The organism is Klebsiella sp. GN_Kp190 (assembly GCF_040061795.1).
Taxonomy (GTDB): domain Bacteria; phylum Pseudomonadota; class Gammaproteobacteria; order Enterobacterales; family Enterobacteriaceae; genus Klebsiella; species Klebsiella michiganensis.
The window spans coordinates 57,045-112,144 of the sequence record NZ_JBEAFN010000029.1; the positions used below are offsets into that span (position 1 = coordinate 57,045).

General features: G+C 54.0%; 55 protein-coding genes, 1 tRNA gene, 3 pseudogenes and 1 other annotated feature. Of the genes and pseudogenes, 32 read left to right on the top strand and 27 right to left on the bottom strand.

Annotated features, from left to right (window positions below):
• Positions 1-178 precede the first annotated feature (178 nt).
• A pseudogene (locus tag ABLU67_RS18050) lies at positions 179-256 on the bottom strand (hypothetical protein); the annotation flags it as partial.
• Positions 257-439: 183 nt separating this feature from the next.
• Here ABLU67_RS18050 and ABLU67_RS18055 point away from each other — a divergent pair.
• The 5 genes from ABLU67_RS18055 to ABLU67_RS18075 are packed head-to-tail and all read left to right on the top strand — an operon-like array spanning position 440 to position 4,972.
• Positions 440-1,546, top strand: coding sequence for an ABC transporter substrate-binding protein (locus tag ABLU67_RS18055; protein ID WP_024359092.1), 1,107 nt, complete (start codon positions 440-442; stop codon positions 1,544-1,546).
• A 20-nt stretch (positions 1,547-1,566) separates the two neighbouring features.
• Positions 1,567-2,466 (top strand): branched-chain amino acid ABC transporter permease, encoded by a 900-nt coding sequence (locus ABLU67_RS18060; protein WP_042944420.1) that lies wholly within the window; start codon positions 1,567-1,569, stop codon positions 2,464-2,466.
• The gene (locus tag ABLU67_RS18065) at positions 2,466-3,515 is read left to right on the top strand and encodes a branched-chain amino acid ABC transporter permease (protein ID WP_014228114.1); all 1,050 of its coding nucleotides are present in this window, start codon (positions 2,466-2,468) and stop codon (positions 3,513-3,515) included. The genes ABLU67_RS18060 and ABLU67_RS18065 overlap by 1 nt, the downstream gene beginning before the upstream one ends.
• Positions 3,502-4,284: an ABC transporter ATP-binding protein gene (locus ABLU67_RS18070; RefSeq protein WP_014228113.1), complete on the top strand. Its 783-nt coding sequence runs from the start codon at positions 3,502-3,504 to the stop codon at positions 4,282-4,284. The genes ABLU67_RS18065 and ABLU67_RS18070 overlap by 14 nt, the downstream gene beginning before the upstream one ends.
• On the top strand, positions 4,277-4,972 hold the full coding sequence (locus ABLU67_RS18075; protein WP_004848112.1) for an ABC transporter ATP-binding protein: 696 nt from the start codon (positions 4,277-4,279) through the stop codon (positions 4,970-4,972). Before ABLU67_RS18070 ends, ABLU67_RS18075 begins: the two co-directional genes overlap by 8 nt.
• 107 nt (positions 4,973-5,079) lie before the next feature.
• Here the strand turns inward: ABLU67_RS18075 and ABLU67_RS18080 are convergent, their stop codons facing one another.
• Positions 5,080-5,262, bottom strand: a complete 183-nt coding sequence (locus ABLU67_RS18080) for a hypothetical protein (RefSeq protein ID WP_004129481.1) — start codon at positions 5,260-5,262, stop codon at positions 5,080-5,082.
• A 1,125-nt stretch (positions 5,263-6,387) separates the two neighbouring features.
• On the opposite strand from ABLU67_RS18080, the gene ABLU67_RS18085 reads away from it, so the two are divergent.
• The 4 genes from ABLU67_RS18085 to ABLU67_RS18100 are packed head-to-tail and all read left to right on the top strand — an operon-like array spanning position 6,388 to position 9,451.
• Positions 6,388-7,197 carry an ABC transporter substrate-binding protein gene (locus tag ABLU67_RS18085; protein WP_014228110.1) on the top strand — a complete coding sequence of 270 codons (810 nt, stop codon included), beginning with the start codon at positions 6,388-6,390 and terminating at the stop codon, positions 7,195-7,197.
• 13 nt (positions 7,198-7,210) lie between these two features.
• Complete coding sequence (locus tag ABLU67_RS18090; RefSeq protein WP_014837542.1) at positions 7,211-8,029, top strand: amino acid ABC transporter ATP-binding protein; 819 nt, start codon at positions 7,211-7,213, stop codon at positions 8,027-8,029.
• Positions 8,026-8,778, top strand: coding sequence for an amino acid ABC transporter permease (locus ABLU67_RS18095; protein ID WP_014228108.1), 753 nt, complete (start codon positions 8,026-8,028; stop codon positions 8,776-8,778). Before ABLU67_RS18090 ends, ABLU67_RS18095 begins: the two co-directional genes overlap by 4 nt.
• Entirely contained in the window at positions 8,768-9,451 is a 684-nt protein-coding gene (locus ABLU67_RS18100; RefSeq protein ID WP_025107213.1) for an amino acid ABC transporter permease, read from the top strand. The genes ABLU67_RS18095 and ABLU67_RS18100 overlap by 11 nt, the downstream gene beginning before the upstream one ends.
• A 27-nt stretch (positions 9,452-9,478) precedes the next feature.
• Here the strand turns inward: ABLU67_RS18100 and ABLU67_RS18105 are convergent, their stop codons facing one another.
• The 6 genes from ABLU67_RS18105 to ABLU67_RS18130 all read right to left on the bottom strand — a co-directional run bounded on the left by ABLU67_RS18105 (position 9,479) and on the right by ABLU67_RS18130 (position 16,347).
• Positions 9,479-10,183 (bottom strand): fimbria/pilus periplasmic chaperone, encoded by a 705-nt coding sequence (locus ABLU67_RS18105; RefSeq protein ID WP_014837540.1) that lies wholly within the window; start codon positions 10,181-10,183, stop codon positions 9,479-9,481.
• The gene (locus tag ABLU67_RS18110; RefSeq protein ID WP_254540081.1) at positions 10,152-11,765 is read right to left on the bottom strand and encodes a hypothetical protein; all 1,614 of its coding nucleotides are present in this window, start codon (positions 11,763-11,765) and stop codon (positions 10,152-10,154) included. Before ABLU67_RS18110 ends, ABLU67_RS18105 begins: the two co-directional genes overlap by 32 nt.
• A gap of 19 nt (positions 11,766-11,784) precedes the next feature.
• Positions 11,785-14,310: a fimbrial biogenesis outer membrane usher protein gene (locus ABLU67_RS18115; protein WP_046877023.1), complete on the bottom strand. Its 2,526-nt coding sequence runs from the start codon at positions 14,308-14,310 to the stop codon at positions 11,785-11,787.
• A gap of 25 nt (positions 14,311-14,335) precedes the next feature.
• Complete coding sequence (locus ABLU67_RS18120) at positions 14,336-15,004, bottom strand: hypothetical protein (RefSeq protein ID WP_014228103.1); 669 nt, start codon at positions 15,002-15,004, stop codon at positions 14,336-14,338.
• Between the two features lie 59 nt (positions 15,005-15,063).
• Entirely contained in the window at positions 15,064-15,651 is a 588-nt protein-coding gene (locus ABLU67_RS18125; protein ID WP_004848092.1) for a common pilus major fimbrillin subunit EcpA, read from the bottom strand.
• Positions 15,652-15,804: 153 nt separating this feature from the next.
• The gene (locus ABLU67_RS18130) at positions 15,805-16,347 is read right to left on the bottom strand and encodes a helix-turn-helix transcriptional regulator (protein ID WP_014228101.1); all 543 of its coding nucleotides are present in this window, start codon (positions 16,345-16,347) and stop codon (positions 15,805-15,807) included.
• A gap of 927 nt (positions 16,348-17,274) precedes the next feature.
• Between ABLU67_RS18130 and phnC the strand changes: the two genes are divergently transcribed.
• The 4 genes from phnC (at position 17,275) to phnE (ABLU67_RS18150) (ending at position 20,901) form a co-directional block, all read left to right on the top strand.
• Positions 17,275-18,117, top strand: a complete 843-nt coding sequence (phnC, locus tag ABLU67_RS18135) for a phosphonate ABC transporter ATP-binding protein (protein ID WP_254539663.1) — start codon at positions 17,275-17,277, stop codon at positions 18,115-18,117.
• A gap of 23 nt (positions 18,118-18,140) precedes the next feature.
• A complete protein-coding gene (gene phnD / locus ABLU67_RS18140) occupies positions 18,141-19,082 on the top strand; it encodes a phosphonate ABC transporter substrate-binding protein (RefSeq protein WP_029946925.1) in 942 nt (313 codons plus the stop codon).
• Between the two features lie 68 nt (positions 19,083-19,150).
• The gene (gene phnE / locus ABLU67_RS18145; protein WP_025107218.1) at positions 19,151-20,023 is read left to right on the top strand and encodes a phosphonate ABC transporter, permease protein PhnE; all 873 of its coding nucleotides are present in this window, start codon (positions 19,151-19,153) and stop codon (positions 20,021-20,023) included.
• Complete coding sequence (phnE, locus tag ABLU67_RS18150) at positions 20,020-20,901, top strand: phosphonate ABC transporter, permease protein PhnE (protein WP_254539664.1); 882 nt, start codon at positions 20,020-20,022, stop codon at positions 20,899-20,901. The genes phnE (ABLU67_RS18145) and phnE (ABLU67_RS18150) overlap by 4 nt, the downstream gene beginning before the upstream one ends.
• A 99-nt stretch (positions 20,902-21,000) precedes the next feature.
• Here phnE (ABLU67_RS18150) and ABLU67_RS18155 read toward each other — a convergent pair whose 3' ends face one another.
• Positions 21,001-21,663: an HAD family hydrolase gene (locus ABLU67_RS18155; protein WP_025107220.1), complete on the bottom strand. Its 663-nt coding sequence runs from the start codon at positions 21,661-21,663 to the stop codon at positions 21,001-21,003.
• A gap of 110 nt (positions 21,664-21,773) precedes the next feature.
• The gene (locus ABLU67_RS18160) at positions 21,774-22,583 is read right to left on the bottom strand and encodes a sulfite exporter TauE/SafE family protein (protein ID WP_047724339.1); all 810 of its coding nucleotides are present in this window, start codon (positions 22,581-22,583) and stop codon (positions 21,774-21,776) included.
• Positions 22,584-22,683: 100 nt separating this feature from the next.
• Between ABLU67_RS18160 and ABLU67_RS18165 the strand changes: the two genes are divergently transcribed.
• Positions 22,684-23,481, top strand: a complete 798-nt coding sequence (locus tag ABLU67_RS18165) for a helix-turn-helix transcriptional regulator (protein ID WP_048261344.1) — start codon at positions 22,684-22,686, stop codon at positions 23,479-23,481.
• Between the two features lie 7 nt (positions 23,482-23,488).
• Here ABLU67_RS18165 and ABLU67_RS18170 read toward each other — a convergent pair whose 3' ends face one another.
• The 3 genes from ABLU67_RS18170 to ABLU67_RS18180 are packed head-to-tail and all read right to left on the bottom strand — an operon-like array spanning position 23,489 to position 27,608.
• Positions 23,489-25,276, bottom strand: a complete 1,788-nt coding sequence (locus ABLU67_RS18170; protein ID WP_254539665.1) for an aryl-sulfate sulfotransferase — start codon at positions 25,274-25,276, stop codon at positions 23,489-23,491.
• Between the two features lie 23 nt (positions 25,277-25,299).
• The gene (locus ABLU67_RS18175) at positions 25,300-26,043 is read right to left on the bottom strand and encodes an ABC transporter ATP-binding protein (RefSeq protein WP_014837530.1); all 744 of its coding nucleotides are present in this window, start codon (positions 26,041-26,043) and stop codon (positions 25,300-25,302) included.
• The gene (locus tag ABLU67_RS18180; RefSeq protein ID WP_224294209.1) at positions 26,040-27,608 is read right to left on the bottom strand and encodes an ABC transporter permease; all 1,569 of its coding nucleotides are present in this window, start codon (positions 27,606-27,608) and stop codon (positions 26,040-26,042) included. Before ABLU67_RS18180 ends, ABLU67_RS18175 begins: the two co-directional genes overlap by 4 nt.
• A 222-nt stretch (positions 27,609-27,830) precedes the next feature.
• Here ABLU67_RS18180 and ABLU67_RS18185 point away from each other — a divergent pair, with 222 nt between their 5' ends.
• Positions 27,831-28,898 carry an ABC transporter substrate-binding protein gene (locus ABLU67_RS18185; RefSeq protein WP_202019240.1) on the top strand — a complete coding sequence of 356 codons (1,068 nt, stop codon included), beginning with the start codon at positions 27,831-27,833 and terminating at the stop codon, positions 28,896-28,898.
• Here ABLU67_RS18185 and ABLU67_RS18190 read toward each other — a convergent pair.
• On the bottom strand, positions 28,895-29,839 hold the full coding sequence (locus ABLU67_RS18190) for a LysR family transcriptional regulator (RefSeq protein WP_201993599.1): 945 nt from the start codon (positions 29,837-29,839) through the stop codon (positions 28,895-28,897). The two genes, ABLU67_RS18185 and ABLU67_RS18190, sit on opposite strands and share 4 nt — an antisense overlap.
• Before the next feature lie 330 nt (positions 29,840-30,169).
• On the opposite strand from ABLU67_RS18190, the gene ABLU67_RS18195 reads away from it, so the two are divergent.
• The gene (locus ABLU67_RS18195) at positions 30,170-30,733 is read left to right on the top strand and encodes an NlpC/P60 family protein (RefSeq protein WP_025107227.1); all 564 of its coding nucleotides are present in this window, start codon (positions 30,170-30,172) and stop codon (positions 30,731-30,733) included.
• A 61-nt stretch (positions 30,734-30,794) separates the two neighbouring features.
• Here the strand turns inward: ABLU67_RS18195 and phoE are convergent, their stop codons facing one another.
• Positions 30,795-31,847, bottom strand: a complete 1,053-nt coding sequence (phoE, locus tag ABLU67_RS18200) for a phosphoporin PhoE (protein ID WP_004129421.1) — start codon at positions 31,845-31,847, stop codon at positions 30,795-30,797.
• 290 nt (positions 31,848-32,137) lie between these two features.
• On the opposite strand from phoE, the gene proB reads away from it, so the two are divergent.
• The 5 genes from proB to ABLU67_RS18225 all read left to right on the top strand — a co-directional run bounded on the left by proB (position 32,138) and on the right by ABLU67_RS18225 (position 36,823).
• Positions 32,138-33,241, top strand: coding sequence for a glutamate 5-kinase (gene proB, locus ABLU67_RS18205; RefSeq protein ID WP_004848066.1), 1,104 nt, complete (start codon positions 32,138-32,140; stop codon positions 33,239-33,241).
• Positions 33,242-33,251: 10 nt separating this feature from the next.
• Positions 33,252-34,505: a glutamate-5-semialdehyde dehydrogenase gene (gene proA / locus ABLU67_RS18210; protein ID WP_014228088.1), complete on the top strand. Its 1,254-nt coding sequence runs from the start codon at positions 33,252-33,254 to the stop codon at positions 34,503-34,505.
• 112 nt (positions 34,506-34,617) lie between these two features.
• Positions 34,618-34,693, top strand: a tRNA-Thr gene (locus ABLU67_RS18215).
• 163 nt (positions 34,694-34,856) lie between these two features.
• Positions 34,857-36,071 (top strand): integrase arm-type DNA-binding domain-containing protein, encoded by a 1,215-nt coding sequence (locus ABLU67_RS18220; protein WP_348852431.1) that lies wholly within the window; start codon positions 34,857-34,859, stop codon positions 36,069-36,071.
• A 41-nt stretch (positions 36,072-36,112) separates the two neighbouring features.
• A complete protein-coding gene (locus ABLU67_RS18225) occupies positions 36,113-36,823 on the top strand; it encodes a sce7726 family protein (protein WP_348852432.1) in 711 nt (236 codons plus the stop codon).
• Between the two features lie 45 nt (positions 36,824-36,868).
• Here ABLU67_RS18225 and ABLU67_RS18230 read toward each other — a convergent pair whose 3' ends face one another.
• From ABLU67_RS18230 to ABLU67_RS18240, 3 genes are read right to left on the bottom strand one after another with little or no spacing between them, the layout of a single operon-like run.
• Positions 36,869-37,999 carry a protein beta gene (locus ABLU67_RS18230; RefSeq protein WP_348852433.1) on the bottom strand — a complete coding sequence of 377 codons (1,131 nt, stop codon included), beginning with the start codon at positions 37,997-37,999 and terminating at the stop codon, positions 36,869-36,871.
• Between the two features lie 12 nt (positions 38,000-38,011).
• Positions 38,012-38,512: an ImmA/IrrE family metallo-endopeptidase gene (locus tag ABLU67_RS18235; protein ID WP_348852434.1), complete on the bottom strand. Its 501-nt coding sequence runs from the start codon at positions 38,510-38,512 to the stop codon at positions 38,012-38,014.
• The gene (locus ABLU67_RS18240; RefSeq protein WP_052123599.1) at positions 38,509-39,102 is read right to left on the bottom strand and encodes a hypothetical protein; all 594 of its coding nucleotides are present in this window, start codon (positions 39,100-39,102) and stop codon (positions 38,509-38,511) included. The genes ABLU67_RS18235 and ABLU67_RS18240 overlap by 4 nt, the downstream gene beginning before the upstream one ends.
• A gap of 325 nt (positions 39,103-39,427) precedes the next feature.
• On the opposite strand from ABLU67_RS18240, the gene arsR reads away from it, so the two are divergent.
• The 5 genes from arsR to arsC are packed head-to-tail and all read left to right on the top strand — an operon-like array spanning position 39,428 to position 43,732.
• Positions 39,428-39,778, top strand: coding sequence for an As(III)-sensing metalloregulatory transcriptional repressor ArsR (arsR, locus tag ABLU67_RS18245; protein WP_348852435.1), 351 nt, complete (start codon positions 39,428-39,430; stop codon positions 39,776-39,778).
• A gap of 47 nt (positions 39,779-39,825) precedes the next feature.
• A complete protein-coding gene (gene arsD, locus ABLU67_RS18250; RefSeq protein WP_234625226.1) occupies positions 39,826-40,188 on the top strand; it encodes an arsenite efflux transporter metallochaperone ArsD in 363 nt (120 codons plus the stop codon).
• A gap of 17 nt (positions 40,189-40,205) precedes the next feature.
• Positions 40,206-41,957: an arsenite efflux transporter ATPase subunit ArsA gene (gene arsA / locus ABLU67_RS18255; RefSeq protein WP_234625225.1), complete on the top strand. Its 1,752-nt coding sequence runs from the start codon at positions 40,206-40,208 to the stop codon at positions 41,955-41,957.
• A gap of 47 nt (positions 41,958-42,004) precedes the next feature.
• Positions 42,005-43,294 (top strand): arsenite efflux transporter membrane subunit ArsB, encoded by a 1,290-nt coding sequence (arsB, locus tag ABLU67_RS18260; protein ID WP_199986212.1) that lies wholly within the window; start codon positions 42,005-42,007, stop codon positions 43,292-43,294.
• 12 nt (positions 43,295-43,306) lie between these two features.
• A complete protein-coding gene (gene arsC / locus ABLU67_RS18265; RefSeq protein ID WP_059356155.1) occupies positions 43,307-43,732 on the top strand; it encodes a glutaredoxin-dependent arsenate reductase in 426 nt (141 codons plus the stop codon).
• A 90-nt stretch (positions 43,733-43,822) separates the two neighbouring features.
• On the opposite strand, the pseudogene ABLU67_RS18270 reads toward arsC, so the two are convergent.
• The 5 genes and pseudogenes from ABLU67_RS18270 to ABLU67_RS18290 all read right to left on the bottom strand — a co-directional run.
• Positions 43,823-43,897: pseudogene (locus ABLU67_RS18270) on the bottom strand (VOC family protein); the annotation flags it as partial.
• Between the two features lie 64 nt (positions 43,898-43,961).
• Positions 43,962-44,213 carry a zinc ribbon domain-containing protein gene (locus ABLU67_RS18275; RefSeq protein ID WP_348852436.1) on the bottom strand — a complete coding sequence of 84 codons (252 nt, stop codon included), beginning with the start codon at positions 44,211-44,213 and terminating at the stop codon, positions 43,962-43,964.
• A 126-nt stretch (positions 44,214-44,339) separates the two neighbouring features.
• Entirely contained in the window at positions 44,340-45,086 is a 747-nt protein-coding gene (locus ABLU67_RS18280) for a class I SAM-dependent methyltransferase (protein WP_199986213.1), read from the bottom strand.
• 55 nt (positions 45,087-45,141) lie between these two features.
• Positions 45,142-45,689, bottom strand: a pseudogene (locus tag ABLU67_RS18285) (N-acetyltransferase).
• Between the two features lie 11 nt (positions 45,690-45,700).
• Complete coding sequence (locus tag ABLU67_RS18290; protein ID WP_185656071.1) at positions 45,701-45,958, bottom strand: YjhX family toxin; 258 nt, start codon at positions 45,956-45,958, stop codon at positions 45,701-45,703.
• Between the two features lie 450 nt (positions 45,959-46,408).
• On the opposite strand from ABLU67_RS18290, the gene ABLU67_RS18295 reads away from it, so the two are divergent.
• From ABLU67_RS18295 to ABLU67_RS18305, 3 genes are all read left to right on the top strand, one after another.
• A complete protein-coding gene (locus tag ABLU67_RS18295; protein ID WP_199986215.1) occupies positions 46,409-46,972 on the top strand; it encodes a DUF2975 domain-containing protein in 564 nt (187 codons plus the stop codon).
• A gap of 13 nt (positions 46,973-46,985) precedes the next feature.
• On the top strand, positions 46,986-47,210 hold the full coding sequence (locus ABLU67_RS18300; protein ID WP_049128151.1) for a helix-turn-helix transcriptional regulator: 225 nt from the start codon (positions 46,986-46,988) through the stop codon (positions 47,208-47,210).
• Positions 47,211-47,394: 184 nt separating this feature from the next.
• A complete protein-coding gene (locus ABLU67_RS18305; protein ID WP_199986216.1) occupies positions 47,395-48,825 on the top strand; it encodes a retropepsin-like aspartic protease in 1,431 nt (476 codons plus the stop codon).
• A 128-nt stretch (positions 48,826-48,953) separates the two neighbouring features.
• Here ABLU67_RS18305 and trpA read toward each other — a convergent pair whose 3' ends face one another.
• Together trpA and trpB are read right to left on the bottom strand one after the other, a co-directional pair.
• Positions 48,954-49,763 (bottom strand): tryptophan synthase subunit alpha, encoded by an 810-nt coding sequence (gene trpA / locus ABLU67_RS18310; protein WP_348852437.1) that lies wholly within the window; start codon positions 49,761-49,763, stop codon positions 48,954-48,956.
• The gene (gene trpB / locus ABLU67_RS18315; RefSeq protein ID WP_024360485.1) at positions 49,763-50,956 is read right to left on the bottom strand and encodes a tryptophan synthase subunit beta; all 1,194 of its coding nucleotides are present in this window, start codon (positions 50,954-50,956) and stop codon (positions 49,763-49,765) included. Before trpB ends, trpA begins: the two co-directional genes overlap by 1 nt.
• Before the next feature lie 146 nt (positions 50,957-51,102).
• Positions 51,103-51,196, bottom strand: a sequence feature (Trp leader region).
• Between the two features lie 342 nt (positions 51,197-51,538).
• On the opposite strand from trpB, the gene ABLU67_RS18320 reads away from it, so the two are divergent.
• Complete coding sequence (locus tag ABLU67_RS18320; protein WP_024360484.1) at positions 51,539-52,147, top strand: DUF1062 domain-containing protein; 609 nt, start codon at positions 51,539-51,541, stop codon at positions 52,145-52,147.
• A gap of 137 nt (positions 52,148-52,284) precedes the next feature.
• Positions 52,285-52,812: a YbaK/EbsC family protein gene (locus ABLU67_RS18325; RefSeq protein ID WP_220771588.1), complete on the top strand. Its 528-nt coding sequence runs from the start codon at positions 52,285-52,287 to the stop codon at positions 52,810-52,812.
• Here ABLU67_RS18325 and ABLU67_RS18330 read toward each other — a convergent pair.
• Both ABLU67_RS18330 and ABLU67_RS18335 read right to left on the bottom strand, forming a co-directional pair.
• Positions 52,783-52,989 (bottom strand): AlpA family phage regulatory protein, encoded by a 207-nt coding sequence (locus ABLU67_RS18330; RefSeq protein ID WP_023227810.1) that lies wholly within the window; start codon positions 52,987-52,989, stop codon positions 52,783-52,785. The two genes, ABLU67_RS18325 and ABLU67_RS18330, sit on opposite strands and share 30 nt — an antisense overlap.
• A gap of 107 nt (positions 52,990-53,096) precedes the next feature.
• Positions 53,097-53,675, bottom strand: a complete 579-nt coding sequence (locus ABLU67_RS18335) for an inovirus-type Gp2 protein (RefSeq protein ID WP_348852438.1) — start codon at positions 53,673-53,675, stop codon at positions 53,097-53,099.
• A gap of 415 nt (positions 53,676-54,090) precedes the next feature.
• Between ABLU67_RS18335 and ABLU67_RS18340 the strand changes: the two genes are divergently transcribed.
• Positions 54,091-55,008, top strand: a complete 918-nt coding sequence (locus ABLU67_RS18340) for a hypothetical protein (RefSeq protein ID WP_348852439.1) — start codon at positions 54,091-54,093, stop codon at positions 55,006-55,008.
• Positions 55,009-55,100 lie beyond the last annotated feature (92 nt).

Sequence of the window (55,100 nt, forward strand, 5' to 3'; positions counted from 1 at the left end):
GGTTTTCCAGGCCGGGTAAGGCGTCAGCCGCCACCTGGCAAAATGCGTTAACCGTACCAAAAACAGTATTTACATCAGCCTTATGCCCTCTCCTGGAGGTAATAAGAATATTGCATGAGTAAAAACGAAACGGACGTTGTAAGGTAAATCCGCATACCAAATATATCTCGTTATCTATTCAACATAACAGCCAATAATTCGCCGGATACGCTGGCGAATTATGTCTCAATGTTATGCAGTCATTGATAGTTAAAGATATACCCAAAATAATTCGAGTTGCAGGAAGGCGGCGACGCAGTGAATCCCCAGGAGCTTACTGAAGTAAGTGACTGGGGTGAGCGAGGAAAGCCAACGCACAAGCAACTTGAAGTATGAAGGGTATAAATAATCGACCGACGGTGAGGTAACAATGAACAAGTTTTCCGGGAAAGCGTCTTTAATGGCCACGCTGGTTGCCGCGTGGGTCGGTGCCAGCAGCGCGCAGGCGGCTGAAATTAAAATCGGCGTGGTCTTGCCGCTGAGCGGCGCGCTGAGCGGCTACGGTCAGCCTTCGCAAAAAGGGCTGGATATTATCCAGAGCATTACGCCGACGTTAAAAAACGGCGACACCGTGAAGCTTATCGTGATCGACGATAAGAGCGATAAGGTTGAAGCCGCTAACGCCATGCAGCGCCTGGTTTCCAGCGATAAAGTCGATGCGGTGATCGGCGAAGTCACCTCCTCCAATACCCTGGCGATGACCAAAATCGCCGACGACAGCAAAACGCCGCTGGTCTCCTCAACCGCGACCAACGACCGCGTTACCCGCAACCACCCTTACGTCAGCCGGGTCTGCTTCTCCGACAGCTTCCAGGGCGTGGTCGGCGCTAACCTCGCCTCGCGCGATCTGAAAGCCAAAACCGCCGCCATCGTCTTCGACAGCAGCAACGACTACTCCGTCGGCCTGGCGAAGGCCTTTCGCACGCAGTTCCTGAAAAACGGCGGCACCATTCCTATCGAAGTTCAGGCTCCCGGCGGCAGCAAAGACTTTAAGGCCCAGCTGGCCAGCGTGAAGGCGAAGAACGTCGACATGATCTATATGCCGATCTACTACACCGAAGGGGCGCTGATCGCCGTACAGGCGAAGCAGCTGGGGCTGAGCAAGCCGGTGGTCGGCGGCGACGGGCTGGCGGCGGATCAGGTCTTTTTTGACGTCGGCAAAGACGCGGTCAACGGCTATATGACCACCGACTACTACTCGCCGAACGCCAAAGAGCAAACGCCGGCGGGCGAGGTGTTTATCAAAGCCTGGGAAGCCAAATACCAGCAGCCGACCCACACCTGGGGCGCGATGGCGGCGGACGCCTATAACGTCATTATCAACGCCATGAACCAGTGCAGCGACCCGCACGACCGGGTTTGCGTTAACGAAAAAATTCGCGCCACTAAGGACTTCCAGGGCGTAACCGGCACGCTGACGTTACAAAACGGCGACGCTATCCGCAGCGCGGTCATCAACGAAGTGAAGGATGGCAAGCTGGCGTTTCGTACCGTGGTTAATCCTTAAGGTTTTATAAGGGATATCAGATGGATGGTGCCATTTTTCTCCAGCAAGTGGTCAATGGAATGAGCCTTGGGGGCATGTACGCCCTAATTGCCATCGGTTATACGATGGTTTATGGGGTGCTGCGCCTGATCAACTTCGCCCATGCGGACGTAATGATGGTCGGGGCGTTTACCACCCTGTTTTTGTTTTCTTCCATTGGGCTACCCTTCGGGGTAGCCGTTTTCCTGACCCTCGCGCTGTGCGGCCTGTTCGGCATGCTGATCGACCGGGTGGCCTATCGCCCGCTGCGTCAGGCATCAAAAATCTCCATGCTGATCACCGCCATCGGCGTCAGCTTCTTCCTCGAAAACCTGTTCAACGTGCTGTTTGGCGGCAGCTCGCGCTTCTTTTCCGCACCGGAATTTTTCAACAACACCCGCGCCTTTGGTAACGTGATTATCACCAACGTGGCGTGGATCGTGCCGCTGATCACCGTCCTGCTGCTGCTGGCGATCCTCTGGCTGCTGTACCGCACCCGCTACGGGATGGCGATCCGCGCGGTGGCCTTCGACGTTAATACCGTGCGCCTGATGGGCATCGACGCCAACCGCATTATCTCGCTGGTGTTCGCCCTCGGCAGCAGCCTCGCGGCGCTGGGCGGGGTGTTCTACTCCATCAGCTATCCGACCATCGACCCGCTGATGGGCGTGCTGATCGGCCTGAAGGCCTTCGCCGCCGCGGTGCTCGGCGGAATCGGCAGCGTCACCGGCGCGGTGCTCGGCGGCTTTATTCTCGGCTTTACCGAGGTGGTGGCGGTCGCTCTGTTTCCCGAGCTGGGCGGTTACAAAGACGCCTTTGCCTTTATGTTCTTGATTCTGGTCCTCTTGTTCCGCCCGGTTGGCATTATGGGCGATGAACGTCTGGAAAGGAGCCGTTTCTGATGCTCAACGCTACGACTACCGCCGGGGCGCAGCTGCGCAACCTGGTCATTATTGCTCTCTGCGTCGCGCTGCTGGCCGGGATCAACGTCGTCTTCAACGACTACATTACTCGCGTCATCAGCACCATTTTCGTCTTTATGATCCTCGCGGTCAGCTATAACCTGATCAACGGCGTGACCGGCCAGCTGTCGCTGGAGCCCAACGGCTTTGTGGCGGTCGGCGCTTACGTCACCGCCCTGCTGATCCTCCCCAGCGACAGCAAGCTGGATATGTTTGAGATGGCCGCCCCCAGCCCGTGGATCCTCGTGCTGCACGCCGGGTTCCTGCCCGCGCTGCTCATTAGCGGCCTGTGCGCGGCGGCGCTGGCGGTTTGCCTTGCCCTGCCGGTCTTCCGCGTGCGCGGCGACTACCTGGCGATTGTGACCCTCGGCTTCGGCTTTATCATTAAAATCCTCGCTATCAACAATCCGCAGATCACCAACGGCGCCATTGGCCTCAACGATATTCCGCAGCAGCCGCATCTCCTGTTCTGGTGCGGGCTGTTCGCCCTGCTGGCGACCGGGATGATTTTGCAGCTGGTGTGGTCGAAGTACGGGCGAATGATGAAAGCGGTGCGCGACGACGAAGACGCCGCTATCGCCATGGGCGTGAACACGTTTCGCATTAAAACCTGCGCCTTCGCCACCAGCGCCTTCTTCGAAGGGATCGGCGGCGGACTGCTGGCCTCGCTGCTGACCACCATCTCGCCGGGCCTGTTCGACTTTATGCTCACCTTCCAGCTGCTGATTATTATCGTGCTCGGCGGCCTGGGCAGCACCACCGGCGCGCTGCTCGGCACCGTACTGGTGGTCGGCAGCGGCGAGTGGCTGCGCTTTCTCGACCAGCCGCTCCAGTTCTTCGGTCACGATCTCGGCGCGTATCCGGGCCTGCGGATGGTGGTGTTCTCGCTGCTGCTGCTGATCATCATGCTGTTCGCCCGCGAAGGTCTGCTGGGCAAAAAAGAGATTTGGCAAGTGGGCAAAAGGGGCCGCGGCTATGGCGCAAAATAAGGTCATTTTACAGGTGCAGGACGTGACCATGCAGTTCGGCGGCCTGCGGGCCATCGACAGCGTCAGTTTCCACGTCGACGAAGCGGAAATTTTTGGCCTGATTGGCCCCAACGGCGCGGGCAAAACCACGATGTTCAACGTCATCACCGCCAACTATAAGCCGACCAGCGGCAGCGTGACCCTGGCGGGAAAGTCGCTGAAGGGGCTGAAGCCGAACCGGGTGGTCAACGCCGGGATTGCCCGCACCTTTCAGAATATCCGCCTGTTCAACTCGATGACGGTATTAGAAAACGTGATGGTCGGCCTCGACAGCGCCAGCCGCTATTCGCTGCTGGAAGCGGCGCTGCATATTGGCCGCTACTTCCCCGCCGAGCGGGCGGCAAAGGCCAAAGCGATGGCGATTCTGGACGATATCGGTATCGCCCATTTCGCCGACGTGCAGGCCACCAACCTCAGCTACGGCAACCAGCGCAAGGTGGAGATCGCCCGCGCGCTGGCGACGTCGCCAAAATTGCTGCTGCTCGACGAGCCCGCCGCCGGGATGAACCCGAAAGAGACGGAGGATCTGGCGGATCTGATCTTCCGCATGCGTAACGACTATCAGCTCAGCGTACTGCTGATCGAGCACGATATGCCGTTCGTCAACAAGCTGTGCGAGCGGGTGATGGTGCTGGAGTACGGCAAACCGCTGTTTAGCGGCCTGATGTCCGAAGCCATTCAGGATCCGGACGTGATTTCCGCCTACCTGGGGGACGTTCGTTATGCTTAGCGCGCGCGAGTTAAAAGTGTTTTACGGCGTGATTCAGGGGCTGAAAGGGGTGGACATTGATATTCACGATCGGGAGATTGTGACCCTTATCGGCAGCAACGGTGCCGGGAAAACCTCCACCCTCAACGGGATCGTCAACCTGGTGCGTTCCACGGGGCGGGTCAATTTTCTCAACGAGGATATTTCCCGCAGCCAGACGCATCAGATTGTGCGTAAGGGGCTGGCGCTGGTGCCAGAAGGACGGCGCATCTTCACCAACCTGACCATCGAAGAAAATCTGCGCATGGGGGCCTACAACAATCTCGCCGGCTTTACCCGCCTGCGCGATCGCATGTACAGCCTGTTTCCCCGGCTGAAAGAGCGGCGCAGCCAGATGGCGGGAACCATGAGCGGCGGCGAGCAGCAGATGCTGGCGATCGCCAGAGCGTTGATGAGCGAGCCGGTACTGCTGATGCTCGATGAGCCAAGCCTCGGCCTGGCGCCGAAAATTGTCGGGGAGCTGTTTGCGACGATTAAGCAGCTGCGGGAAGAGAATATTACCGTGCTGCTGGTAGAGCAGAACGCCACGGCGGCGTTGACCATCGCCGATCGCGCCTATGTGCTGGAGAATGGGAAGATTATGCTCTCTGGTCCGGCGCCGGAGGTGCTGGCGAATCCGGAAATCAAACGGATGTATCTGGGGGGATAAAGCTGTTCAGGGCTGCGGCTTCGCTTCCTGCGTCGCCGCAACCGCAAACAGCCTCGCGCTACACAAAGCACACCTCGTTCCAGTAGGCTTCACGCGTCCTGCGCCGCTCAGTATGTTTTATCATGGCGAAACCACCTTGTTTCAACGTTGCCGAGCTCAATTCCGTAGAGACTGGCGACCGGTAATATTGCCTCCATGATGCGTTGGGTATCCTGCTGACCGGCTTCACCGCCGGATCCAGATAAAGAAGCCAGCCAGCCCGTTATGCGTTGCCACAGCGCCACTTTCATTTTTCTCCTCCGTCGGGAAGCATTTTTGCCTGTGTCTATTTCAACCACAGTTGACGGCGGGCAGGAAATATCAATTCCGGATTTGTAATTCTGTGGGATGCATATTGGGGCCTTTCCCGGATTGCGACGTAAACGTCTTATCCGGGCTACACGACCCCAGACGACTGAGGCCCCGTAGCCCAGCCAAGCGCAGCGCAGGCTGGGAAGGACCCGCAGCGTTTGCCGAAGCCTGATTTGTAATTCTATGCGTAAGGGTTCCGTTCACTCGCAATCTGCAGAAAATGCCTCACCGCTACCCGTGAACGGGTAAAGGGGGAGAAAACCGTCTCCCCCTTTACAATCCCCGCGGTCCCGCAAAGAAATCGGTGCTGCGCACTGCGCTCACCTCCCGGTCCTCAGCCTGCGGTCGGCTCAACTCGACATCACTGTCTCGATTCGCCTCTGGCCGCCATCCCTGGCGGCCAGCCCTTGTCTTCCGACCTCCGGTTCGCCGATTTCAGCGGGCACCAGGGCATCGCTGCGAGTCTTGTGATTTCAGAAAGATACCAATAGCTGACGGAATGTCTCCCCAGGCCCCGTAGCCCAGCCAAGCGCAGCGCAGGCTGGGAAGGACCCGCAGCGTTTGCCGAAGCCTGATTTGTAATTCTATGCGTAAGGGTTCCGTTCACTCGCAATCTGCAGAAAATGCCTCACCGCTACCCGTGAACGGGTAAAGGGGGGAGAAAACCGTCTCCCCCTTTACAATCCCCGCGGTCCCGCAAAGAAATCGGTGCTGCGCACTGCGCTCACCTCCCGGTCCTCAGCCTGCGGTCGGCTCAACTCGACATCGCTGTCTCGATTCGCCTCTGGCCGCCATCCCTGGCGGCCAGCCCTTGTCTTCCGACCTCCGGTTCGCCGATTTCAGCGGGCACCAGGGCATCGCTGCAAGTCTTGTGGTTTCAGAAAGATACCAATAGCTGACGGAATGTCTCCCCAGTTTGGTGGCACAGAGCCGGGTAAACAATATCCACAACTTTGTTAAGTTCTTTTTCGTTATAGATAAGAACTTTTTCTTCTTTGCCGCCGACGGGCGATTTGTGGGAGCGTGATAAACACAAAACAAAACAGGGATTCAGGGGAATAACAATGCGCATTGCAAAAACAAAAATCGCGCTGGCGCTGGGCATGCTGGTGCTCGCCGCGCAGGCTCAGGCCGATCAACTAGCCGATATCAAAGCCGCCGGCGTGGTCAAAGTCGCCACCTTCGACGCCAACCCGCCGTTCGGCTCGGTAGACCCGAAAACGCATAAAATCGTCGGCTACGACGTGGACTTCGCCGAAGCGCTGGCAAAATCGCTCGGCGTCAAGCTGGAGCTGGTCGCCACCAACCCGGCCAACCGCATTCCGCTGCTGCAATCCGGTAAGGCCGACCTGATCGTCGCCGATATCACCATCACCCCGGAACGCGCCCAGGTGATTGATTTCTCAACGCCTTACTTCGTGACCGGCCAGCAGTTCCTCGTCCCGGCAAAATCGCCGGATAAGCTCGATGATTACAGCAAAGCGCGCATCGGCGCGGTAAAAGGCACCACCGGCGAACAGGCGCTGCATCAGCGTTTCCCGCAGTCGCGCGTGCTCTCTTATGACGATATTCCGCTGGCGCTGACCGCCCTGCGCAACGGCAACGTGCAGGCCATCACCCAGGACAGCACCATCCTCGCCGGACTGCTGGCGGAAGCGCCGGACAAGGCAAACTTCAAAATCATCCCCGACCTGCTGAGCAAAGAAGAGATTGGCGTCGGCGTGAAGAAAGGCGAACCGGCCCTGCTGAAAGCGGTCAATGACGAGCTGGTCAAGCTGGAAAAAACCGGTGAAGCGGCCAAAATTTACGACGTCTGGTTTGGCCCGAGCACCAAAACCCCGCAGCCGCGCGCCTTTACTATCGAAGCGAAATAAGCAGAGAAAGATGATGTTATCGGCTCTATTTTCACGCTCCGCGGCATCGTCCGCGGATTTTTCGCATCTGCAGCGCGCCAGCATTGAGTTTCGCGATGTCGCCAAAAGCTACGGCGACCATCGGGTGCTGAACGGCGTAAATTTACAGGTTGAACCCGGCGAAGTAGTGGCGATCCTCGGCCCTTCGGGATCGGGCAAATCAACCCTGATCCGCCTGATCAATCAGCTGGAATCCCTTAGCGGCGGCGAGATTCTGATCGACGGCAAACCGACGCGCCAGCTTACCGGCAGCGCCCTGCGCCAGCTGCGCAGCCGGGTCGGCTTCGTTTTTCAGCAGTTTAATCTCTACGCCCACCTGACGGCGCAGGAGAATATTACCCTCGCGCTGGAACGCGTTCACGGCTGGAGCAAAAGCGCCGCCCGCGAGCGCTCGCTGGCGCTGCTCAGCCAGGTTGGCCTGGCGGATAAAGCCCGGCAGATGCCTGCCCAGCTCTCGGGCGGTCAGCAGCAGCGGGTGGCGATCGCCCGCGCCCTCGCCTCCTCGCCGCAGATCATTCTGTTCGATGAACCCACGTCGGCGCTGGACCCGGAGATGATCGGCGAAGTGCTGCAGGTCATGAAAACCCTCGCCCACAGCGGGATCACCATGGTGGTGGTGACCCACGAGATGCAGTTCGCCCGCGAGATTGCCGATCGGGTGGTGTTTATCGACGGCGGCGATATTCTCGAAGTCGCGCCGCCGGCCGAGTTTTTCGCCCGGCCGCAGCACGCCCGCACCCGCCGTTTCCTGCAGAAGGTGCTCGATCCGCTGCACCAGGAGAGTGAGGCGTGATCCCACATCTCGACTGGCATGGCGTGCTGAGCGGGCAGCCGCTGCAGTGGATCATCTCCGGTTTTCTCACCACCGTCTGGGTCAGCGTCGCGGGGATGATTCTGGCGACCGTGCTGGCCGTCCTGCTGCTGGCGCTGCGTCTCGGGGGCGGCAGGCCCGGCCGCTGGCTGGTGGCGGCCTGGGTTTCACTGTTCCGCAATACGCCGCTGCTGGTCCAGCTGCTGTTCTGGTATTTTGCCGCCTGGAATCTGCTGCCGCTGGGAGCGCGAGATTTTATCAACGACGACCACAGCTGGTCGATTCTGCCGGGCAACGTCTGGTGGCTGACGCCGGAGTTTCTCTGCTCAATGTGGGGACTCGGGGTCTTTACTTCGGCGTTTCTGATCGAAGAGATCGCCTCCGGGCTGCGCGCCGTTAGCCACGGCCAGCGGGAAGCGGCGCTGTCGCAGGGGTTTACGCCGTGGCAGGAGCTGCGCCACATTCTGCTGCCGCAGGGGCTGGCTAACGCCTGGCAGCCGATTATCGGCCAGTATCTGAACCTGATGAAGCTCTCCTCGCTGGCGAGCGGTATCGGCTTCGCCGAACTGACCTATCAGGTACGGCAAATCGAGAGCTACAACGCGCATGCGCTGGAGGCGTTTGCCGTCGGCACCGCGCTGTATCTGGCGCTTGGAGTGCTCATGGGCGTGGCGCTGACGCGTCTCGGTCCGGGAAGGGATCAGCAAAGGAGAGCCGGCTATGAACGCTAACCTGGCGGTTATCGTTGATAACCTCGATTATCTGCTGTGGGGACGGCTGGCGGACGGTATTCCCGGCGGCGTGGTGCTGACGCTGCTGATGGCAGTCGGCGCCGCCGCGCTGGCGCTGCCGGGGGGCGTGCTGCTGGCGGCCATCGCCTGGCGCTACGACGGGATCGTGCGGCGGTTGCTCTTCCTGTGGGCGGAGATTATTCGCGGCATCCCGCTGATCTTCGTCATTTTCTGGCTGTGGTATCTGCTCCCCATGCTCACCGGCAGCGACCTGCCGGGCGCGGTCACCGTCACGGTGGCGCTGGCGTGGTTTACCGCCGCGTCGGTGATGCACTCGGTGCTGGCGGGCCTGCAATCGCTGCCCCGCGGGCAGTACGAAGCGGCGCTGACCCAGGGTTTTGCCCCCGGACAGACGCTGCGCCTTATTCTGCTGCCGCAGGCTCTGCGCAACGTTCAGCCCTCGCTGGTAGGGATATTTATCGGGCTGCTCAAAGACACGTCGCTGGCGTTTATCGTCAACGTGCCGGAACTGACCACCGTCGCCGGGCAGGTCAATAACCGGGTGCAGATTTACCCGCTGGCGATATTTGTCTTTACCGGCGCGGTTTATTATCTGCTGTGCTGCGGCCTGAGCCTGCTGGCGAACCGCCGCTATGCCGGGCGTACGGTTTAGCGACGAAGCGCGAAAAAAGCTGCCCGGTTAGTTCACCGGGCAGTCTTTGGTCATTTTTATAAATTTATCGTTATAGATGATGTAGTGGTTCCCCGGTTGGCGCAGCGAGGCCTGGCGAACAACGTCCCCGGGCCGTAAATACCATGCATCCCCTTCCTCTTCCGTCGTATCGCACCCGGGCTTGATCAGCAGCTTAAACCAGGTATTCCCGGTATTGCTGACGGTGCCCGCCGCCCGATCGTAGGCCCACTTGAACCGTACCTCGCGCGGGCGCACAACCAGAATCGTGTCCATCACCACCACCGGATCCATACTCACCTCGGTACCGCTTTTATTGCGCATCACGTAATTGCGGGTGGGTATTTCACGAAAGGAGACCCGGTAATAGCGCTCACGGTCATCTTTCGGGCCGTGGTAGTAAAACTTAAAATACTCGCTCTCCCCCGCCTGCAGGGTAAGCTGACGCGGGGCAAACAGCAGCTCGCCGTCCGCCGGGCGAGAACGCACCTCTTTGCCGCCGGGGCGGTCGATAGCGACAATAGAAACCCGATACAGTCGGGCGCTTTTATTGTTATTAATCACCCGCTTAGACGCGAAGTTATCTTCCGCCGCCAGCGAGAAAGTTAAATTACCCACCGAGATGGCCTGCGCCGCGGTCGCGAAGCCGAGCGACAGCAGGCAGATAAGCATCCGCAGCAAATTAGTTAATGTTACGCCACGTCGCCTGAACATGAATTTCTCCTGAAGCACTCACTTCACCAAACCAGCCGTTATCTTCCACCGTGCGCAGCGATATCGGGTTATCCATCGGAATGGAAAACGTCACCGTCGTTTTGTCCATCTGCCCGACGTCGCCGGAAATATCCGTCCACGGCGTGGTTAACCACAGGGCGTCGGTCATATCGCGCCAGGTATCATCGCATCCGGCATCGTAGGTTTTGATGGTCCCGGTCTGGGTGGTAAACGCCAGCGTCGCCGGGAACGGTACTCTCGACGTGCCGTCGGGTGAACTAAAAATACAGTATGAACGTCCGCCGATCGCCTGCGTTGGCCCGGTCACTTTAATGAGCACTTCATCGGCGGCGGTTTTGCCGCTGGTGGTGACAATATAGCCAAAGTCCAGCGACGGCTCGCCGCTGCCCACGTAGCCTTCGCGCGTCGGCGCCGAAATGTACTCATCGGAAATAATGCTGATGCTGAAGTCGCGCGGTTTAATAATCAGGGTGTTGGAGGTCGAAAACTCGTACCAGCCTGACTCCGGCGAGGTGGTGTTATAGAAACGGAAATTAAACAGGTCTTTGGTGTTCACGTCGCTGATGCCCAGCGTGACCATCTGCTTAAAAAAGTTGCTCGAGAAAAATACGTAAACCGAGTCAGATGATTTCATCTCATTAAACGTATAGTACTGGGAGATGCCGCTCACCGGCTTCCATGAATTCCCATCCAGGCTGAACTGCATATCATAACTTCCGACCGCGGAAGCCAGCGCCGAGTTGCTGATTGCCGGAAAAATATGAATTGAGGTATTACTCAGGCCATTGTGCTGCAAATTATAGTTCACCATTTTGCAGCTCAGACCGGAACGGGAGCCGATAGTCTGGGTGCGGCAGTCGGCGTTCCCCTCGCCCAGCGTCGGGACCCCGTCGCTGTTGATAAAGACTTCCGCCAGCGCATGGGTGTTAATCAGCTTCAGGTTTGCCGCTTTAGTATGGGTGACTTTGCGCACGTACCAGTAACCTGAAGCCTGATCTTTACAGCGCGCGCCGCTGCTGGCGTCGTAGCTCACCGACGTCATGCAGGAGTTGATGGTCATCGAGAAGCTGCTGCCCACCGACATCTGCTGCAGATACTGGTAGAAAGCGTCGGACATCATGCCGTGCATCCACTTTTGTCCGCCGGGGGTCACCGTCGCGCCGTAGAAGCCGCTGGCATCGCTGGTTTGCGGCAGAATCAGGCTGGTGGCCATATCGCAGCCCGCATACCAGTTGATACAGCGCAGCCCCTGTAACGGATGAGATGCGGGAGAGTTATCCAGCCACATATCGAAGAACCAGTTGGCGTACAGACCGGTGTTATAGCCATTGTCGATATAGCCCAGGCTCTGCTGATAAATGGTGCCCGAGCCGTTATATTTCAGCCCGGTCCAGCGGTTAGCCCCGGTCATTCGCGGGTCCAGCGCGCCGCCCGGGGTGACAAAGAAGTTATCGTCCGAGTTGTTTTCCACGAAAACAAACTGCATGGCCGCCGCATCCGGCCAGGTGGTTTTGGTGACCGCGGCGTTGACCCGCGTCACGCACAGCGCCGCCGTGAACATCACTAAACATGCCAGCCATTTAGCTTTCATTACCTTCTCCTGTCTGCTGCGTGCGGGCATAGGTGGAGAGGCCGCTACAGACCACATCGCCCACCCACACCGCGCCGCGCGCCTGGCTCAGCTCCAGCGCCACTTCGCAGCTCTGGTTTTTACCGTAACTGAAATCGATGGTGGGATATTTTTTATCCACGTCCATCACAAACTCACCGTTCTCATCGGTGCGGGTACGACCGATATGGTTATTAATCCGCGCGTTAGCCAGCAGAGTGCCGTCTTCCGCGCGGATACGCCCGGAGACCGTCACCATCTGCTTCACTTCCGGCTCAATCACCGCCACGTTGCCCGGATAAAGGGTCAACTGGCTCTTACGCCCGGTCACGATATCGTAGCTATCGAGCGAGTTTTTACTGTTCTGCAGCTCCACTTCATAACGGCTGTACGGCGACAGCGGCAGGTAATTACGGTTGCCGGAGAGCTGCACAATACGGCCGTTAACCTTGGCGCTGAGCTTGCCGTCATCCTCAAGGCCGGTTTTGAAAATCACCCCGGCGTTGCCGTCGGTGCGGCCGCTGGCGGCGATATTTTTCCCCTGCCAGCCCACGCTGCCGTTGGCGGTCAGGTTGGTGTTCACATAGCCATCCACGCCGCTGTTCACATTCAGCGTGCCGGTGGAGTAGCGGGTATCAAACTGAGCATACGCGCCGCCGCTGAGGGTTTTGTCATCGCCGGTATCGCCGGAAATGGCGCGCGAAACGTTCGCGCCGATGGTGCGAATACTGCCTTCATCAAACTGTTTACGCGCCGACAGGTTGGCCATGGTGTAACCGTTCTGGTGCGTCATCCCGGCGCTGAACCAGTTGCCGAGCGGCAGCGAGAAATCGAGCGCAATATATTTCCCGGTGCTGGCGCTGCTGTCGCCGTTATTAAAGCGCTGTACGCCCGCGCGCAGGCCCAGCGATCCCCATGAGCCGGTGTAAAGCGTCTGGTAGTAATCCGCCGTGTAGTAATGGCTGTTATAGCGGCGGTCGTCGTTATAGCTGATGCTGAAGGTACCCAGCTTTGACCAGAGTGAATTGAGGTTCAGCGTGCCGCCGATGGCCCGGTTGTCGGCATTACTGCGCCGTATCCGGTCGCCAATCTGCGTTTTTTCCTGGTTGACCCACACCGAACTAAAGCCGCCGGGCAGCGTGGCGCTGATGCTGCCGATGCTGCTCCAGGAGCTGTCGCTGGCCAGCATATTCTGCAGGTTCACGTTAATGGACTCGGCGATCGGCAGGGTCAGGCGCGTCTCGGCGACGGCGTTGTTATCATAGCCGTAGCCGGTGGCCGCCCAGCTTAAGGTGCTGAACGACCCGGAGGCCGAGGCCCCCGCCAGCCAGCTATCTTTTGCCGGAAGCGTTTTTTTACCGCTTTCGGACCAGCGATCCATATGGAAGCTGCCGCCCCAGAATTGCCAGGCCAGCGGCGCGCCAGCGCCGCGTCCGCGGCTGAACAATTTATTGACCCGCTGGGTGCGTTTGCTGACCACCCGGCCGTTCACAATCACTTCAACATCGACATCATAAATCCCGTACGGCAGGCCGCGGGTGTCGACTTCATGGTTACCCATGGCAAAGTTCTGCACGCTCATCAGGCGTCCGTCGCGGGTCAGATGGACTTCCCCGGCGGCGGGTAAAAAGGCGACCACCGGCGTAGCCGACTGGGTGTTATCGAACACCGTCGAACTGGCCTGGTTGCCCCAGGAAGCGCCGTAGATCTTCCCTGCCGAAACGGCGGTCATCGGGCCAAGGGACTGTAAATTCCAGGTATCCAGCATCCCGCCCGCAAAGCGGTGACCGGCAAAGTCGCGTTCATACATCGCTTTATAGACGTCGCTGTCCTGATTGCCGGAGCCAATACCGTAAAGCGAGCCGTCCAGCACCACGTGGTGCTCGCGCAGCGCGGTAACGTTGTTCAGCGACAGATAGCTGGAGGTATTATTGCCGCCGTTGCGCATCTGATTGTTATAGACCCCGAGGTTATAGTTCAGGGTGCTGCTAAGGGTGTTGACGCTGGACTGACCGATATCTTCGCTGCGCGAGCGCAGCACCGTACCCAGCGCCTCTTTTTTTACCACCAGCTGCAGAAGCAGCTGGCGCAGGCTGAGCTGTAGCCGGGCGTCATCCGTCAGGCTAATGTTAAGATCTTTGCTGAAAGCTTCATTGGCCAGCGCGGTCAGCTGTTTGCGGGTCTGCTCGCTGACGGTGGCGTTATTATCGTTTTCTTCCAGCTGAATCTGCCGAACGCGCAGAACGCCATTATCCAGCCAGATAAAGGCATTGCCGATCCGCTGATCGTCCTGGGTACCGGTGCTGCCTTCAAGATGAATAAACAGTGGGATGCTCATTCCGTCCTGCAGCGCCTGGCTGAAGGCCTGAGGGATAATCACGCCGCCGATTTGCTGTACTTTGTCGGTGGCGGCAGTGACGCTAAACGGAACCAGCAAAATGACCATGCCGGAGGCAAGGAGTGTTTTTAATCCTGGAGCGTTCCCTGGTAGAGCCATAATGTTGATCCGTCAGAAGAAATGTCTATTTCACGGGAACAAACTGCTCGCCCTGCCAGAGCGCGACCCGTCCTTTTTTATCCGCCACATTCACGCGCGTGAAGCGCCGTTCTTTTCCCGGCATCAGGAAATAATTTTCCTTGCACTCTTTACCGTCAGCCGGCTTCAGACACGGGCCGTAGGCAAGAATGCGCAACGTCGCGTTACCGGTATTGACCAGCGTGCCGTTGGCGTACTGATAGCGGAAGTTGGCTTTTCTTGGCGCGACCACCAGGATGGTGCCGATACGCGCCGAGGCCGTAGCTACCGCGCTGCGGGTCGAGCCATTGCGCTGAGCATCGCTGAGCGCCTGATCGAACCAGACAATGCGGTAATAGCGTTCTTTATCGTCCGCCGGGCCTTTGTAGAAAAAGCGGATCACGTCGCTGGCCTTCGCGGGCAGCAGCAGACTGGCGGGGGTCAGTAAAATCTCGTCCTGCTTATCCATCGGGATCACCTTGCCACCGTCCAGCGGCGAAGAGAGGCGTTCCATATGGATGTTAATTAAGCGACCGCTGTCGGTCGTGTTCTTGATCTCTTTGCTCAGCGTGCTGCTGCCGCTGTTCATAAATGAAGAGATATCGCCCACATCCAGCGCCAGGGCTGGCGTCATTGTGCTGAGCAACAGGCCGATGGCCAGAATGTGTTTTTTCATATGAATTCAATCCGTGAAATAAGGCAGGGGGAGCCCCCCTGCCTGGTGCTACGAGAGGATCAGCTGGTCCAGGTCGCGTCGAACTGTACGCTGACGTCGCCGCTCCAGATACCTTCCGGCAGCGTGCTGTAGTCAGTAACGGCAGTGGTGCCATCGGTGGTGCCGCTGATGATGGAGAACGTGAAGCCGTCCTGAGCGGTGGTGCGACCGGCGACGTTATAGCCGTTAGACAGCGCGCTGAGGTTGCCGCCCAGGGTGCCCGCCGCGGTGTCGATCATGGTGGTGTCAGCCGTTTTTTCGACCGCAGCGCCGTTGTAGTCAACGCCCACGCTCAGGGTGGAACCAGAGGTATCCAGCTGAGTCAAGGTGTTGGTGATCAGACGAGAGGTCAGCTTGAATGCGGTCGCGGTGGCGTCACCTTCGATAGCCACATCAAACAGGCCTTTCTGTGAGTTAAAGCCTTTAACCCCTTCGGCATACTGGAAAGCCAGGCTGCCCAGCGGAGTCACCACCAGCTTGCTGGTAGTGTCTTTTTTGGCGGTTGCGGACCAGGTAGCGACTGCCTGAGCAGTAACGTCAGCTGCCTGAGCGACACCCATACCGGCAAACGCGGTTACCAGAGCAATTGCAAGAACCTTTTTTTTCATAGCTTTTTCATCCTGAGTTTATTAAGGGACCTGATGTCCCACGTCTGTGTGCATTCCCGCCATAGTTCAGGCCGCATCATTATTATCTGCGACGCAAATTATTTTGGGCGTTACGACCTGGTGCACAATTTTAAAAACAACGTTTATTACTAATTACAGCGCTAACTTATATATCTTTGAATACAGTTTGGCCTCGGCATTTCGCCGATGGGTATAAACCGTTTTCACACTACAATTTTCAATCTTGGCAATAGATTTCGGGTGCATTCCCTGTGCCGTCATCCGAATTATTTGCATTTCCCTGTTGGTAATTTTGTCTTTCTTTATATCTTTACGTAGAAAACGGCCGTTGATAACGTATGCCAGCTCCTGACGAATATCCTTGGCTAAGTCCACATAGACCACGCCACGAATAGCACCATTGTAATACCAGTAGTTGGCCAGCGCTTCCGAGCGCCTCGCGGCAATTAATACAATTTGCTTGCCTTTCATTTCAGCCAGCCACTCGCTATCGCGGCGGATAAAATAATTCAGCGAACTGGCGCTAAGATTAATAAATACAAACTCCCGGCGTACCTTTTCAAGCGACAGGTAAATCAGGTCATCAATATCAATAATTAGCTCAGCGAGTCCTTTTAAAAAATAGCTGTCATGCGCTGGCCAGATGCACTGGTCCAAAGAATATTTATAATCCATATAAAGTTAAACCCCATAGTCCTGGAAATCTTGAACGTATCACAACACTGCTGATAGCCCAGGCCTGCAAAGTCTAAGTCAGCAAATTCCCTCTTTAATATATTCAATCAAAATTCAAAATAGTATTGCTAGAGATAAAGAGCACTAAATGACTTGCTTGTTTCTTGTGTTACCAAATTTAGGATTTTTCTCCATGTGTGTCAATAAGTGCGCAAAGGGCTAATTACCGACCAGGTCAATTTAAGTCAGAAGAATAAAAATAAGGATATTGAGTTAAACACAAAAATCATTGGTTTTCATACGGTTATTGGTGGGATATGCGTAGATTCTTAAGTGAATATTATATGTTCCAGGATCTTAGCCATTAGTTGTTAAGACTATTCTTAACCTCACTTTTATTTAAAAAAGCGAAAAAACCGAATAAATTCAAAAAATAAGAACATAAAACCAATAAACAACACAAAATCAGTGGTTAATTTCATTAATTAGCGTAAATAATGGAATTACACGCCGCACAAAAGGGATAGTCACCGACTAAAAATTTTCCGCCGCGAATCGTAATCCAGTACCTGAAGATTATCTACTCGGTTAAACCGACTCAGATATAAGAATTGCACGAGCGTCCAGAGTCGTCCCGTTGTACCCGCGGCGATAGCATTACCCGGCTAATGTCGCATAAAACGCGTCATCTTTATCAGATGAAATACGTATCATTATTAATCTCATGCGCTATCGCGTATTAAAGGTAGGCAGAGTATTCTCAGATGCCCGATTGCTGATGCAAAAGTGTGATCTATGACGAACTTTTTTTCCAACAAATAGGCCAGCTTTCGCATCCGTTCACTATTTGTTCGCCTTACTGTCATCCGGCAGTCATATAAAACACCATTAATAGTGCCCAGTTTACTGACGAACCTGGACGCATTTATGAACAGTTCCCTGGCTGCGGTGGCAGAAACCGATTATCAACCGTTTACGCCGCCCTTTATCGACAGGCAGCGTAAGGTCCTGAGCGTACGCAACCTGAGCAAATCCTACAGCGCGCAGCAAACCGTACTGGACGGCATCAGTTTCGATCTTCATGCGGGCGAGCTGGTTGGCGTCATTGGCCGCTCCGGCGCCGGAAAGTCAACGCTTCTGCACGTACTGAACGGTACCCACAGCGCCAGCGGCGGCGAGATCCTCAGCTATCCGGAAGTGGGTACGCCGCAGGACGTATCAAAGCTGTCGGGCCGCGCGCTAAACGCCTGGCGCAGCCAGTGCGGTATGATTTTTCAGGATTTCTGCCTGGTCCCGCGTCTCGACGTTTTGACCAACGTGCTGCTGGGTCGCCTGAGCCAGACCTCCACCCTGAAATCATTATTCAAAGTTTTCCCCGACGCGGACCGCGCCCGCGCCATCTCCCTGCTGGAATGGATGAATATGCTGCCGCATGCGCTACAGCGGGCGGAAAACCTCTCCGGCGGGCAGATGCAGCGCGTGGCGATTTGCCGGGCGCTGATGCAAAACCCGGGTATTTTGCTGGCCGATGAACCGGTCGCTTCTCTCGACCCGAAAAATACGCAGCGGATTATGAATGTCCTTCGCGAAATTAGCGAACAGGGTATCAGCGTGATGGTAAACCTGCATTCGGTGGAGCTGGTGCGTGAATATTGCTCGCGGGTCATCGGCGTAGCCAAGGGCAAGATTATTTTTGACGATCATCCCACGCAGCTGAATCAGGATATTCTGCATCGGCTGTACGGCGATGAAATTAGCCAATTGCATTAAATTTCACTCACACGGGCAAAATAATGAAAAAGTACATCACTGGCGCAGTTCGTTTATCCGCAGCGGTTGCAGGCATTATGATGGCGTGGCAGGCAGGCGCTGCTGAACAGCCGAAGGAATTAAATCTGGGCATCCTTGGCGGTCAGAACGCAACCCAACAAATTGGTGATAACCAGTGCGTTAAACAGTTTCTTGATAAGGAGCTGAAGGTCGATACAAAATTACGTAACTCTTCCGACTATTCCGGCGTGATTCAGGGATTGCTGGGCGGAAAAGTTGACGTGGTCTTAAGTATGTCGCCGTCATCATACGCTTCCGTTTATATTAACAACCCTAAAGCTGTCGATATTGTCGGGATTGCCGTAGATGATAAAGATCAGTCCCGCGGCTATCACTCGGTGGTGATTGTCAAAGCCGACAGTCCGTATAAAAAGTTAGAAGATCTGAAAGGCAAAGCGTTTGGCTTCGCCGATCCGGACTCCACTTCCGGCTTTTTAATTCCCAACCACGCCTTTAAACAGCAGTTCGGCGGCACGTCGGATAATAAATATAATAACTTCTTCTCCAGCGTGACCTTCTCCGGCGGCCACGAGCAGGATATTCTGGGCGTGCTGAACGGTCAGTTTGCCGGCGCGGTGACCTGGACCTCGATGGTGGGTGATTATAATAGCGGCTACAGCGTCGGCGCCTTCAACCGACTGATTCGCATGGATCACCCGGATTTGATGAAGCAAATCCGCATTATATGGCAATCGCCGCTGATCCCGAACGGCCCAATCCTGGTCAGCAATTCCCTGCCTGCTGACTTTAAGGCCAAAGTCGTCACCGCGATTAAAAAGCTGGATACCGACGATCACGCCTGCTTTATCAAAGCGATGGGCGGCACGCAGCATATCGGCCCGGGCAGCGTAGCCGATTTCCAGCAGATCATTGATATGAAACGCGAACTGGTTACCGCGCGTTAATCCCGCCCTGACGCCGTCGCCCGGCCAGTCTCGCGGGCGGCGGCGACTCGTTGAAGACACAGCGACGCATGAATAATACCCATACCGAATTCGAACGCTATTACCAGCAGGTCCGCTCGCGGCAAAAGCGCGACACCTTTAGCTGGTCCCTGCTGCTGCTGGCGCTCTATTTTGCCGCCGGCAGTATGGCCGAGTTTAATCTCTTTACTATCTGGCACTCGCTGCCCAATTTTCTCGATTACATGTTTGAGACGCTGCCGACGCTGCACGTCGCCGACCTGTTTGCCGATTCGCACACTAAAGGCTCTCTGGCTTACTGGGGCTATCGTCTGCCCATTCAGCTGCCCCTTATCTGGGAAACGCTGCAGCTGGCGCTGGCGTCCACGCTGGTGGCGGTGGCGATTGCCACCCTGCTGGCGTTCGTTGCGGCCAACAACGCATGGTCCCCTGCCCCGCTGCGTTTTGCCGTCCGCGTGCTGGTGGCTTTTCTGCGCACCATGCCGGAGCTGGCGTGGGCGGTGATTTTCGTGATGGCTTTTGGTATCGGGGCGATCCCCGGCTTTCTGGCATTAATGCTCCACACCATCGGCAGCCTGACCAAGCTGTTCTATGAAGCGGTAGAGAGCGCCCAGGATAAACCGGTACGCGGCCTGGCCGCCTGCGGCGCGTCGCATCTGCAGCGTATCCGCTTTGCCCTGTGGCCGCAGGTGAAACCCATCTTTCTCTCCTACGGCTTTATGCGCCTCGAAATTAACTTCCGCTCCTCAACGATCCTCGGGCTGGTGGGCGCGGGCGGCATCGGCCAGGAGCTGATGACCAATATCAAACTGGACCGGTACGATCAGGTCAGCATCACGCTGCTGTTGATTATTATCGTGGTATCGCTGCTGGATATGCTATCCGGCCGCCTGCGGCAGTGGGTTCTGGAGGGGAAAAAATGAGTCAGTGGCAAAATCAACCGGATATCGCCGCCAGCCGTCGCCAGCATCGGCATTTATACCAGGCCCAGGAGCGCTATCTGCGCTACGTCGGCCTGCTTGCGCTGGCCAGCGCCCTCTACTATGTCTGGTTCTTTATGCAGTTCGGCATCAGCGGCGAGCAGCTCGCCACGGGGCTGCAGCAAATCAGCCGCTATCTGCTACGGATGTTCGTCTGGCACGACTTTTTCAACTGGCCGTTTCGCTATTACTTCACGCAAATCGCCATTACCCTGGCGATTGTTTTCGCCGGGACGCTTACCGCGACGGTCATCGCCCTGCTGCTCTCGTTTCTGGCGGCGCGGAATATTATGCGCGGCGTGATTCCGGGAACGATCGCCCTGCTGATGCGCCGGTTGTTCGACGTGCTGCGCGGTATCGATATGGCTATCTGGGGGCTGATTTTTGTCCGCGCCGTGGGGCTCGGGCCGCTGGCCGGGGTGCTGGCGATAATTATGCAGGATACCGGGCTGCTGGGCCGTCTGTACGCAGAGGGACACGAGGCGGTTGACCGCTCGCCGGGACGCGGCCTGACGGCGGTGGGGGCGAACGGTTTGCAGAAGCACCGTTTCAGCATTTTTACCCAGTCTTTCCCGACGTTCCTGGCGCTGAGCCTGTATCAGATTGAATCGAATACCCGTTCCGCCGCGGTGCTCGGCTTTGTCGGCGCGGGAGGCATTGGCCTGATTTATGCGGAAAATATGCGTCTGTGGAACTGGGACGTAGTGATGTTTATTACCCTGCTGCTGGTGGCGGTGGTGATGGCGATGGATACGCTGTCCGCCTGGCTGCGCCGCCGCTATATCGGCGGCAGCGCGGTGCCGCTGTTTAAAGCTGATTAGTTTTTCCCGGGAGGCGGTGCTGCGCACCTGTCCGGGCTACCCAAACGGCACGAAAAAGTAGCCCGGGTAAGGCGTTTACGCCGCGACCCGGGGGAAAAATCACAGCCGCCACGCCAGCACCGGCCACTGGTGCTGCGCGTTCGCCGCCGCCAGCTGCGGGCACGGATTGACCAGCCGTACGCGATCGGCATGCAGGCACAGCGGCAGGTCGTTGATCGAGTCGGTGTAGAAGGTCACCTCCCCCGAGTATTCAGGATGCGCCTGTTGCCACTGCGCCAGGCGCACCACCTTCCCCTGCTGATAGCTCGGCGTACCGGCAATCACGCCGCTATAGCCGCCGTCGGCCATCTCAACGTCAATCCCCAGCGCCTGTTCGATACCCAGCTGCGCCGCCACCGCCTGCACCAGCAGGCTGACCGAGGCCGAGATCACCAGCATCTGCTCGCCTTTAGCCTGTAAAGTCCGAATCAGATCCCACGCCTGGGGATACACGCGCGGCATAATCTCGTCGCGCACGCAGCGCGCCAGCAGCGCGTCCACCTCCCGCTTTGCGACGCCAATCAGCGGCGCCTGAATCAGAGCCACATAATCGGCGATATTCATTTCGCCGCGGTCGTAGTCATCCATCAGCATCGCTTCCCGCGCCAGGTAATCGGGATCGTTTACCCAGCCTTCGCGCACCATAAAGCGGCTCCACAGCGTACTGCTGTCGCCCTTAATTAACGTATTATCCAGATCGAAAATGGTCAGCGTTTTACCCATCGTTTATTTTCCTTTATCGGCCACGGCGTCTCGCGAGAGCATGCGCAAGAAAAATGACAGCAGAATGACCCGGGCTACTCTCGGATGGATGCGCAGCGCCGCGTCCCTCATTATCCCCACACGCTCATCACCAGCAGTACGGCAATCAGCAATAGCGGATAAATTCGCACATGCCAGCGGTCCGGTAAACGCGCCAGCCAGCGGGAGGCGATTTTTAACCCCAGCCAGCTTCCCGCCACCAGCTGCGCCGCCGCCGACAGCCAGATATTGCCGACAAACCCATTCGGTAACGCCACCGGCGAGAGCCAGGCCATCAACAGCCAGGTTAGCGTCGCCGTTGCCGCCAGAGGCAGCGTCAGCACGTTGGCCATCCCCGCCGCTTCAGCCATCAGCACGCCGCGACGGCGCATCAGAGGGACGGTCATCACGCTTCCACCCACGCCGAGAAAAGAGGCGATCAGGCCAATGATCCCCCCTACCGTTAGCTCATGCGGCACCGTCGGTATCACCCGGCGGGATGGCGGGGTCATAAATCCGGCGCGAAGGTAGCAATCGGCAACGGTTGCCAGCAGGTAGATAACGAACAGCCAGCGGATCCACGCCCCGCTCGCCTCAAGCGCCAGCAGCGCGCCCGCCGTTCCGCCAACGGCAATGCCGGTGAGCATGGCCCATAAGCGGCGCCAGCGGAGGGTACCGGTACGCGCGTGTCGCCAGCTCGCCAGCAGCGCGGAGCAAAGCATGACCAGCGCCGAGGTGGCGACGGCGATGTGCATCGCCTGTTGCCCGACGACGCTTTGCGCGCCCCACGCGCCGGTCACCAGGAAATAGAGCAGCGGGACGGTCACGAAACCGCCGCCGAAACCAAAGAGCCAGGTGGTCACGCCCGATAGTATGCCGCACAGAAAAAGCCAGTCGCTCATTAGCACTCCTCCACAAAAGGAGGTAACGATATAGAATAACGCCGTGGCCGGCTTACGCTTTAAAGCCAATCTATTACGAATTTCAGCCAGGGCTATCTTCATGCGCAACGTTGCGATTAATGACGTCGACCATCTTCCTCGCCGGGTACTGGCGCTGGGCAGCGACTATCCGCCCAACACGCTTCTGGAGCGACATAGCCACCGCCGGGCGCAGTTTCTGTACGCCATGCACGGATTAATGAAGGTCGAAACGGACGACGGCCAGTGGCTGGTGCCGCCGTTCAGCGGGGTCTGGATCCCGGCGACGAAACCGCATCGCGTCTGGATGCCCGGCGTCAGCACCCACAGCCTGTATATTGACGCGCGGGACGCCCCGCGGGAAAGCGAACGCTGCGAAGTCTTACAGGTTTCTCCGCTGACCCATCAGTTGCTGCTGGCCGCCTGTCAGCTACCGCTGCTGTATGACGAGAGCGGGCGCGATGCCGCCCTGATTGCGCTACTGCTCCATGAACTGCGCGCCGCCGCACCGCTGCCGATGTTTACGCCGCTTCCGCAGAACAGCCACCTCGCGGCGCTATGCGGCGATTTTCAGCGCCAGCCGAGCATCCGCAGTACGCCGCAGCTGTGGGCGCAAAAACTGAGTAAAAGCGTACGCACGTTTAATCGTCTGTTTCGCCGGGAGACCGGGATGGCGTTTTGCGACTGGCGCCAGCAGGCATGCCTGATGTACGCCATGACGGCGCTGCGCGAGGGGCGTTCGGTTACCGAAGTCGCGCTCAGTCTGGGCTATGAGTATCCGGCCGCCTTTACCGCGATGTTCCGCAAAGCGATGGGCTATTCGCCGCTGGCGTTTATCCGCCAGATAAACGGCGGACCGGCACACGCCAGCCCGCCGTAGTCGCGGATTACCCGGCTGCGCGATGGAGCCAGTCGAGCAGCGCGTCCACCGAGAGCTGCGCAGGCGCGCGGGATGCTGGCTGCCCCGGTTTAATCAGCAGCAGCGTCGGCAGGCCGCGCACGCCGAGGTCGCCCGCCAGATCCTGATGCCGGTCGGCATCCAGATAGCGCGTATCCAGCTGAGCAAGCCGCGGGCTGAGCTTTTCATGCGCCAGCAGCTGCCAGAGCTTGCGGCAGTGCACGCAGCGTTCCGCGCCGACGAACAGCAGCACCGGCCATTCGCTCTCCAGCTCGCCCGCCGCGCTTATCGGCGTGAACGCGCTTTCCGCGACGCGGAACAGCTTCGGACTGCGGCGCAGGGTATCGTTATCGGTTGCCACGCACAGCGCATCGGCGCTTTTACTGTACGGCTGTACGCCCGCCACCCGCACCACGCTCTGCGCCGGTCCCGCTGCCGCCGCGCCGGGCTGGCGCAGGGTTCGTACATCGACCGCCGCAATCGGCGTCTCCTGCGGCTGCGCCAGCTGCGGGATCCAACCGTAGGGAATGCGGTAGGCGCGATAGACCATATTGTTGTTCAGGGTCTTGCCCCAGAACGGCGAAATATATTCCCAGACAATTTCGTGGTCGCGGGTCACTTCAAAAATGCGCCCGTTCGATCCTTCGTTAATCAGGGTATTGCCGTTTTCCAGGCGCTGCATATTGCTGATGTAGGGGCTGTAAAAGCGGTACGAATCGGTTGGCTGCGGCAGATCCGCTTCATAGGGCGAGTAGCGCCATTCGATATCGAGGGTCAGCGGGTTGATCTCCAGGATCCGTGAATAATCGCGCCATGCGTTTTTCACCCCGTCCGCCGACGCCGGATTCGGCGCGCCGTATCCGGCCCAGCCGCCGTTATCGAAAATCAGGATATTGCCCGCGCCCGGCAGCCCCTGCGGGATCATATGCGCATGGTGCTGGCCGATGATCCAGCCGATGTGCTTCAGCTCCGGTTTGCTGTAGTCCGGGCCCAGCTGCCAGACGATCTTGCCGCTCTGTTTGTCGATAATGGCAATAATGTTGGATTCGCGGGCGTCCCAGATAATGTTGTCGGGATGAAAACGCGTATCGCCGGCGTCGTACCACTTATTCGGCCCCAGCGCCGACATCGAGTTGATATGCATCCAGTCGCCCATTCCGCCGCCGCTGGCGCGCATATTCGGGTTTTTGTAGAGCGCGGTGCGCGCCGCATCGTCGAAGCCCAGCTCGTGAAAATGGTCGCTGCAGCGCCACTCCCACACCACGTTACCCTGCCAGTCGACTTCAATAATGGTGTCGTCCAGCAGCAGCTTGTCGGAGATCGCTTCATTCACCAGATTGGTGTGGGCGAGGATCAGGGTATTGCCGCCATCCACCTGCGGCTCCAGCCCCGGCGCGTAATAGCCCACCGGGTTGCCCGCCCGCTGATAGTCATGATGCGCGCGCGCCATCCAGCGCGTGGCGTTGCCGGGATCGCTCACCTGCTCGTAGCGGTCGAATTTCCAGGTGACGTTGCCTTCCCAGTCCACCTGGATCAGATCGAGCATATCCTGCATGCCGTAGCGCGGGTCGCGCTCGCCGCTGTGGCCAAGGATTGCGCCGCCGGGCAGGATTTTATTGGGAAACCCGTGCAGTTCAGGCCATTCGCGCACCACGCGGCCGTTCATGTCCACCAGCACCGCGCCGTGTTCGGTGGCCTGGAAAAGGGTATAGCCGCTCCAGGCGCGCTGCGGATCGTAGAGGGTGGCGCCGGTCGGGTAGACGGAAGGATGTCCCATATGTTGCTCCTTAAATAATAGAATCAGGCAGAAGTAATCAGGTTGCGAATCTGGCGGCAGGCGGCGGTAAACGCGGCATCATCGCGCTGGCGCGGATGGGGCAGCGCCAGGCTTACCACTTCCCGTATCCGCCCCGGACGCGGCGAAAGCACGACGACGCGATCGGCCAGGGCGACGGCTTCTTCCACATCGTGCGTCACCAGCAGCGTGGTGGTTCCCGCGCGCTGGTGGATCTGTAAAAGTTCCTGCTGCAGGGTGTGGCGCGTCAGGGCATCCAGCGCGCCGAAAGGCTCGTCGAGCATCAGGATCTGCGGACGGGCCACCAGGCCGCGGGCAATGGCCACCCGCTGGGCCATGCCGCCGGAGAGCTGCGCGGGCAGCGCGTTGACGAATTCGCTGAGCTGCACGCGCTCCAGCATTTCCAGCGCCCGCTGGCGCTTCGCCGCCCGGCTGAGCTTTTCATCCGCCAGGCCGAGCATCACGTTGTCGAGCACGTTAAGCCAGGGAAACAGGCGCGGCTCCTGAAACACAATGCCGCGCTCTTTGCCCACGCCGGTGACCGGCTCGCCATTAATGCAAATATCGCCCTGGGTCGCTGATTCAAGGCCTACCAGCATCCGCAGCAGCGTCGATTTACCGCAGCCGCTGCTGCCCACCAGCGCCACCAGTTCACCGGCGGCGATATCCAGGCTGAAATTCTGTAGCGCCGTCACCTGTTGCCAGGATTTACGCACGTGGCGAAAAGAGACCAGGGTTGAAGAGGTCATAGCTGCTCCTGTTGACGCCAGCGGGTGGCGCGCATTTCCAGTAAACGTCCGGCTTTATCCAGCGCCGCGCCGGTAATACCGACCAGCACCATGCCGCAGAGAATGGTGGGCATATCCAGCAGCTGCTGGGCATTGATCATCAGGCTGCCGATGCCGACGCCGGAGGACATGAAATATTCCGCGCCGATATTGCCAAGCCAGGCGTAAATCAGCGCCAGCCGCAGACCGGCGAAGATCCCCGGCGCCGCGCCGGGAAGAATAACCCTGCGCAGGCGCGCTAACTCGCCCAGGCGCAGTACCCTGGCGACTTCGTCGAGCTGCGGGTTACGCTGAAGCACGGCCTGCAGGGTGCTGAAGAACATCGGAAAGAACGACGCCAGCGCGATAAAAACGATTTTGCCGCCGTTATCGTTGCCCACCCATGCGGTCAGCAGCGGCAGCCAGGCAAACAGGGCGATATGGCGCAGCACGTTGAGCGTGGGCGTGAAGATTTGCCCGGCGCGCGGGCGCAGCGCCAGCAGCAGTCCGCAGAGCAGGCCCCCCGCAATCCCCAGCGCGCCGCCGACAAAGGCTCGCCCGAGGCTTGCCAGCATCGCCGCGGTCAGCTCCCCGCTCAGGGCGCCCTGAATAAAACGCGTCGCCACCGCCAGCGGCGAAGAGAACAGCGCACCATCGATCCAGCCCCACGAGCTTGCCAGCTGCCACAGCGCCAGCAGGACCAGCGGCAGCTGCAGCGCCCGCCAGCTGGCCTGCGGTTTCCACGCCAGGCGTCCGGCGGCAGGCTGCGGCCAGAACACCAGACGGGTACAGGCGCGGTTCGCCGCCCACTCCATCAGCATGCCGCTCAGCCCCACGACCGCAATGGTGACGAAGACGATATCCAGCTGAAACAGCTGGCGACCCCAGACCATCAGGTAGCCAATGCCTTCTGAAGAGGCCAGCAGTTCGACGACGATAAGCGACACCCAGGCCTGCGATAGCGCCAGACGCAGGCCGGTAAACCAGCCCGGCAGGCTTGCGGGGATCACCAGCCAGCGCAGCCGCTGCCAGCGGGAAAAGTTCATCACCTTTGCGGCTTCGCTCAGGGCCTGCGGCACGCCGGCCACCGCCTGCTGCGTGTTAATGGTCATCGGCACTACGGTGGTTTTGATGATAACCGCCAGCTTGAGGCCGTTATCAATCCCGAACAGCACCATAAACAGCGGGATCCAGCCGAGCGTCGGGATTTGCGCCAGCGCGTAGAACAGCGGTTCCACCCGCTGCGCGGCGGCCGGCACCAGGCCGAACAGCGCGCCGAGCAGCGTCCCAGCGATAGCGCCCAGCAGCAGGCCAAGCGCCAGATGCTGAAGGCTGAATCCCCATTGCGCCAGCAGATCCCCGCTCAGCAGCGATAGCGCGGTATCGGCAACCACCGACGGCGCGGGCAAAATTTGCTCCGGCATCCATCGTTCGCGGGCGGCGATGACCCACAGCAGCAGCAGTAACGCAGGCAGCAGCCACGGCCAGCCGTTAAGCCTGAAGCCCGGCCTGCCTGGGGCATCGGTTCTTAAGATCATCTGCGACATATCGGTCCACTTTTCGGCAAGTTATGCCGCTATCAAAACGTGACTTCTCCTTCGCCGCCATTGCGTAAGGCGAATAATCCCGATGCATCGAATGCATTTCAGCCTGCCGGGCGCGCGGCGTTTGATTTAGCTTTTTTTCACCCAAGCTTGGCGAATAAAAGCATTTAACACGCAGCCCGTTGGCTCTTTAGGGTGAGAAAAAACTCAGGAGAGCAACACGTTATGATGAAAGCATTTTTTAGCCGCACCGTGCTGGCGCTGGTGGCGGTTATCGGCCTGGCGGCCAGCGCGCAGGCCGAAGCGCTGCGTACCATTCGCATCGGCGTACCGGACCAAAGCGCGGGCAGCAAGCCGTTTATTGAGGGGCCGGTCGGCATGGCGTTTATCCGCCATCAGCTGGAAGAGGTGTTTAAGCCGCAGGGCGTGGAAGTGCAGTGGCAGTTTTTCAAAGGCGCCGGTCCGGCGGTAAATGAAGCATTAGCCAACCGCCAGCTGGATTTTGTCTACCTCGGCGATCTGGCGGCGATTATCGGTAGGGCCAACGGGCTGCCGACGCGCCTGCTGCTGGGCAGCCGGGGTTCGGAATCTTACCTCGCGGTGACCAAAGCTTCCGGGATTAAAACCCTCGCCGATCTGAAAGGCAAACGGGTGGCGGTTTATCGCGGCACGGCGGACCAGCTGGCCTTTGACCGGGCGCTGCAAACCGTCGGCCTCAACGAGCGCAGCCTGCAGGTGATCAACCTCGACTGGAACGCCGGCAAAGCGGCGCTGGCGGCCGGTCGCGTCGATGCGGTGTGGGGCGGCGTTTCGCTGCTGGCGCTACGCGGCGATAAGATTGATGTGGTCGTCAAAAGCGGTGACTCCGGCCGCCAGAACACCACTCAGGCCGGGTTCCTCGGCACGCAGACGTTTATAGACGCCTGGCCGCAGGCGACCCAGCAGATCGTTAACGTGTTGGTGAAGAACGCCGCGGAAATCAGCGACCCGGCCAATCGCGACGCCTGGTCCGCCGAGATGGCGCAGCAGAGCCAGATCCCGCAGGCGCTGTTTCTCGAAGAGCTGCAGCCGCAGGATCTGAACTTTACCACCTCGCCGCGTATCGATCCGTTCCTGACCGACAGCTTTAGCAATAGCGTCGAACAGGCTAAATCCGGGCGGCTAATCCGCAGCGCTTTTGACGTCAGCCAGTGGGTAGACGGCCAGTTTGTCGAGCAGGCGCTGAAAGCCCAGGGGCTGGAAAACCGCTGGCCGCAGTACGATGCCAAAGGCCAGGCGAAAAACGCCGGTTAACCCCTATCCTCCTGCGCCAGCAGCTGAAGCTGATGCTGACGATCGGTATGAAGGATAATCTCAATCAGCTTCTCCACCAGCGGCGGCTGGGCCGCGTGAACCGGAGAGATAATGGCAAACCGGGTCTGCATCAGCCGCCACTCCTCAGGCAGATCGCTGAGCTCCAGCTTAACCAGCCGATGGCTGTGCTGACATAGCGCGAAGCCGTCCTCGCTGGCAAAGCTAATCGCATTAGTCTGCGCGAGGGTGGCAAGCAGCGCGTAGATATGATCGCACTGAATCGCCGGGGTAAAGTCCTGCTGCTGGCTGAGGGTCGCCAGCACCTTGCGCACGCCCGGCGGCAGATAGGGGGCGGCAAAGGGGTAGCGCAGCATCGCCTGGATAGAGACCGGCCCCTGTTTGGCCAGCGGATGATCGGCATGGCAGACGAAAAAGCAGCGCTGCGGGCTGAGCGGCTGCACGCGCAGCTGCGGGTCGAGCTCGGCCTGCCAGCTGTCGGCGACCACAAAAGGGTAGAGCTGAGAGGTCAGCGCCTGATGCAGCGCCAGCCAGTTATCAATCTGAAAGCTCACCCTCGCCTGCGGCAAAAGGCGATGAAACTCGCCGACGGCGGCCGGAATCAGCCTTGCGGCAGGGGCCGGGCCGCAGCCAAAAGCGACCTCGCCGTTTTGCGCATCATCCGCTTCGCGCAGCTGGCTGCTGAGCTCCACGTTCAGCTCCTGAAAGCGGCGGGCGTAGGGCAGCAGCTTTTGCCCGTGCAGGGTGAGCGTCGGTAGCTTGCTCTGGCGATCGAATAACGGATGGCCGACGCTCTGCTCCAGCGCCTGAATGCTGCGGCTGAACGCCGACTGCGACAGGCACACCGCCTCCGCCGCGCGATTAAAACTGCCGTATTCAACTAACGCGACAAAGTTGCGCAGTTGACGAAAATCCAGATGCATTAGCCCGCCCCACTCTCTCTTTTAGTCTACAAAAGTACTGGAGGGCAGCGTGGCGGCGCAATGGTGGGATGATGAGGATCTTTCACCTTGCGCTGAAGCGGAACAGACGCGCGACACGCGGATATTTGTGAAATATTGTTTCACAGAGAAAAAGTTTATTAATGGAAAATGAGGCGCTCCCGGCGAAAATAAAGACCGCCGATGTTCACCGCGTATCCGACCTATATTATTTACGTAAGGTTTCGTAAATTTTGCTTTTGGTCATTCTGAGGCCGTAGCGAATCGGCTATAAAATATCACGGCCCGTTTTCAGTGACGAAAAACAATGATATGAAGCCCAGACTCTCTCACGCGCTATTATTTGTTCCTTTTTTGCTTTTGGCAGGATGTTCATCCTCATCGAAACCGCATAAAACCGCCGCCCAGAGTAGCCACGCGACCATCGACGGAGGTTCTGACGATCTGATCCCGGTGATCGCCGCGCTGCACGATCAGATGCATACCTGGGAGGGAACGCCCTACGAATGGGGCGGGACGGAGCAAAGCGGGGTCGACTGCTCCGGGTTTGTCTGGCGTACGCTCAAAGATCGCTTCAACCTGCCGATGGAGCGCATCACCACCCGCGAACTGCTGCATATGGGAGAACGCGTGAGCCCGCGGCAGCTGCGGCCGGGAGATTTGGTTTTCTTCCGCATTAAAGGCGGCATGCACGTCGGCTTCTATGATACCGACCGTAATTTCCTCCATGCCTCCACCAGCCAGGGCGTGATGCGCTCTTCGCTGGATAATCCGTACTGGCAATCGGTATTTTATCAGGCGCGCCGACTACCGAAGGAATATAACGCGCAGATCACGATGAATAACGATAATCTGCATCTGGCGAAAAACCGTTAATCAGCAAGAATAAAGCCGCCCTGTCACCACGGCGGCTTTATTGTTTTTTACCGGCGACGGCTTAGAACTGGTAGGTCATACCAACAGCGACGATATCGTCATCGTTGATCCCGAGCTTATTATCGCTCTTCAGCTGGTTGATTTTGTAATCCACAAAGGCGTTCATGTTTTTGTTGAAGTAATAGGTCACGCCAACGTCAATGTAGTTGACCAGGTCTTCGCTCCCCACGCCCTCAATATCCTTGCCTTTTGACAGCACGTAGCCCAGGGACGGACGCAGGCCGAAATCGAACTGGTACTGCGCCACGGCTTCAAAGTTCTGCGCTTTATTGGCAAAACCGCCGCTGATTGGCGTCATTTTGCGGGTTTCTGAGTACATGGTCGCCAGGTAGATATTATTGGCGTCATATTTCAGGCCGGTCGCCCAGGCTTCCGCTTTTTTACCCGTGCCGCGGGCCAGCAGGTTCTGATCGTTCGTGCGATCGGAGCTGGTGTAGGCCGCGCTGACGGCGAAGTCGCTGCCGCCGAAGTCGTAGCTTAAGGCTGTACCGAAGCCGTCGCCGTTCTGTTTCTTGGCTTCACGGCCTTCGTTTTTACCCTGATATTGCAGAGTCAGGTCCAGGCCATCCACCACGCCGAAGAAGTCGGTATTGCGGTAGGTTGCCAGGCCGCTGGCGCGTTTGGTCATAAAGTTATCGGTCTGCGCGGAAGAGTCGCCGCCGAATTCCGGGAACATATCGGTCCAGGCTTCGACGTCGTACAGCGCGCCGAGGTTACGACCATAGTCAAATGAACCGTAGTTTTTGACTTTCACGCCGGCGAACGCCAGACGCGTTTTCTGCGAAGAGTCGCTTTCAGTTTTGTTGCCGGAGAACTCCGATTCCCAGCGGCCGTAGCCGGTCAGATCGTCGTTAATCTGCGTTTCGCCTTTGATGCCGAAACGAACGTAGGTCTGGTCGCCATCTTTGCTGTCATAGTCGCTCATATAGTGCATCGCTTTGACTTTGCCGTAGACGTCCAGTTTATTGCCGTTTTTATTATAAACTTCTGCCGCCTGCGTAGCCGAAGAAGCAATAAGACCCATCATCATTAATGCCAGTGAGCTCTTTTTCATTATTCAGTCCTGGTGATTTATTTATACGCGCTAATCAATTCCGGGCGGAAGCCCCGTCAAAAACTGCAGGTTTTTTAACGCTCTAATATTAAAAATTTATGACAATATGGAACTTTTTCTAAAAAAGGGTATTAAATTATTTCCGTCATGAATGTGTCACACTTCCCCGCCAGAATGCCCGATCCGCGCAATGAAGTGGTTCGTCCACCACGCCAGGTGTTGGCAAGCGGGCTGACTCCTGTTACAACATCAACTCGATATCGAAACTCCTTTTTGAACGGCAGAGAATCATGAGTGATAGCCAGACGCTGGTGGTAAAACTGGGCACCAGTGTTTTAACGGGCGGATCCCGCCGCCTGAACCGCGCCCATATCGTTGAATTAGTGCGCCAGTGCGCGCAGCTGCACGCGATGGGTCATCGAATTGTGATAGTCACCTCCGGGGCGATCGCCGCCGGACGTGAGCACCTCGGCTACCCGGAACTGCCCGCGACCATTGCGTCGAAACAGCTGCTGGCGGCGGTCGGCCAGAGCCGTCTTATCCAGCTGTGGGAACAGCTGTTTTCTATTTATGGTATTCACGTCGGCCAGATGCTGCTGACCCGCGCCGATATGGAAGACCGCGAGCGTTTTCTCAACGCCCGCGATACCCTGCGCGCGCTGCTGGATAACAATATCGTGCCGGTCATTAATGAAAATGACGCCGTGGCGACCGCCGAGATTAAAGTCGGCGATAACGATAATCTTTCGGCGCTGGCGGCGATTCTCGCCGGCGCCGATAAACTGCTGCTGCTGACCGATCAGCAGGGCCTGTTCACCGCCGACCCGCGCAATAACCCGCAGGCCGAGCTGATTAAAGACGTTTACGGCATCGATGACGCTCTGCGCGCCGTCGCGGGCGATAGCGTGTCCGGTTTAGGTACCGGCGGTATGGGCACCAAGCTGCAGGCCGCCGACGTCGCCTGCCGCGCGGGCATCGATACCATCATCGCCGCCGGTAGCCGTCCGGGGGTGATTGGCGACGTGATGGAGGGCATCTCCGTCGGGACCCGCTTCCACGCCCAGGAATCGCCGCTGGAAAACCGTAAGCGCTGGATTTTCGGCGCGCCGCCGGCGGGCGAAATTACCGTGGACGCCGGCGCGACCCAGGCAATTCTCGAACGCGGCAGCTCCCTGCTGCCGAAAGGGATTAAAACCATCACCGGCAACTTCTCGCGCGGCGAAGTGATCCGCATTCGCAGCCTTGAAGGCCGCGATATCGCCCACGGCGTCAGCCGCTATAACAGCGATGCGCTGCGCCGCATCGCCGGGCAGCACTCGCAGCAGATCGATGCCATTCTGGGCTATGAATACGGCCCGGTCGCCGTCCACCGTGACGACATGATTATCCGTTAAGGAGCTGAAAATGCTGGAACAAATGGGCATTGCTGCCAAAGCGGCCTCGTACAAACTCGCGCAGCTTTCCAGCCGCGAAAAGAACCGGGTGCTGGAAAAGATTGCCGACTATCTTGAAGCGCAGACCGACGCGATCCTGCGGGCTAACGCTGAGGATCTGGCGGAAGCGCGCGCCAACGGTTTGAGCGAGGCGCTGCTTGACCGCCTGGCGCTCAACCCGGCGCGCCTGAGCGGGATTGCTAACGATGTTCGTCAGGTCTGCAGCCTGGCGGACCCGGTCGGTCAGGTAATCGACGGCGGTCTGCTGGACAGCGGCCTGCGCATTGAGCGTCGCCGCGTGCCGCTGGGCGTGGTGGGCGTAATTTATGAAGCCCGTCCGAACGTGACCGTCGACGTCGCCTCTTTGTGCCTGAAAACCGGCAACGCGGCGATTCTGCGCGGCGGTAAAGAGACCTGGCGCACCAACGCCGCCACGGTGAAAGTGATTCAGCAGGCGCTGCAGGAGTGCGGCTTACCGGCGGCCACCGTGCAGGCGATTGAGAGCCCGGATCGCGCGCTGGTCGGCGAGATGCTGAAGATGGATAAGTATATCGATATGCTGATCCCGCGCGGCGGCGCAGGTTTGCATAAGCTGTGCCGCGAGCAGTCGACGATCCCGGTGATCACCGGCGGTATTGGCGTCTGCCATATTTATATCGACCACTCCGCCGACGTTGCCGAAGCGCTGAAGGTTATCGTTAACGCCAAAGTGCAGCGCCCGAGCGCCTGTAACTCGGTCGAAACGCTGCTGGTGCATCAGGATATCGCCGAACGCTTCCTGCCCGCGCTGAGCAAGCAGATGGCGGAAAGCGGCGTCAGCCTGCACGCCGATGCGGCCTCCCTGCCCGCGCTGCAAAACGGCCCGGCCAGCGTAGAGCCGGTGAAAGCGGAGCAGTATGACAATGAGTATCTGTCGCTGGATCTGAACGTGAAGGTGGTGGCCGATCAGGATGAAGCGGTAGCGCATATTCGCGAGCACGGCACCCAGCATTCTGACGCCATCCTGACGCGCACCCTGGGCAACGCGAACCGCTTTATCAACGAGGTGGATTCCTCTGCGGTGTACGTCAACGCCTCTACCCGCTTTACCGACGGCGGCCAGTTTGGCCTCGGCGCGGAAGTGGCGGTCAGCACCCAGAAGCTGCACGCGCGCGGCCCGATGGGCCTGGAAGCCCTGACGACCTATAAGTGGATTGGTTTCGGCGACGATACCATTCGTGCTTAATGCTAATTGGGTGATGCAAAAGTAGCCGTTTGATTCGCAAGGGCATTGACGCATCACCCACTTAGTTTTAACCTTCTATCCCGTGCTTACGCTCGTCAGCACGTCTTGCAGGGCCGATATAGCTCAGTTGGTAGAGCAGCGCATTCGTAATGCGAAGGTCGTAGGTTCGACTCCTATTATCGGCACCATTTCAAACTCTTCCCAAGTCTACCGAAATCAACTAAAAGCCCGTATAATGCGGTTTCTGGCCCGTATTTTATCTCCTGTCATCAACTGGACTCAACCGAAATCTAGTCGATGCTGGGGGCATAAGTGGGGGCATTCTGTGTTCGGTCCAGGGAGATGCCCCCAATGAAGCTTAATGCGCGACAGGTAGACGCTGCTAAACCCAGAGAGAAAGCCTATAAGCTGGCGGATGGTGCTGGTTTGTATCTTGAGGTTGTTCCCTCTGGTTCCAGATACTGGCGGATGAAGTATCGCTTCAATGGAAAAGAGAAGCGTATGGCTTTTGGTGTCTATCCAGCAGTGTCCCTTGCACAAGCGAGGGCACTACGCGATGAAGCCAAGAAAAAGCTGGCCGAGGGCATCGATCCGTCTTTCGCCAAGAAAGAAGAAAAGCTGGTTCGCGATGTGCAACTCAACAACACGTTTCATGCTGTGGCGCTTGAATGGCACGGAACGAAGGTGAGCCGGTGGTCAGAAGGTTATGCCTCCGACATTATCGAAGCTTTCAATAAAGATATTTTCCCTTATATTGGCCAACTGCCGGTGAATGACATCAAGCCTTTGGTTCTGCTGAATGTGCTGCGTCGAATGGAAAACCGTGGCGCGACAGAGAAGGCCAAGAAGGTTCGCCAGCGCTGCAGTGAAGTCTTTCGTTACGCCATAGTTACCGGTCGTGCGGAATACAATCCTGCCGCGGATCTAACCAGCGCGATGTCAGGGCATGAATCGAAGCATTATCCCTTCCTTACTGTAGAGGAGTTACCAGACTTCTTTAAAGCTCTCACAGGCTATACAGGAAGCCCGTTAGTTGTTCTTGCAGCACGTCTGCTGATCCTCACGGGAGTTCGCACTGGCGAGCTCCGAGGTGCTTTTTGGAGTGAGTTTGATCTTGAGAAAGCGGTGTGGGAAATACCTGCAGAGCGTATGAAGATGAAACGGCCTCATCTTGTACCCCTCTCTACCCAAGCGCTGGAAATCGTACAGCAGCTCAAAGTAATGTCCGGGCAATATCCGTTGGTGTTCCCAGGGCGCAATGATCCACGTAAAACGATGAGTGAAGCGAGTATTAATCAGGTATTCAAACGGATTGGGTATACGGGGAAGGTTACTGGACATGGTTTTAGGCACACGATGAGTACAATTTTGCATGAGGAAGGGTTCAATACCGCATGGATTGAGACCCAGCTTGCGCATGTTGATAAAAATGCGATTCGTGGGACGTATAACCATGCGCAGTATATGGAGGGACGGAGAGAGATGATGCAATGGTACGGGGATTATCTCAATATTTTAGAATTTACGACCGGAACAATCTTAAAATATGTTGATAATAAATATTGAAAATTATACTAACCTCACTTTTGGTTATTTTGGGTGCGCAAATGAAGATTAATAATCCTTTTGAAAAAAAGTTAAAGAGAAGTGTACTTGAACATCTATATAAAAAAGGCACTATTGACGAAAAGGCTATTGTTATCAACGAGTTAACGATTGATTCTTTTTCTCGAAGGGCTGATCTTGTTGTAATAAAAAATGGAAAAATGATTGCATATGAGATCAAAAGTGATGCAGATAGCCTTAATAGATTATCAGGGCAAATGGATAAATATCTTGACTATTTCGATAAGGTTGTAGTGGTTACTACGTCAAAACACACCCCAAATATATTAAATTCTATTAATGAAAAAATTGAAGTTTGGGAGATCGCAGATGACAAAGTTATTTTAAAGAAAAGAGGTAAATTAAAACGAGTCGAGAATAAGGAAAAATATCTTGATCTTTTAAAAGTTCATGAGATGAAAAAGATGGCGCATCTATTTCAGATAAAATTAGAAGGAAAAAACAAACAAGAAGTTAGAAAAAGTATTATAAAAGGATTAAGTGGTATTTCTTTTGAAAAATTGAAGGCATTTACAATAAATGCTATCTCTAATCGTTATGCTTTGACATCAAACTTGTTTATAGAGAATATTCTACTGAGAAAGAAAGTTATTCTTAGTGATATCGATCTATTAAGCCCATACTCAGCTCAAAGGACAAATATATATATTGGTCATGAGGAAAGTATCTTAGATCAATTGATGAAGTTATAAGGTGAAGGTTTCTTTTTAGAAACCTTCAATTTTTAATAATAAAATTTAATCCTCCCACTCTTCATCAGTATCAATGCTTTCTAATTCATCGTTGTAATGTAGTTGGGTGTAAAGGTGCAAATTTATTCTAACTGCAGTTGCTTTTTGCGCCGAATTTATGCCAAATTTGTCACCTTTAGATGTTAATTCAATCATTTGAGTTCCCCAAAGATGTAAGTTTTCTGACCAATACTCTTGTTCCATAATTTCTTTAGCACATAAAGAGTACAGTTCTTCTTTTTCTCCCTCTCTAGGAGATTTTGGGTCGTAAAATTCATGCCTAATGAAACGCCAATCGTTTTTCAATGCATAGTCAATTCGTGGCGGGGGTAGATTACCGCCTCCACTTTGTTTTTCAATTCTTGCACTACCTCGGTCAGAATATATAGTGGGATATGATGTAATGTTTTGTTTTAATTTATTAAATAATAACCTTTCAAATATAGGGTTTTCACCTCGATGATAGCCAGCAAAATTGAAAGGAAATGAAGTTCCCGATATCGCCACCCTCACAAAAGGGATTTTTTCTTTTGTCTTATTTATTAGGTTTAGTATAGGTTGATAGTAATTATTATAATCACCATTAATAGTTCCGATATCATAAATAAACAATAAGTCTTGTATCCCCATCTTGGAAATCAGATGAATTACATCGTGATAATAAGAAAGAGTCATGTTTTTTAAGTCAAAAATAAAAACAATACCTCTATCAAGAGAATATAGTTTTTTTATTTGCAATTCGAGGGCTGATGATTCCTCTAAATTTACAACGGGTATGGCATGTATAGTTTTTACTAAAAATTTATACCAGTTATCATAACCATTTGTTGGTTGTAACAACTCTTTAAGTTGATAAAAAACCTCTCTGGGATATTTCCCAGTAAAAAGAAAGGTTTTATTATTCAACAGGTAATCCTTATCAATGGATGCTACCCACTTCCTGTCGTCAATAGACTTTTCAATTCTCAATAGCGAGTTTTCAAGCTGTTGTGAGCTGGCCCAACCTTTTAGCGGTATTACGGATAAAATATTGTCTTTATCCTTCCCTGGCAATTGTTCTAAAGCCATCATTTCAGAAGGGCTAAGCGATAATATTGGAGCATAGTCATATTGAAAGTTATCATCATGATTAAACATTGCAACTGCTCCTTATAATTTTCCGAGTCGAATTTTAATAGCTGTAGTCGATACCTCTGCCTCGTCAGCTATTTTTTCATATTTCTCTTCTTCCCGGAACTCCTTATATTCGGATAGTTTTAGTTGAATTAAATGCCAAGGCATTAATATATCTGCTGCAAGTCTATTAGCTTGAACCTCCATATAGTCTGAAAGCTTGGAACGATAAAGAATATCATCCGTTATACCATCTCCAATACGATCTCTATGTAACAGGAAGTGGGCTATTTCGTGAGCAATGGTGAAACGCTGTCTTTCTTTTACATCATGACGATTAACTCTTATAACAAAACGGCCGTTGTTTTCCTTAATTTCACCTGAGATTCCTGCGGGTAAAGTTGCTTTCATAACGGTTACCCCTAATTCCTTAGCTATTGCACCTACAGGAATTGGAAACTCTTCCTGCATTTTTTTAATTAAGGATACTTGCTCATCTGAAAGAGAAAACCATTCGTTAGAGTTAGTCATAATCATTTTGGTTCCTCCTCCAGCATGTCCTCTGATGAAAATCTAATCCCTCGATACGTTACTTTTTGTACAGCTTCGTAAATTATTTTATCGAAACTTCTACCTTCTATAAGTTTTAATAACACATCTTCTGTTACTGTAGGTGCGAGTCGTTCTGAAACAATAGCTGCCTCTGTAGTAGATATGGTCGTCGCAACCTCTTTAACACTATCCATTATTTTCTTATATCCGAAAAATGAAAACACAGCCATTGCAATACCAAGTACTGTCAGTATTACTGCCACTGAGGCTAATAAAATACCGGTCCATACGGCAAAATTCATTCCACTACTATTCTCTAATGAATTTATTTTATTCCTCATTACTTCAATTTCATTTTTCTGAGAGTTAATTAAAGACGTTAGTTCAATTATTTCTTTTGATTCAAGATAAGGCTTGATATTCTCAGGTGGAATATTTTGCTTATCATCGATAAGTTTTTTTTCTGTTGGTTGTGCGCTTATTGTTTTATTTGAAGCAAATGCTACATTATTTACACAAGAAAAAATAAAGAATGTCAGAAAAAAAACAATGAATTTAAATTTTTTGTCTTTCATGATTAGGTACTTTTCAGTATGTAGTACACATAGTGTACTATCTATCTTCTGCGAATAAAACCTTTTCATGACAACGAGATAGATATTCAATAAATATAGTAATCTCATAAAACCTAGTTATAAGACTCACCGATAGTTGGGGGGAGAAGCCACAATGAAATCTTGTTTACCTCGATAATGTCTGAAAAGTGTTATCTTTTAAATTATCTTATTGATTTTCAAAGACAAATATAAAAATTCAAAATTACACATATGCTTTTTCGAATGTGTATATTGATTATGTTCATCTACCGAGTATCCTGTATCCAAACTTTCAGGAGGCCAGATGTCACTATCATCCTTACAACTCTTCAAAAACCTCTCCGATGAAACCCGCCTGGGCATTGTGTTGTTGCTCAGAGAGATGGGAGAGCTGTGCGTGTGCGATCTTTGCACGGCGTTGGAGCAGTCGCAGCCCAAGATCTCCCGTCATCTGGCAATGCTCCGGGAAAGTGGTCTATTGCTGGATCGGAAACAGGGCAAGTGGGTTCACTACCGCTTATCCCCGCATATTCCTTCCTGGGCCGCTCAGGTGATTGAGCAGGCCTGGTTAAGCCAACAGGACGACGTACAGGCCATCGCCCGTAAGCTGGCATCGGCAAACTGCTCTGGTAGCGGTAAGGCTGTTTGCATCTAAAAAATTTGCCTGAACATATATGATTTTACGAATGTGAGGTGTTCAGAATGAAAACGTTAACGGTGTTTGACCCGGCAATGTGCTGCAGTACCGGCGTATGTGGCTCAGATGTCGACCAGGTTCTGGTTGATTTTTCTGCTGATGTGCAGTGGCTGAAAGGACGTGGTGTACAGGTTGAACGTTACAACCTGGCGCAGCAGCCCATGAGCTTTGTTCACAATGAGAAAGCGAAAGCATTCCTCGAAGCATCTGGAGCAGAAGGGCTTCCACTACTGCTGTTGGACGGTGAAACGGTGATGGCTGGGCGATACCCAAAACGCGCTGAGCTGGCTCGCTGGTTCGGTATTCCGCTGGAGAAGGTAGGGTTAGCTCCCACCAACTGCTGTGGTGGTAATACTTCCTGTTGCTGAATATGTCAGGAGGACATATGAAATTCTTACAGAATATCCCGCCTTACCTGTTTTTTACCGGTAAGGGAGGTGTAGGAAAAACTTCTATTTCCTGCGCGACGGCTATCCGCCTTGCCGAACAGGGTAAGCGGGTTTTGCTGGTCAGTACTGACCCAGCCTCCAATGTCGGTCAGGTGTTCGATCAGGCTATCGGTAATACCATTCGCCCTGTGACAGCAGTTCCTGGGCTTTCTGCTCTGGAGATTGATCCGCAGGAAGCCGCCCAGCAATACCGCGCCAGAATCGTTGATCCAATAAAAGGTCTTCTGCCTGATGACGTTGTTAACAGTATCAGCGAGCAGCTTTCAGGAGCCTGTACGACTGAGATTGCGGCGTTTGATGAGTTCACCGGCTTATTGACAGACGCTTCCCTGCTGACCCGTTTCGATCACATTATTTTTGATACAGCGCCGACGGGCCACACGATTCGCCTTCTCCAGCTTCCCGGTGCCTGGAGTAGCTTCATTGAAAGTAATCCAGATGGTGCTTCCTGTCTTGGCCCAATGGCCGGGCTGGAAAAGCAGCGTGAGCAGTATTCACATGCGGTAGAGGCGTTATCCAATCCTGAACGTACCCGCCTGGTTCTGGTTGCACGACTGCAAAAATCTACGCTGCAGGAAGTCGCCCGCACCCATGAAGAACTCGCCGCAATTGGCCTGAAAAACCAGTATCTGGTGATTAATGGTGTGCTGCCTAAAGCAGAAGCTGAACATGACGCCCTGGCCGCTGCGATATGGCAACGTGAGCAGGAGGCACTGGCAAATCTTTCTGCCGGTTTATCTGAGCTACCGACAGATACCCTATTACTACAGCCAGTCAATATGGTTGGTGTTTCAGCATTGAAGGGACTGCTGGATACCCATTCTGAGGCATTACCGCTCCCGGTAACGAACATCCTGTACACGCCTGAAAACTTATCGCTCTCTGGCCTGGTCAATGATATCGCTCGCAGTGAACACGGCCTGATTATGTTGATGGGCAAAGGTGGTGTAGGGAAAACCACGATGGCTGCGGCTATCGCCGTAAGGCTGGCAGACATGGGATTTGACGTGCATCTCACGACCTCTGATCCTGCAGCGCACCTGAATACAACGCTGAACGGCAGCCTTAAAAACCTGCAGGTCAGCCGCATCAACCCTCACGATGAAACCGAACGCTATCGCCAGCATGTTCTTGAGACGAAGGGAAGAGATCTGGACGAAGCAGGGAAACGGCTACTGGAAGAGGATTTACGCTCTCCCTGTACAGAAGAAATTGCCGTGTTTCAGGCCTTTTCCAGGGTGATTCGTGAAGCGGGTAAACGGTTTGTCGTCATGGATACCGCCCCTACGGGACACACGCTATTGCTGCTGGATGCGACCGGGGCTTACCACCGAGAGATTGCCAGAAAAATGGGGAGTAAAGGTCATTTTACTACCCCAATGATGCAGCTTCAGGATCCGGATAGAACCAAAGTTCTGCTTGTTACGCTTCCAGAAACCACACCAGTGCTGGAAGCGGCAAACCTGCAGGCTGACCTTGAAAGAGCGGGGATTCATCCGTGGGGCTGGATTATCAATAACAGCCTTTCCATTGCGGATACGCGTTCTCCGTTGCTTTGTCAGCGTGCTCATCAGGAACTGCCTCAGATTGAGGCTGTTAAGAATCAGCATTCTGACCGTATAGCGCTTGTTCCGGTGCTGGCGTCAGAGCCCGCCGGTATTGAAAAGCTCAGAGAGTTGATGAGTTAATTTTTTGACATATACAGGGCGACAAAGTCGCCCTGTCAGGAGGTTTTATGTTACTGGCAGGCGCTATTTTTGTCCTGACCATCGTTTTGGTTATCTGGCAACCAAAGGGATTAGGGATCGGCTGGAGTGCAATGCTAGGCGCGGGACTGGCTCTGATATCTGGCGTTGTGCATGTGGGCGATATTCCGGTGGTGTGGAATATCGTCTGGAACGCGACGGCGACCTTTATTGCCGTGATTATTATCAGCCTGCTGCTTGATGAATCAGGCTTTTTCGAATGGGCGGCATTGCATGTTTCGCGCTGGGGTAACGGTCGTGGCCGTTTGCTCTTTACGTATATCGTTCTGCTTGGTGCAGCGGTGGCGGCACTGTTTGCCAACGATGGTGCGGCACTTATTCTGACGCCAATAGTCATCGCCATGCTACTGGCATTAGGGTTCAGCAAAGGCACGACACTGGCATTCGTCATGGCTGCCGGGTTTATTGCCGATACAGCCAGCCTGCCACTTATCGTGTCGAACCTGGTGAATATAGTCTCGGCGGACTTCTTTGGACTGGGCTTCACCGAGTATGCGTCGGTAATGGTGCCGGTTGATATTGCAGCCATTGTTGCCACGCTGGTTATGCTGCATCTGTTCTTCCGCAAGGATATCCCACCGACTTACGACCTGGCTCTTCTGAAAGCACCGGCAAAAGCGATTAAAGATCTGGCAACCTTCAGAACCGGCTGGATAGTTTTAATACTTCTGCTGGTTGGGTTCTTTGTCCTTGAGCCGCTCGGTATTCCTGTTAGCGCGATTGCGGCTGTTGGAGCGGTGATCCTGTTTGCAGTAGCTAAACGAGGCCATGCCATTAACACTGGCAAAGTGCTGCGCGGTGCGCCATGGCAGATCGTCATCTTCTCATTGGGGATGTACCTGGTGGTCTACGGTCTGCGCAACGCCGGGCTAACCGAATACATTTCAGGTGTGCTGAATGTACTGGCGGATAAAGGACTCTGGGCTGCGACGCTGGGTACTGGCTTCCTGACGGCTTTCCTGTCTTCCATCATGAACAACATGCCTACCGTGCTGGTTGGCGCTCTTTCTATCGATGGAAGCACCGCAACAGGCGTTATCAAAGAAGCGATGATCTACGCCAACGTGATTGGCTGCGATCTGGGCCCGAAAATTACACCTATTGGTAGCCTCGCAACGCTGCTCTGGCTGCATGTACTTTCACAGAAGAATATGACCATCACCTGGGGATACTATTTCCGCACCGGGATTGTCATGACTCTGCCTGTGCTGTTTGTAACGCTGGCAGCGCTGGCGCTACGTCTCTCTTTCACTTTGTAATGAGATACTGATATGAGCAACATCACCATCTATCACAACCCGGCCTGCGGCACGTCGCGTAATACGCTGGAGATGATCAGCAACAGCGGTACTGAACCGAACGTTATTCTTTATCTTGAAAATCCACCTTCACGCGATGAGCTGGTCAAACTCATTGCAGATATGGGCATTTCAGTCCGGGCTCTGCTGCGCAAAAACGTCGAGACTTATGAAGAACTGGGGCTTGCGGAAGATAAGTTCACTGACGATCAGTTAATCGATTTTATGCTTCAGCATCCGATCCTGATTAACCGTCCGATTGTGGTGACACCGTTGGGTACTAAACTGTGCCGTCCTTCCGAGGTGGTTCTGGATATCCTTCCAGATGCTCAGAAAGCGGCTTTCACCAAGGAAGACGGTGAAAAAGTTGTTGATGAGGCAGGTAAACGACTGAAATAAAGATGAAGGGGCAAATGCCCCTTCATCTTTATTTCGTCAATTAATCCAGTAGGTCAATACCAATTGGTTCTTCACTATGTAACGCTATTACCCCAGCATATCCATCAGCGGATCGTAGAATGTGATGGCGTGTGGCAGGTCGCCGGGCATAATGTAAGAAAACATCGTCTCTCCTTTATGGAATCAGGGGAGTGAAGATAGCCTGCCTAAATCACGCAGGCTTTGTTTTTCATTCATCTGCTTTATGAGCCCAGGCGGGCATCGCCGTCAGATAACGTTTTGCCCGTTTTGTTGCTTCTTCCGGGCCGACTTTTTGCCAGGAATCAAGGAAGCTGGCCAAGCCTGATACCGCCTCTTCCCAGGGTTTAAGATTGCCGTTGCTGTCGCTGCAATAAGCACAATATTGATCGCTGGTACTGTGTGCATCGGGTGCAGACATCGGCATTCCGCAAGCCTGGCAGAACTGTTCATGTTGTGACATATGATGCTCCTTATGGTGACATCCTGATTAATAAACATACTGAATATATATTGTGCAGGTGATGCATCAGATCAAAGCAAAGGTTAAGCCCCGATATTTCCAGCAAGAAATACCGGGAACCTGTTGTTACCTGGCGATGAGCGCGAACACGCCCCAGCCAAAGTATTCCCGCGCGTACGTTACGTGGCGTTTCGGCGAGATGTTTAGCTCGGCCCTGACTTCGGCGGCGAAGTCGTCGTCAGGATTGGCTTCCAGCCAGCGGCGCATGGTCAGCCATTTCGCGGCCTCATACCGGTCCCAGCCTTCCTGGTCCGCCAGTACCATTTCCACCACGTCGTAGCCGAGGTCGTCAAACGCGCTGACAAGCCCTGGAAGCGTCAGGAAATCGCTTGTCGAGCTGACGCCGCAGGCCTGGGCAATCTCGTCCGTTGCCGGAAGCTGACGCCAGTAAGGTTCACCGATGAGCATGATCCCGCCCGGTTTAAGGCTCTGCGCCAGCAGTTCGACTGTCCCGGCAAAGCCTCCGGCAATCCAGGTCGCGCCGACGCAGGCTGCCACGTCACATTTCTCTTCTGCCACATATCCGGCGGCGTCGTTATGAATGAAATGAACCCGGCTGCTGACGTCGAGTTCTTCTGCGCGGCGTCTGGCCTGCTCGCTGAACAACTGGCTCATGTCGATACCGACCCCGGTAATGGCGTGATCGCGGGCCCAGGTACAGAGCATTTCCCCCGAGCCGCTGCCGAGGTCAAGAATGCGGGTACCCGGCTTCATGCGCAGCACGCGACCCAGCGTGGCGTACTTCTCTTCGGTGAACGGGTTATGGATGCGGTGTTCACTCTCGCTGATGGTAAAAATACGTGGGATATCCATTAGTTAGTTCCTGTCATTGGGTTAAGCACCAAAAAGGACGCAACAAGATTGTTATTCACGCCAGTGCTCCGGTTTCATCAGGGCCTGCGCGCACTGGATGTGGCCGGTCAGGTTCATGGGCTGAGCGGTGAGTGATTGCATCATCCAGCAGGCTTTGAGTTCCTCCGGGATGGGATAAGGAGCTGGATAGCCTTTGTCTCCGGCACAGGGCTCAAATCCATGTCTGGGGTAATAGGTGGCGTGGCCGAGAACAAATACCGTCTGGCAGCCCATCAACCTCAGGTGCTCAATGCCAGTGCTTATCAACCGTCCTCCCACGCCCATCCCCTGGTATTCCGGTATGACCGCCAGGGGAGCGAGGATATGCATCAGAGGTGAATCCATTTCTCCTTTGAAGGTCGCCCGGGTAAATAAAATATGCCCGACGGCTTTGCCTTCATGTCGGGCCAGCAGCGATAACGCAGGGTGCGCGCTTTTATCTTCAAGTAAAGACGCCACTAAATCGGCTTCTTTGCTGAAGCCAAATGCGCGGGTTTCGACTTCCCGGATATCACTGGCATCACTTTCATCTGTGATTTGAAAAGTGAAGTGGTGTGCTGTCATAGAAACTCTCCTTAGCGATTATCGAGTTGAGCGCGAACGTTATTCAGCCCGGTGGTGTTGATGCGGTACGGCTGACCGTTGACGGACTTGATCAGTTTTTTGGTTTTAAGTTTTTTGAAGGTGGCAAGGGTGCAGTCGGTGAGCAACAGCCCTTCGCGGGTGTAGCACTCAACGGCGGTGACGCGGCCTGACGTGTCGCGAACGTGCGAAATACGTCCACCTTTGGCGAGAACGTGTAAGGTACGTTGTTCCTGACGGGATAAATTCATACTGGAAAACCTGTTTAATCATCATGTGCAAAACGTGCAAACACACAGCGGTGTCCGCATTCGATTTCGGCGCATTGATAATCAGTCCGTCCTGAAAAGGTCGGGGAAACTGATTATCAGATGATTACATTCTCCAGCATCAAAGCCTCGGGTTGAGTTGAAAGGTATTTACGATATGAATGGTAACACGTAATTTCAGCAGGGATATGTATCGGTCGGAAAAATGTGATCGATGTCCAGATCGCAATCCGGCCCACGATCATGGCCTCATCTCCAGGCGATCCACGGTCCCGCAGACAGGCTGAAGGAATAAATCACTAACCCATTGATATATGAAGCTAAATTTTATTTTTTTTGATTTTTTTAAAATAAAACGATAAATAATTATTGTTTTATTTTAATTTTGTGTATTGTTTGCACTATCACGCTTTGCTGACTCACAGAGGTTCTATGTCCACTGATGCACTGGCACAACTCAGCCAACGACTGGTCACTTTCACCATGATACTGTTGATCGCCGTCGTTTTGTTAAATTCGATTGTCTTGTTTTTTCCCGCATGGTCATTTTCGAATGAGTTCTACGGGATAACGCTGTCTCTCACTGACCAACGACTCTCGGCTCTCAACGTCAGTTTACAGACGTTGCCATGGTGGCAGGTTGCGGGTGCCGGCGTCATCAGCCTGTTGGTTATCGCTCCACTTTGCTACTGCCTGTATCAACTACGATCGCTGTTTCAGACCTATGCCCGACGGAATTATTTTTCCACTCGATCGGCACAACATATGAGCAGAGTTGGTGCCTCACTGGGAGTCTGGACGGTGATGACCCTGCTTGCCGATCCCATGACCAGTTACTGGCTGACGATGCTGAACCCCGCAGGAGAGCGTGTAATATTAATCGGGTTTGAGCTCTATCATATCGTCTGGTTTTTTATTGCGCTGTGCGTGATGGCAGTGGCTAAAATACTGGAAAAGGCGAGTATCCTGTACGAAGAAAATAAACTTTTCCTCTGAGGCGGTAACTGTTATGGCAATTATTGTAAAACTGGATGTATTACTGGCCGCGCGGAAAGTCAAGTCAAAGGAACTTGCTGATGCGATTGGAATTACGGAGCAGAATCTGTCACTAATAAAACAGGGGAAGATTAAAGGCTTTCGATTTTCAACCCTTGATGCATTATGCAAATACCTTGATTGCCAGCCGGGCGATCTGTTCAGTTACATTCCCGTGAAAGAGAATGACGGAGATTAAACAGAATACCCGTCATGATATTGCATTTCTGTGCGTCTGAATAAACACCGCTGCCTGTGGCGGTGTCGATTATTGCGTAGCAACCATATTGATTACCCCCGACCCTCTGGTCTCTTATGTTGACAGAAACGAGTTAATTCCTGCATCACAGCATGACTCATCTTATCTGAAAGGAGCATTAATTATGTTTATAAGGATAATAGCAACATCCATTGCCCTTTATTCAATTTCGTTTATCCCCTTTGCTGCGGGGGCGAATGAGAATTCGCGCCAGGCCGAAAATACTCAGAAGCACATTTCTGACGAGCGACTGAATCGCCAGGATTATCGCGATCTTCTCGTTTCCAGAACAAGTCGTCTTGCAGAACATCCCGCTAATAATGCCCTGCGCTGGGAAATTGCACAGGATGAATTGCTCACAGGAAATCTCGCTAAAGCAGAAGAATATCTGAAGCCGTTATTAGATGTACCTCTGTACGCGGACGAAGCGACCTATACACAGGGATTGATTCGTTATTTGCAGGGCAATTATGCGCAGGCGGAAACATTGTTCCGAAAGGTTCCCGGAGATCTGAGAAGTCGGATTCGGCTACTTTACGTCTATTATCAGACAGGGCAGTATTCGAAGGCGAAAACGCTGTTCGACGATACGCAACTACAGTCTCTCAGTCAGCATGAAAGCGCTCTTCTGAGTTTAATGAATGCGTTTGGCAATGACCAACCTTACAAATCCGACTGGAAAGGTTACCGGGCCGTGCTGCCGTTTATCTCCATGAATCATCTACCGGTGGTATCCGTCAGGGTAAACGGGCAGCCTGTTAATGTTTTCATCGATACTGGCGCCGATTTATTTGTTCTTAACACGACAATGGCAAAGAAACTGGATCTCAAACCGCAAGCCAGTTTCACGGGGACGTATGCCGGCGGAAAGACCGCAGAAACGCATTATTCCCGACTGCAGACATTGGGTCTGGGAGAAGTCACGTTGCATAACGTACCGATTGATATTGCAGAATTTCCAGACTCATGGGTTTTTACGGATGAAACGACGGGAGAAAAAATTAATGTCGACGGTATATTATCCACTGGCGTGTTTCACCAGTACCTCACCACGCTGGACTATCCGGAACGACAGCTGGTGCTGATGCCCAGAAATAAAGAAAGTCAAAACAACGTCGCCAAAAGTGGCGGCGTAAACGTTCCCTTTATCCTTGAGGGAACGCATTTCATGATAGTCAAAGGCGCAGTGAACGGTAAGAAAGACATGACCTTTTTCCTCGATTCCGGTCTTGACGATCCGGATGCCGCAATTTTGTTGCAAAAAGAAGCCTTAAATTATGTTGGGGTGAAATTGCAGGACGGAGAGCACGTGATTCCGGATGACGATAAAGGCGGACTTGGCGGTGGCGGTTTTGCAATAACCCGTCTGCCCATCGACAGTATCTCTGTCGGTACCTTAATTCAAAAAGATTCGACAGGACTTTATGGTGTCTTACCAGAAGAGCTCTATTTCACTGAATCGGGTATGATTCTGGACGGTTTTATCAGTCATCAGTTTTTAAAACACTATAAATGGACCATCGATTTTGACTCAATGATGATGACATTCCAGTAACGGAACAATGTCCATACCAGCGATCTCACGTCAGGGATAAAAGGTCTAAAAAGACCTATCCTCCCTCATCAATATCGTCACTTGCGTAACTGACGGCCTGCCGTTACAGGCAGGCCTGGTCAACGGTCTTACCCCTGACGCGTTGCCGCTTTCATGCTCATCAGAAATGCCTTCAGCTCAGCCAGCATCGCCTCCTTATTATCGACATGTTTCTCAATGATGTTGATGATGGCAGAGCCTGAAATGGCCCCCGTTGCACCGGCTTCAATTGCGCCCGCCACCTGATCGGGCGTGGAAATACCAAACCCCTGGAGGGTTGGCGGGGCCTGATACTTATCCAGCGTTGCAACCAGATGTTGCAGCGGCTTTGCTGCCTGCCGTTCGGTACCTGTGACCCCTGCCCGGGAGAGCAGATAAGTATAACCCCTCCCATGGCGAGCAATCTCCTGGAGGAGTTTATCGTCGGCATTCGGTGGACAGATAAAAATGGGGGCCACGTCATGCCGCATCGCGGCCTGACGGAACGGCTCCGACTCTTCGAACGGCACATCCGCCACCAGCACTGAATCAACCCCAATACGAGCACATTCAGCATAAAACGCGTCGATGCCACGGTTGAAGACCAGATTGGCATACACCAACAGACCCATCGGAATGGCCGGATGCGTCTGGCGAATCGTGGCCAGCATTTCAAAACACAGGGTCGGTGTGACGTCTGCAGCAAAGGCTCGTAACGCGGCATTTTGAATTGTCGGACCATCGGCCAGCGGATCTGAAAATGGGATCCCCAGTTCCAGCGCGTCTGCGCCCGCCGCAATCAGGGTATCAATGATTCGGAGCGACTGCACCGGGCCCGGATCGCCGAACATGACAAAGGGGACAAAAGCGCCTTCGCCACGGGTTTTCAGCTCAGTAAAAAGCGTGCTATAGCGTTCCATCACATTTCTCCTCGTGCGTGCAGAATATCGTTTACGGTAAAAATATCCTTGTCTCCCCGACCGGAGAGGTTAACCACCAGCAACTGCTCTTTGTCAGGATTATCACGCATCATTCTCAGGGCGTGAGCCAGCGCATGAGAGGACTCCAGGGCGGGAATAATGCCTTCTTTCCGGCTCAGGGTTTTGAAGGCATCCAGTGCCTCATCGTCGGTAATGGAGACGTAGTTTGCTCGCCCCGTACTGTTCAGGTACGCATGCTGTGGTCCGACGGAAGGGAAATCCAGACCGGCAGAAATGGAACAGGATTCAATGATTTGTCCCTCATCGGTCTGCATCATTGGTGATTTCATGCCAAAGTAGATCCCCACACGACCGTGTTTCAGCGGGGCACCGTGCTCGCCGGTTTCAATTCCGTGACCCGCCGGTTCAACGCCGATAAGGCTTACATCTGCCTCATCAATAAAGTCGGCAAACATGCCGATAGCGTTGGATCCACCACCCACGCAGGCGATCACCGCATCCGGCAGGCGTCCTTCTTTTTCCAGAATCTGTACTTTTGTCTCCTCGCCGATCATGCGCTGAAACTCACGCACGATGGTCGGGAACGGATGTGGTCCGGCCGCTGTACCGAGCATAAAATGCGCCGTTTCATAACTCCCGGACCAGTCGCGAAGCGCCTCGTTCGAGGCATCTTTCAGGGTGGCAGAACCGCTGTGTACCGGGATCACTTCAGCCCCCATCAGACGCATACGAAAAACGTTCGGCGACTGGCGCTCTATATCCTTTGCCCCCATATAAATGCGGCATTTCAGGCCAAGCAGTGCGCTGGCGAGCGCCGAGGCGACGCCGTGCTGTCCGGCCCCCGTTTCGGCAATGATTTCAGTTTTCCCCATGCGCTTTGCCAGCAGCGCCTGGCCCAGTACCTGATTGGTTTTGTGTGCACCGCCGTGCAGCAGATCTTCACGTTTGAGATATAACGTGGTGCGGGTTCCTCTGGTGAGGTTGCGGCACAGGGTCAACGCTGTTGGACGCCCGGCGTAGTTTTTCAGCAGGTCAGTAAACTCAGCCTGGAATGCGGGATCTTTCTGCGCACTGACGAAGGCTTCTTCCAGTTCACGCAGGGCAGGCATCAGGATTTGAGGGACAAACATCCCGCCAAATTCGCCAAAGTAGGGATTAAGTAATGTGCTCATTATTGCTCCTTAGAGTATGCGCAGTGCCAGATGAGTTGGGCCAACTTCCTGCCCCTGACGCTGCCGAAATGTAAAAAGAGTGACTGCACCGCGCATCCTTGCTGCATTTACGCGCTGTGGTAGTTCTCGTTTGATGATCTTTGGGCAAAAAAAAGCCCGCTCATGGCGGGCAGGGTATCGGTGTGCAAGCTGCATACGTGAGGATACTGCCCGTTAACGGGAAGTGCGCCACCAGCCATGCAGAGTCATCATTGAGAATGCCATTGTCCAATACCTGTTTAAAGTGAACTTGTGTACTAGTTAACGGGTTCTTTGCGGTGAGGTCAACTCTTTTTGGCGATTAATTGTTCGAATCTCCGTTCGTCGCATCCAGGAGGAAACATCACCAGGATTGATTAATCTCATATCCCCGATGATGGCCACTTTGTTAGTCTCGGCCTAAGTATTGTTGGCAGACAGGATTATAACGTTGGAAATCTTTTTTTAACCCACTGAAAAATATCTCATAAATATTTTTCATACATAAACATCCATGGTCCGTTGCGTACGGATCCGGTTTTGTATGGGTTAAAAAGGTATGTTATGAAAGTTACATGGACCGTCACGCCCGTGGGCTATCAGCGCATTGCGAAACGCTGCCCTTCATGCAGCATTAAACGGGACTTTTTGCCTTCGGGGGCATTTCGGGTTAATTCGCAAAAGAAGGTGCTGGACGTGTGGAGTATCTACAAATGCACACACTGCGATTACACCTGGAATATATCCCTGTTTACGCGCCTGCACGTCAGCAAAATTGACCGCGAACTTCATCACCGATTGATGATGAACGATGCAGCCACGGTTCTACATTTTGCCTATGACACAGCTACGCTGAAGCGAAATAATGCCGAGCTATCGGGTCGGCCTGATTTTCGCATTCAGGAGCAGTGGTTAGCCAGCCTTTCTCCCGGCAAACGGGTCAAGGTTAGCGTCAGGATTTCCCGTTCTTTTCAGGTCAGCCTGCTGTCGATTTTGAAGCAACAGCTCATGCTGAGCACTGGTGAGATTCAGAGAAGGGTGGAAGCAGGGCAGATCAGCGGCGTTACGATGAAGATGCTTAAATCGAGAAAGCTAAAGGCAGAGGAATATGAATTCCAGCTGTCTGCGGAAACGTTATATGCTCGGCGCAAGATTGTTCTGATACATCGTTAAAAGTAAGAAGCTCATCTTGAGGTCAGTTGTGCCAGTAGGGTAATGGCTTAGTAGAAGGACAGATTCAAGATGAGCTTCAGGTGAATTACATTGCCTGTGACATAAGCTAAAGGCAATGATGAAACTTAGGGGGAAATATGAATGAGCATGCGGTTCTGAAATTGCTTAATGAGCTGGATATATCTTTTCAGTACATATCACATCCGGAAGTTAAGACGGTCGCTGACCATGCGAGTTTTGCTGCGGATTTTCCGGCACAGCTGCTGAAGAACCTGTTGCTGAAAAATAGTTCTGGTAAGCATTTCTACCTGTATATTCTGGATGGTAATAAAAAGGCAGATCTGCGCGAGTTAGCGCTCCAGCTTAATGAATCGCGTCTGTCTTTCGCTAAACCAGACGAGTTAATAGAAATACTCGGTGTGGAACCTGGCGGGGTTACGCCTTTCGCTATTGCACATAACAAGGAGAAGGATATTCGAATTGTTATCGATTCTTCTGTATCAGAGAGTCGGTCACTGGGCTTTCATCCTCTGATCAACACCGCTTCGGTTTGTATTTCTAAAAAAGACTTATTGCGGCTACTGACATTTTTCGGTTATTCCCCTGTAGATGTTCAGAACGATAGCGTGCTCCTGCTACTCGCGCGAACAACGGATGCGTTCTAATAGCCAGTCTTCGACTTCACTCTGTCGCCAGCGGGAGCTGCGGCCCAGCTTTATTGGCTTCGGGAATAGGCCATCTTTAATCAGCTTGTAAAACCACTTATCTGTCAGCCCTGTTAGCTTCGTGATGAACCGCATATCCACCAGTTGGTCATCGAGCAAAGAAATTTGTTCTGTCATGATGCTGTCTTCGATTGTGGGTTTATCCTGAGCTGGTGGGTGATTGCTCGTTACCACCAGCCCTTCCACATCAATGGGTTGATACGTAAAAAAGTGCAGAACGTGAGCTACACCGTGCGAGGACGCCCCAGTCCGCTGGGCGGGGGTACCTCGCTGGCTCCGTAATGATAATGACCGTGCTTTTGCTCTTCTTTGGCAAGGTAGCTGATGATGTAGCGCAGGTTATCGATGGCTTCGGTATCACCGTAGTTCACCGGCTTATCAATACTGACTTCATAAGCGGGCTTGTATTCGCCGCGGTTGTAATAGCCTTCTCGTTGTGTTACTTCCCGCCATATTGTTCCGACTCTCTCAGCTATTGGGTAGGTAGCCTGGTTAAGGTGCCTGTCGAGATAGAACACGATATGAGCATGGCACCCGTGGTCTACAGAGTTCTCGAGTACCCAGAAATACCCTGACAGATTTGTGTGCTGCAGAGTGCGCTCAACCAGCATGCGTACTTCTCGCTCAGTTTCGTTCCAGGAATGACGTTTATAGCGCGCTGTACCTTTCTGATAGAACAGGTCGAGTCTGAGTGCCTGTATTCGGGAGTATCGGTTCAGTAGCTGATTCAGATGGTCATTGAGTAGAGACAGTAGAAACCAGTTCATCGTGTATCTGGAATTAAAAGGGTAAGGTGTGTGCATTGATTTATCCTTTGTCAGGTGGAGTACAAAGGATTGGGATGAAATGTAATTTTTAAGAGAAGCGGGGATACGACTGATACAGGGAACTGTGTATCCTGGGGAATACAGGCAGGGTTGCTTGTTGGGGGAAGGCGCTGTGAACAGGGTGGTATAGAAACAGGGAGTGCCCTTTAATTATACTAAAAACCCAAATGTTCATATCTGCTGTTGAACGATTCTAATGAGGTGAACAGAGGGGATTCGTAGAGTAAAAACTACAGTAATAATGCAGTAAAACGTCAAAGTAATATCACAATAAAATCAGTAGGATATCAGTAATAAATCAGTCATTCCTCAGCCTGTGACACGTCTCTCTCCACATAAAAGATGCTCATGCTAATCTGTGTCCGGGAGCCAGAATGAGAGGGAAGAGACGATGTTGCATTACGATATGATCCGTTACGAGATCATGTATCTAAAAATGCTGGGAGCACTTTCCAACACTGATCACTCCTTACAGTTGAGTACTTATGATTCGCCAGATCAGTTTCGACTTTTAATCTCTCAGATCCTTGAACGGCATTTCCTGGGCGATCAGGACAGGATCAAAATTGGTCGGAAAACTCTTAAAGAATGGGCTGAGCTGCTACTAATTGATAAAGATTATTTTGATTGTTTCAAAGGTACACCAAGAGCATTGTGGTTTGCTCACCATTATATTTTTGAATACCCAGTATTATCTGCAGGGCTGGTACTTGGTGGTTTGGGAGATGGCTTTGATTGTTCAAGTGGTTTTAATTCTCTTTTACTGGACAATAATATCTTCACAAATCTTGATTTCGCTAATTTGAATATCGACCTGGACGGTATTGATTTGGACCTGATAACAAATCCACAGGCCATTGCTTCGAAAAAAACGAAACGCGTTTTCTCCCGATTTTATCTGAACGCGGGAGCAAGTACCGATCTGTACAACCCCACTCCGGTAACTGAGCGTGAACTCATCAATGGTGTGATGAGGTACATTGATGAAGCTCCATGCTCACTTGGAGATAAGATCACTTATTTCAAAAAACTGCATGAGCGCTGGCTTGAGCAATATGATTTTTTTCTGACAGATTTTGACTGGATATCACGTGAAAATGAAACTCAGTTAGTATATCTCTGGGACTATCTTAAAGGAAAAGAACGAATAGCAGGCTATCTTCGCCCATATAACACGTCTATGCGTTATGACATGATTATTGCGGCTATAGATGTGTGGAACGTCCAACCTGAAGAGAAGCTGGAGTTTATTGAGAAGATGAAACATGCCTGGCAGTCATCAAAATCTTATCGGCGATCCGCTAAATAGCGTTGTGATCGCAGCGATGCCTTGGTCTGATTTCTCAATGTAGTGATGAATCTGAGTCGACCCAGGGTCCTCTAACTAACTTTTCCTTGTCC

Coding starts and splice junctions, on each gene's coding strand:
- ABLU67_RS18055 (WP_024359092.1), top strand. CDS start 440: ATGGCCACGCTGGTTGCCGCGTGGGTCGGTGCCAGCAGCGCGCAGGCG.
- ABLU67_RS18060 (WP_042944420.1), top strand. CDS start 1,567: ATGGATGGTGCCATTTTTCTCCAGCAAGTGGTCAATGGAATGAGCCTT.
- ABLU67_RS18065 (WP_014228114.1), top strand. CDS start 2,466: ATGCTCAACGCTACGACTACCGCCGGGGCGCAGCTGCGCAACCTGGTC.
- ABLU67_RS18070 (WP_014228113.1), top strand. CDS start 3,502: ATGGCGCAAAATAAGGTCATTTTACAGGTGCAGGACGTGACCATGCAG.
- ABLU67_RS18075 (WP_004848112.1), top strand. CDS start 4,277: ATGCTTAGCGCGCGCGAGTTAAAAGTGTTTTACGGCGTGATTCAGGGG.
- ABLU67_RS18080 (WP_004129481.1), bottom strand. CDS start 5,262: ATGAAAGTGGCGCTGTGGCAACGCATAACGGGCTGGCTGGCTTCTTTA.
- ABLU67_RS18085 (WP_014228110.1), top strand. CDS start 6,388: ATGCGCATTGCAAAAACAAAAATCGCGCTGGCGCTGGGCATGCTGGTG.
- ABLU67_RS18090 (WP_014837542.1), top strand. CDS start 7,211: ATGTTATCGGCTCTATTTTCACGCTCCGCGGCATCGTCCGCGGATTTT.
- ABLU67_RS18100 (WP_025107213.1), top strand. CDS start 8,768: ATGAACGCTAACCTGGCGGTTATCGTTGATAACCTCGATTATCTGCTG.
- ABLU67_RS18105 (WP_014837540.1), bottom strand. CDS start 10,183: ATGTTCAGGCGACGTGGCGTAACATTAACTAATTTGCTGCGGATGCTT.
- ABLU67_RS18110 (WP_254540081.1), bottom strand. CDS start 11,765: ATGTTCACGGCGGCGCTGTGCGTGACGCGGGTCAACGCCGCGGTCACC.
- ABLU67_RS18115 (WP_046877023.1), bottom strand. CDS start 14,310: ATGGCTCTACCAGGGAACGCTCCAGGATTAAAAACACTCCTTGCCTCC.
- ABLU67_RS18120 (WP_014228103.1), bottom strand. CDS start 15,004: ATGAAAAAACACATTCTGGCCATCGGCCTGTTGCTCAGCACAATGACG.
- ABLU67_RS18125 (WP_004848092.1), bottom strand. CDS start 15,651: ATGAAAAAAAAGGTTCTTGCAATTGCTCTGGTAACCGCGTTTGCCGGT.
- ABLU67_RS18130 (WP_014228101.1), bottom strand. CDS start 16,347: ATGGATTATAAATATTCTTTGGACCAGTGCATCTGGCCAGCGCATGAC.
- phnC (WP_254539663.1), top strand. CDS start 17,275: ATGAACAGTTCCCTGGCTGCGGTGGCAGAAACCGATTATCAACCGTTT.
- phnD (WP_029946925.1), top strand. CDS start 18,141: ATGAAAAAGTACATCACTGGCGCAGTTCGTTTATCCGCAGCGGTTGCA.
- phnE (WP_025107218.1), top strand. CDS start 19,151: ATGAATAATACCCATACCGAATTCGAACGCTATTACCAGCAGGTCCGC.
- phnE (WP_254539664.1), top strand. CDS start 20,020: ATGAGTCAGTGGCAAAATCAACCGGATATCGCCGCCAGCCGTCGCCAG.
- ABLU67_RS18155 (WP_025107220.1), bottom strand. CDS start 21,663: ATGGGTAAAACGCTGACCATTTTCGATCTGGATAATACGTTAATTAAG.
- ABLU67_RS18160 (WP_047724339.1), bottom strand. CDS start 22,583: ATGAGCGACTGGCTTTTTCTGTGCGGCATACTATCGGGCGTGACCACC.
- ABLU67_RS18165 (WP_048261344.1), top strand. CDS start 22,684: ATGCGCAACGTTGCGATTAATGACGTCGACCATCTTCCTCGCCGGGTA.
- ABLU67_RS18170 (WP_254539665.1), bottom strand. CDS start 25,276: ATGGGACATCCTTCCGTCTACCCGACCGGCGCCACCCTCTACGATCCG.
- ABLU67_RS18175 (WP_014837530.1), bottom strand. CDS start 26,043: ATGACCTCTTCAACCCTGGTCTCTTTTCGCCACGTGCGTAAATCCTGG.
- ABLU67_RS18180 (WP_224294209.1), bottom strand. CDS start 27,608: ATGTCGCAGATGATCTTAAGAACCGATGCCCCAGGCAGGCCGGGCTTC.
- ABLU67_RS18185 (WP_202019240.1), top strand. CDS start 27,831: ATGATGAAAGCATTTTTTAGCCGCACCGTGCTGGCGCTGGTGGCGGTT.
- ABLU67_RS18190 (WP_201993599.1), bottom strand. CDS start 29,839: ATGCATCTGGATTTTCGTCAACTGCGCAACTTTGTCGCGTTAGTTGAA.
- ABLU67_RS18195 (WP_025107227.1), top strand. CDS start 30,170: ATGAAGCCCAGACTCTCTCACGCGCTATTATTTGTTCCTTTTTTGCTT.
- phoE (WP_004129421.1), bottom strand. CDS start 31,847: ATGAAAAAGAGCTCACTGGCATTAATGATGATGGGTCTTATTGCTTCT.
- proB (WP_004848066.1), top strand. CDS start 32,138: ATGAGTGATAGCCAGACGCTGGTGGTAAAACTGGGCACCAGTGTTTTA.
- proA (WP_014228088.1), top strand. CDS start 33,252: ATGCTGGAACAAATGGGCATTGCTGCCAAAGCGGCCTCGTACAAACTC.
- ABLU67_RS18220 (WP_348852431.1), top strand. CDS start 34,857: ATGAAGCTTAATGCGCGACAGGTAGACGCTGCTAAACCCAGAGAGAAA.
- ABLU67_RS18225 (WP_348852432.1), top strand. CDS start 36,113: ATGAAGATTAATAATCCTTTTGAAAAAAAGTTAAAGAGAAGTGTACTT.
- ABLU67_RS18230 (WP_348852433.1), bottom strand. CDS start 37,999: ATGTTTAATCATGATGATAACTTTCAATATGACTATGCTCCAATATTA.
- ABLU67_RS18235 (WP_348852434.1), bottom strand. CDS start 38,512: ATGATTATGACTAACTCTAACGAATGGTTTTCTCTTTCAGATGAGCAA.
- ABLU67_RS18240 (WP_052123599.1), bottom strand. CDS start 39,102: ATGAAAGACAAAAAATTTAAATTCATTGTTTTTTTTCTGACATTCTTT.
- arsR (WP_348852435.1), top strand. CDS start 39,428: ATGTCACTATCATCCTTACAACTCTTCAAAAACCTCTCCGATGAAACC.
- arsD (WP_234625226.1), top strand. CDS start 39,826: ATGAAAACGTTAACGGTGTTTGACCCGGCAATGTGCTGCAGTACCGGC.
- arsA (WP_234625225.1), top strand. CDS start 40,206: ATGAAATTCTTACAGAATATCCCGCCTTACCTGTTTTTTACCGGTAAG.
- arsB (WP_199986212.1), top strand. CDS start 42,005: ATGTTACTGGCAGGCGCTATTTTTGTCCTGACCATCGTTTTGGTTATC.
- arsC (WP_059356155.1), top strand. CDS start 43,307: ATGAGCAACATCACCATCTATCACAACCCGGCCTGCGGCACGTCGCGT.
- ABLU67_RS18275 (WP_348852436.1), bottom strand. CDS start 44,213: ATGTCACAACATGAACAGTTCTGCCAGGCTTGCGGAATGCCGATGTCT.
- ABLU67_RS18280 (WP_199986213.1), bottom strand. CDS start 45,086: ATGGATATCCCACGTATTTTTACCATCAGCGAGAGTGAACACCGCATC.
- ABLU67_RS18290 (WP_185656071.1), bottom strand. CDS start 45,958: ATGAATTTATCCCGTCAGGAACAACGTACCTTACACGTTCTCGCCAAA.
- ABLU67_RS18295 (WP_199986215.1), top strand. CDS start 46,409: ATGTCCACTGATGCACTGGCACAACTCAGCCAACGACTGGTCACTTTC.
- ABLU67_RS18300 (WP_049128151.1), top strand. CDS start 46,986: ATGGCAATTATTGTAAAACTGGATGTATTACTGGCCGCGCGGAAAGTC.
- ABLU67_RS18305 (WP_199986216.1), top strand. CDS start 47,395: ATGTTTATAAGGATAATAGCAACATCCATTGCCCTTTATTCAATTTCG.
- trpA (WP_348852437.1), bottom strand. CDS start 49,763: ATGGAACGCTATAGCACGCTTTTTACTGAGCTGAAAACCCGTGGCGAA.
- trpB (WP_024360485.1), bottom strand. CDS start 50,956: ATGAGCACATTACTTAATCCCTACTTTGGCGAATTTGGCGGGATGTTT.
- ABLU67_RS18320 (WP_024360484.1), top strand. CDS start 51,539: ATGAAAGTTACATGGACCGTCACGCCCGTGGGCTATCAGCGCATTGCG.
- ABLU67_RS18325 (WP_220771588.1), top strand. CDS start 52,285: ATGAATGAGCATGCGGTTCTGAAATTGCTTAATGAGCTGGATATATCT.
- ABLU67_RS18330 (WP_023227810.1), bottom strand. CDS start 52,989: ATGACAGAACAAATTTCTTTGCTCGATGACCAACTGGTGGATATGCGG.
- ABLU67_RS18335 (WP_348852438.1), bottom strand. CDS start 53,675: ATGCACACACCTTACCCTTTTAATTCCAGATACACGATGAACTGGTTT.
- ABLU67_RS18340 (WP_348852439.1), top strand. CDS start 54,091: ATGTTGCATTACGATATGATCCGTTACGAGATCATGTATCTAAAAATG.